The sequence below is a fragment of the Nostoc sp. genome, from assembly GCF_036917315.1.
GTDB lineage: Bacteria > Cyanobacteriota > Cyanobacteriia > Cyanobacteriales > Nostocaceae > Nostoc.
This window is the reverse complement of record NZ_JBALDR010000049.1, coordinates 1-43273: the sequence shown is the minus strand read 5'-3', so window position 1 is coordinate 43273 and position 43273 is coordinate 1. Positions and strand designations below refer to the sequence as shown.

At 42.4% G+C, this 43273-nt stretch carries 40 protein-coding genes and 2 tRNA genes; 19 read left to right on the top strand and 23 right to left on the bottom strand.

What is annotated here, in order from left to right; genetic code table 11:
* The first annotated feature begins 97 nt into the window (after positions 1–97).
* On the top strand, positions 98–1642 hold the full coding sequence (locus V7K84_RS23420; protein ID WP_334841560.1) for a hypothetical protein: 1545 nt from the start codon (positions 98–100) through the stop codon (positions 1640–1642).
* A gap of 94 nt (positions 1643–1736) precedes the next feature.
* On the opposite strand, the gene V7K84_RS23415 is transcribed toward V7K84_RS23420, so the two are convergent.
* From V7K84_RS23415 to V7K84_RS23385, 7 genes are all read right to left on the bottom strand, one after another.
* Positions 1737–3170: a vWA domain-containing protein gene (locus tag V7K84_RS23415; protein ID WP_334841558.1), complete on the bottom strand. Its 1434-nt coding sequence runs from the start codon at positions 3168–3170 to the stop codon at positions 1737–1739.
* A gap of 226 nt (positions 3171–3396) precedes the next feature.
* A complete protein-coding gene (locus V7K84_RS23410) occupies positions 3397–3573 on the bottom strand; it encodes a hypothetical protein (protein ID WP_334841556.1) in 177 nt (58 codons plus the stop codon).
* Positions 3574–3686: 113 nt separating this feature from the next.
* Positions 3687–3755: transfer RNA gene (locus V7K84_RS23405), tRNA-Phe, on the bottom strand.
* A gap of 32 nt (positions 3756–3787) precedes the next feature.
* Positions 3788–4513, bottom strand: coding sequence for a hypothetical protein (locus tag V7K84_RS23400; protein WP_334841555.1), 726 nt, complete (start codon positions 4511–4513; stop codon positions 3788–3790).
* Between the two features lie 471 nt (positions 4514–4984).
* Positions 4985–5185, bottom strand: coding sequence for a hypothetical protein (locus V7K84_RS23395; RefSeq protein WP_179075191.1), 201 nt, complete (start codon positions 5183–5185; stop codon positions 4985–4987).
* A 120-nt stretch (positions 5186–5305) separates the two neighbouring features.
* Positions 5306–5375: transfer RNA gene (locus tag V7K84_RS23390), tRNA-OTHER, on the bottom strand.
* Positions 5376–5680: 305 nt separating this feature from the next.
* Positions 5681–10372: a GAF domain-containing protein gene (locus V7K84_RS23385; RefSeq protein WP_334841554.1), complete on the bottom strand. Its 4692-nt coding sequence runs from the start codon at positions 10370–10372 to the stop codon at positions 5681–5683.
* A gap of 243 nt (positions 10373–10615) precedes the next feature.
* On the opposite strand from V7K84_RS23385, the gene V7K84_RS23380 reads away from it, so the two are divergent.
* The gene (locus tag V7K84_RS23380) at positions 10616–10939 is read left to right on the top strand and encodes a YnfA family protein (protein ID WP_334841552.1); all 324 of its coding nucleotides are present in this window, start codon (positions 10616–10618) and stop codon (positions 10937–10939) included.
* Between the two features lie 175 nt (positions 10940–11114).
* Here V7K84_RS23380 and V7K84_RS23375 read toward each other — a convergent pair whose 3' ends face one another.
* Positions 11115–11267, bottom strand: coding sequence for a hypothetical protein (locus V7K84_RS23375; protein ID WP_334841551.1), 153 nt, complete (start codon positions 11265–11267; stop codon positions 11115–11117).
* A 351-nt stretch (positions 11268–11618) separates the two neighbouring features.
* Between V7K84_RS23375 and V7K84_RS23370 the strand changes: the two genes are divergently transcribed.
* Positions 11619–13049 carry an ammonium transporter gene (locus tag V7K84_RS23370; protein WP_442940984.1) on the top strand — a complete coding sequence of 477 codons (1431 nt, stop codon included), beginning with the start codon at positions 11619–11621 and terminating at the stop codon, positions 13047–13049.
* On the opposite strand, the gene V7K84_RS23365 is transcribed toward V7K84_RS23370, so the two are convergent.
* The gene (locus V7K84_RS23365) at positions 13043–13243 is read right to left on the bottom strand and encodes a hypothetical protein (RefSeq protein ID WP_334841562.1); all 201 of its coding nucleotides are present in this window, start codon (positions 13241–13243) and stop codon (positions 13043–13045) included. The genes V7K84_RS23370 and V7K84_RS23365 overlap by 7 nt on opposite strands.
* Here V7K84_RS23365 and V7K84_RS23360 point away from each other — a divergent pair.
* A complete protein-coding gene (locus V7K84_RS23360; RefSeq protein ID WP_334841547.1) occupies positions 13164–13997 on the top strand; it encodes an SGNH/GDSL hydrolase family protein in 834 nt (277 codons plus the stop codon). The genes V7K84_RS23365 and V7K84_RS23360 overlap by 80 nt on opposite strands.
* Positions 13998–14117: 120 nt before the next feature.
* Positions 14118–15326, top strand: a complete 1209-nt coding sequence (locus V7K84_RS23355) for a 4-hydroxy-3-methylbut-2-enyl diphosphate reductase (RefSeq protein WP_334841546.1) — start codon at positions 14118–14120, stop codon at positions 15324–15326.
* A 167-nt stretch (positions 15327–15493) separates the two neighbouring features.
* Here V7K84_RS23355 and V7K84_RS23350 read toward each other — a convergent pair whose 3' ends face one another.
* From V7K84_RS23350 to V7K84_RS23335, 4 genes are all read right to left on the bottom strand, one after another.
* Positions 15494–15646: a lmo0937 family membrane protein gene (locus tag V7K84_RS23350; RefSeq protein WP_334841545.1), complete on the bottom strand. Its 153-nt coding sequence runs from the start codon at positions 15644–15646 to the stop codon at positions 15494–15496.
* 283 nt (positions 15647–15929) lie between these two features.
* Entirely contained in the window at positions 15930–18326 is a 2397-nt protein-coding gene (locus V7K84_RS23345) for a glycoside hydrolase family 15 protein (RefSeq protein ID WP_334841543.1), read from the bottom strand.
* A 73-nt stretch (positions 18327–18399) separates the two neighbouring features.
* Entirely contained in the window at positions 18400–19338 is a 939-nt protein-coding gene (locus V7K84_RS23340; RefSeq protein ID WP_334841541.1) for a cation diffusion facilitator family transporter, read from the bottom strand.
* A 166-nt stretch (positions 19339–19504) separates the two neighbouring features.
* Positions 19505–20317 (bottom strand): SDR family oxidoreductase, encoded by an 813-nt coding sequence (locus V7K84_RS23335; RefSeq protein WP_334841539.1) that lies wholly within the window; start codon positions 20315–20317, stop codon positions 19505–19507.
* Positions 20318–21103: 786 nt separating this feature from the next.
* Here V7K84_RS23335 and V7K84_RS23330 point away from each other — a divergent pair.
* The 8 genes from V7K84_RS23330 to V7K84_RS23295 all read left to right on the top strand — a co-directional run bounded on the left by V7K84_RS23330 (position 21104) and on the right by V7K84_RS23295 (position 28353).
* Positions 21104–21598 carry a DUF2231 domain-containing protein gene (locus V7K84_RS23330; RefSeq protein ID WP_334841537.1) on the top strand — a complete coding sequence of 165 codons (495 nt, stop codon included), beginning with the start codon at positions 21104–21106 and terminating at the stop codon, positions 21596–21598.
* Positions 21595–22200 carry a DUF2231 domain-containing protein gene (locus V7K84_RS23325; protein ID WP_334841535.1) on the top strand — a complete coding sequence of 202 codons (606 nt, stop codon included), beginning with the start codon at positions 21595–21597 and terminating at the stop codon, positions 22198–22200. Before V7K84_RS23330 ends, V7K84_RS23325 begins: the two co-directional genes overlap by 4 nt.
* Before the next feature lie 32 nt (positions 22201–22232).
* Positions 22233–23156 carry a cytochrome c oxidase subunit II gene (locus V7K84_RS23320; protein ID WP_334841534.1) on the top strand — a complete coding sequence of 308 codons (924 nt, stop codon included), beginning with the start codon at positions 22233–22235 and terminating at the stop codon, positions 23154–23156.
* Positions 23146–24801, top strand: a complete 1656-nt coding sequence (ctaD, locus tag V7K84_RS23315; RefSeq protein WP_334841533.1) for a cytochrome c oxidase subunit I — start codon at positions 23146–23148, stop codon at positions 24799–24801. The genes V7K84_RS23320 and ctaD overlap by 11 nt, the downstream gene beginning before the upstream one ends.
* Before the next feature lie 152 nt (positions 24802–24953).
* Positions 24954–25619: a cytochrome c oxidase subunit 3 gene (locus V7K84_RS23310; RefSeq protein WP_334841531.1), complete on the top strand. Its 666-nt coding sequence runs from the start codon at positions 24954–24956 to the stop codon at positions 25617–25619.
* A 38-nt stretch (positions 25620–25657) separates the two neighbouring features.
* Complete coding sequence (locus V7K84_RS23305) at positions 25658–25903, top strand: hypothetical protein (protein ID WP_334841529.1); 246 nt, start codon at positions 25658–25660, stop codon at positions 25901–25903.
* Positions 25904–26056: 153 nt separating this feature from the next.
* Positions 26057–27424, top strand: a complete 1368-nt coding sequence (locus V7K84_RS23300) for an NAD(P)/FAD-dependent oxidoreductase (RefSeq protein WP_334841527.1) — start codon at positions 26057–26059, stop codon at positions 27422–27424.
* Between the two features lie 530 nt (positions 27425–27954).
* A complete protein-coding gene (locus V7K84_RS23295; protein WP_334841526.1) occupies positions 27955–28353 on the top strand; it encodes a peptidoglycan-binding domain-containing protein in 399 nt (132 codons plus the stop codon).
* A 162-nt stretch (positions 28354–28515) separates the two neighbouring features.
* Here the strand turns inward: V7K84_RS23295 and V7K84_RS23290 are convergent, their stop codons facing one another.
* From V7K84_RS23290 to V7K84_RS23275, 4 genes are all read right to left on the bottom strand, one after another.
* Positions 28516–29145, bottom strand: coding sequence for a nucleotidyltransferase family protein (locus V7K84_RS23290; RefSeq protein WP_334841524.1), 630 nt, complete (start codon positions 29143–29145; stop codon positions 28516–28518).
* 5 nt (positions 29146–29150) lie between these two features.
* A complete protein-coding gene (locus V7K84_RS23285) occupies positions 29151–30308 on the bottom strand; it encodes an XdhC family protein (RefSeq protein WP_334841522.1) in 1158 nt (385 codons plus the stop codon).
* A gap of 517 nt (positions 30309–30825) precedes the next feature.
* Complete coding sequence (locus V7K84_RS23280) at positions 30826–31227, bottom strand: HNH endonuclease (RefSeq protein WP_334841520.1); 402 nt, start codon at positions 31225–31227, stop codon at positions 30826–30828.
* A complete protein-coding gene (locus V7K84_RS23275; RefSeq protein ID WP_094350773.1) occupies positions 31224–31586 on the bottom strand; it encodes a hypothetical protein in 363 nt (120 codons plus the stop codon). Before V7K84_RS23275 ends, V7K84_RS23280 begins: the two co-directional genes overlap by 4 nt.
* Positions 31587–32008: 422 nt before the next feature.
* Here V7K84_RS23275 and V7K84_RS23270 point away from each other — a divergent pair, with 422 nt between their 5' ends.
* From V7K84_RS23270 to V7K84_RS23245, 6 genes are read left to right on the top strand one after another with little or no spacing between them, the layout of a single operon-like run.
* Entirely contained in the window at positions 32009–32308 is a 300-nt protein-coding gene (locus V7K84_RS23270; RefSeq protein ID WP_334841516.1) for an ArsR/SmtB family transcription factor, read from the top strand.
* A gap of 28 nt (positions 32309–32336) precedes the next feature.
* Positions 32337–33182, top strand: a complete 846-nt coding sequence (locus V7K84_RS23265; protein ID WP_334841515.1) for a phosphate ABC transporter substrate-binding protein — start codon at positions 32337–32339, stop codon at positions 33180–33182.
* Positions 33142–34017 (top strand): phosphate ABC transporter permease subunit PstC, encoded by an 876-nt coding sequence (gene pstC / locus V7K84_RS23260; RefSeq protein WP_334841513.1) that lies wholly within the window; start codon positions 33142–33144, stop codon positions 34015–34017. The genes V7K84_RS23265 and pstC overlap by 41 nt, the downstream gene beginning before the upstream one ends.
* On the top strand, positions 34010–34864 hold the full coding sequence (pstA, locus tag V7K84_RS23255; protein WP_334841512.1) for a phosphate ABC transporter permease PstA: 855 nt from the start codon (positions 34010–34012) through the stop codon (positions 34862–34864). The genes pstC and pstA overlap by 8 nt, the downstream gene beginning before the upstream one ends.
* Positions 34861–35655 (top strand): phosphate ABC transporter ATP-binding protein, encoded by a 795-nt coding sequence (locus V7K84_RS23250; protein WP_334841511.1) that lies wholly within the window; start codon positions 34861–34863, stop codon positions 35653–35655. Before pstA ends, V7K84_RS23250 begins: the two co-directional genes overlap by 4 nt.
* 28 nt (positions 35656–35683) lie before the next feature.
* Positions 35684–36301 (top strand): flavin reductase family protein, encoded by a 618-nt coding sequence (locus V7K84_RS23245; RefSeq protein ID WP_334841510.1) that lies wholly within the window; start codon positions 35684–35686, stop codon positions 36299–36301.
* A gap of 161 nt (positions 36302–36462) precedes the next feature.
* Here V7K84_RS23245 and V7K84_RS23240 read toward each other — a convergent pair whose 3' ends face one another.
* The 6 genes from V7K84_RS23240 to V7K84_RS23215 all read right to left on the bottom strand — a co-directional run.
* Positions 36463–38055, bottom strand: a complete 1593-nt coding sequence (locus V7K84_RS23240) for an MFS transporter (RefSeq protein ID WP_334841509.1) — start codon at positions 38053–38055, stop codon at positions 36463–36465.
* A gap of 171 nt (positions 38056–38226) precedes the next feature.
* A complete protein-coding gene (locus V7K84_RS23235; RefSeq protein WP_334841508.1) occupies positions 38227–39543 on the bottom strand; it encodes a Gfo/Idh/MocA family protein in 1317 nt (438 codons plus the stop codon).
* Between the two features lie 248 nt (positions 39544–39791).
* Complete coding sequence (locus V7K84_RS23230) at positions 39792–40487, bottom strand: DUF4142 domain-containing protein (protein WP_334841507.1); 696 nt, start codon at positions 40485–40487, stop codon at positions 39792–39794.
* Between the two features lie 154 nt (positions 40488–40641).
* Positions 40642–41712 (bottom strand): aldo/keto reductase, encoded by a 1071-nt coding sequence (locus V7K84_RS23225; protein WP_334841506.1) that lies wholly within the window; start codon positions 41710–41712, stop codon positions 40642–40644.
* Between the two features lie 828 nt (positions 41713–42540).
* Positions 42541–42918, bottom strand: a complete 378-nt coding sequence (locus V7K84_RS23220) for a DUF6632 domain-containing protein (protein WP_334841505.1) — start codon at positions 42916–42918, stop codon at positions 42541–42543.
* Between the two features lie 127 nt (positions 42919–43045).
* Positions 43046–43273: hypothetical protein (locus V7K84_RS23215; RefSeq protein WP_334841504.1), on the bottom strand; the 228-nt coding region annotated here is incomplete at its 5' end.

The window sequence follows — 43273 nt, the reverse complement described above, 5'->3', positions numbered from 1 at the left end:
AAGGCAAATACAGTACAAAACGTATTAAATTTAACTCTAGTCTTTCTGGTTAAGCTTTCGTTACATAGTTAGAAATTTTCCCGCCCACCTACTTAATTTGTTTAGAGACTTTCCTTGCGACTGCGATTATCACGGTGAAGCTCATTTTTTATTAGATGAGTTAACTTTACTTGTAAACGTTACCTTGCAGTTAAGATTTACAGATGCCACAGAACTAAAGTTAAAAATAATTTTGAAAGATGATAATAAAGATGAAAATGGCTTTTACTCAGGTATAAATATAAAATTACGTCAAGCTAACAAACAGGCTATTGTTATTCAAGAAAAAGTTATTTTAATGGGTATAGCACATATGCCCAATTACAATTCACCACTAATAAACTTCAGATGTTACCAAATGTTTATATACTCCGGCTGGGATTCAAATTTGTCTTTAGAAGAAGATTTTAGTGATTTAGTTCGGTTAAAGGCATATCTCAATGATGATGTCTCTTCATCAGATGAAATTTTTGGAGTTGAGTTTCAAGGCTTACCGAAGAAACGCGATAATAATTTAAATTTAGCAGAAACGCAGTCTTTCAGCCCATACTGCTTTTTAAATAGTCACTATGAACTAAAATGTGGTAAAAGCTATGTAATACACAGTCAAGATTCATTTAGAAAACCGAATATAGAAACATTCTACAGATTTAGCTTCATAGATATATTACGTTCTATTAATCCTCAGACTAATCAAAGTTTATTAATACACAAGATTCAAGAGCTTGAACAAGCAATGTTTGAATGTTGTGCTTTTTTAAGCATACTTTGTGACTATGAAATTATACCAATTTACTATGAATTTATAATTTATTCAAAATCCCTAGATAAGGAAATTCAAGGAAAATTAGTTCCTATACAGGAAAAAGCAAGGATTTCTAGATTATCAAAGGCATGGCCAACGTACGGTGTTTCTATACATCATAATGCTGAAGCTTTCCTAGAGTGCTGTCCATTAGATAAGCAACTTAGTAATGGTATTCTTCAGCTTAAGACAATAGTTTTGGATGTCACTTCAGAATTAAAATTATATGCATCTTGTTCTGCGATTGAGTACTTCTACTCTTACTGGTTAAAAAAGTTGGGAGGTATTCAAGAACTTGAAAATGCATTGATTCAAAAATCACCTCTTTTGCCTTCAAATAGAAATTTTCAGGACTTATTAAATGAGGCGAAGAATGCAAATGGTAGAACACCACCTCTTTCCTTAACAATTCGATTTTTTCTTGATTCTCTAGGAGTTAGTTGGAATAAATATATCAAGACATCTAAGGGAACACCTGATTTTTTGAATATAAGAAACAATTTGCTGCATGGAAAATATACAGATGCAGAACTTCCAATAATTTATTCTAGTCAAGTTGCAGAGGGTATAGCACTAGAAGCCATGCTTCATATCTTAAAAAAAATATCTAAATCTGATACAGATTTTTACACCGATATTCCTATCGGAGAACCAACAAATAACCATAGAATATTACCTGATGGTTGGCCGGAAGTAGTCCAAGCTTTAGATATGTTTATAAATGGCGATCAGGATGAAGTCTTCTGGTCTTTGGAGACTAGGAAATTATGGCAGGAGTTTCGTAATAATTATAAATAATTTCGCTAATTAAGAACGAACCGAGTTAGGAGTAGCAGGTTATAAGTATAGCATTGCCCACCATAGTTAAATGATAGGCAAGCTGCTTATAATCTCATTTATCCGATCGCACAGGCAACGGCATATCCAAAATCTCCATCAGCAAATCCAGACGAGAGGGGCGCGTCAAGAGTGGGACGATGTTCGGCAAACTGTAGTAGTCACCCGCGAAAGTGAACGTATCTACAGGTGCTTGCTGCTGCTTCAGTTGAGTCTCCACCCAGTTGTAATGAGTACCTACACGGACAATCACCACATTGGGCATTATCGCCAATTCCCGGCAGTAGTTCTTGTAGACTTCACCGAAATAAGGAGCCGCATTTTCGCCCTCATCCGTCACCAAAATTATCTGGTCAACTACCTGCTTCTTCTTCCGCATTGCTTCCAATGCACAGCCGATGCTAGTACCACCGCCTGCATTGATGTGCTGGAAGGCACGCTCCCAGTCGCTCAATTCCTTGCCTTTTGCTGTAACAGCGTAAGGAATGGTATCGAAGGCGTAGACAAACAGTTCTGCCTTAGTGATACCAGAGATTAGGGCAGCAAGTTGCTTACCGATCGCGATCGCATTTTCCATTGAACCAGACTTGTCCACCAATAAAGCAGTTGGACGAGCGATCGCACCACGCCGTTTCACCTGCTCGTTTGTCACCTTTTCCAGTTGAGCAACGGTGTCTGCGTCAAAATCTCCTGCGTCTGCGGCAATCTGTGCTTTGAATGCTGAGACGCGGCCACTCTTAGACGCTGATTCCAGCTTGGAATCAATCAGCTTCTTAACTTCTGGATGATCCATTGCACCTCTAGTCTGGAGAGACTTGAGGTTGTTGATCGCTTCTTGTGGAGACATGCTATTGATCAACGCCACCAATACAACTGGTGTGAGTTGCTTGATCGCACCAATTGCGATCGTGTATGGAATTTTGAACTCCACAATCAGCCGTGCCTGTTCTGCGGCATTTTCAGCCTTCGCAAGCTGCTTCAGCACATTTGCTAAGGAACCCTCTGGAGGAGTATCGCGGAATAGAATCGCATTTGCCCGCTCATTTGGCTTGATGTGCAGTGAAGCATATAAGTGCTTCATAGCCTTACGACCTCGCAAAGCGGCGCGATCGAACAGAGCCGGATTGCTCTCCCGTGTCTTCAAGTAACGCCGTACCGCAGTCCGAGCGGAACGAGGCAGTTTATTTTGCTGCTGCTTCATGAAGTCCACTACACGAGCCACTTGATAGGGTGGAAACTCTTGCAGCATCATAAATCCAGCATCCCGGTGTTCAGTCAGATTGCTGGTTAACAAATGAGCAACAAACACTTCCTTGTGGTCGCGGACATCACCATAATGCTGATACCATACTGCCAGATGTCCGTAGAAGATGGGATCGAGTTCAACAATTAACTGATGAATTTCTGTGACTTGCTCAAGTTTGCGGTGAGGAGTTGTCAGCAAACTGTTGAGCATTTCTAAACGCAAGTCACGTTCTGCGGTATTCATTATGAACCTCCTCTAGTTGTGATGGATGAGGAGGCAGATGTTGCACGCGGGGCGATCAAGTCACCGCGCAAGTTGTAGAAGCTTTGTGTATAACTTGTGCAGAGTTATGTAAGCTTCTGCGATCGGGGCGCGGCAACAACTGCCAGTTTTGATGTAATGTATCGAAATCGTTGGCACTACTCCCTAAAAGTAGTAGCTGCGTAAGCTGCCATCATATCTGCCGCTATTACGACAGCACTTTTTGAAAGCAGCGACCAGAACCACAAAGACAAAGGTCATTGTTACCAAGCTTTTCTTGTAGTTCCTTGTCGCCATGAACAAGGCGATCGCCACGTTTGACAGCTTTTTCAGATGGGTAGCCACGACGACGTTTGCTCGATGGTTCAAAAGCAGAAATCGTCAAATTCGTCGAAATCTTCAGGCTCGATGTTGAAAGAATTAATCTTTTTCATCGGACTCACCTCCATATTGAAATGAAATAATATCGCTTCGTGCAAGTCGAAAAAGCTGTTGATTCACACACGGGATTTGAACCCGTAGTTGCTTGATCTTCAGTCAAGTGCCTTACCATTCGGCTAGTATGTAAGCTTTTTCAGTTAGGGCACGAAGTGAAAATTTTAGGTTTTAGAAAGTTGATTTAAAATAAATCGAATTTCTTTCTTATTACACTGCTGTTTCCTAACAGCGTAAATCATTCGACCTCTATACATTGCCACAGAACGATGAATTATCCCTTTGACAACATCCGTCACATAATGAGTTGGTGGCGGTGGAAAATCTTCAAAGGTAATGAAATACCAAATCTCGTTTAGCTTCTGGTATTGATGATAATTATCAATGATGACAATATCAGTTTGTTCCTGCTTTTGCTTCTGCTTTCGAGGCACTGTCTCGACTGCACAAAGAATTCCGGTTTCAGGATGGATATAGAAGCGATCGCGATGGCTTACATCTAGCTGATTTCGATACCCTTGATAAGGCTTGCTATAAAAACCACCATCAATTATTTCCACATGCCGTTCAACGTAGTCCCACACATGATCGATAACATGCTGTCCTGCCATTGTGCTGGGATCTAGTCGTTGGCAGAGTTGGCTGTAAACGTCATTCCAAGGCTGTCCGACTTGCGATCGCAAAAACCGACGCAGAGGGCCGAGATGATCTGAAAGATACTTAGATTTATTTATTGGTTTAATCAGGTAGGGATTCAACAATCCATCCTGAATTGCATCCTGGGTGATTTTGTATAATCGCTTCTTAAAGCCAGTCACCTTTTTGAGGCTAATTCTCCTTCCACCGCGAGGACGCTCAATTACAATCTCGCTCAAACGATGTTCGCTCATATCTCACGTTGTTTAAATGCAGTTTTTCTAATTGAGTTGTTATTAAACATGAGTTAGCTAACATCATTGAACTCACCTCCGTATTGAGTAAAGGTTATAGATAAATACAATTCAAATAATTGAAATTCCGCACAAGTTAGCAAAGTAGTTTTCACAATTGCCTATACCAATTTGGCTACGCTCCCATCAAAGGAAGCGACAGGATTTGAACCTGCATTCCGTTGCCGGAGTGTGTGTAGACTTTACAAGTTAGGGCGCGGAATTAAGTCTTAAATCATTCCGTGCAAGTTCAAGAAGTTTTTTACAGCTACGGTCGCTCTTACCAAATATTGGCAGTGGGCACGCACGTTAAATCTGCAAGAGACTTAGAAATCATGCTTCGCTTATTCGATCGCTCGAACTTTACTACCTTAGGGCCGTTATCAATGTGTATGTATGCTTCTTCTGTTAGGGCACGGATGACTCGGAAATTTAACCATAGACAGCTTCAGGGCGAACGATCAAATCGCCACTAGGACGGCGATCGATTACGTAAGCAGAAAGGCGATCGCTATTCACATCTAAATGCCGAGCAACGCGCTCCTTCACCGCCACATCATTCATCCCTGCTGCAATTCCCAATTGGGTTTTTGGGATATCAACAGAACGTCCTTCAAATCGAATATGAACCATTGCGATCGCCTCTTGTTTTAATTACGAATTACGAATTCGTATTAGTGGATCTGATCGGGATTGAACCGATACCCTCCCTGTGAGAGTTACACTCACACCTCGTGCGAGTTGAAAAAGCTGTGGTAACACCGCAGGAATTGAACCTGCACTTATCGTTAAGATACGATCGCTCTACCATTGAGCAAGTATGTAAGCTTTTTCTGTCAGGGCACAAGTGACATCTGGGAACTCTACCGTTAGAGCTACAGACCCAAGGAAAGCATTATTGCATGCTTTTGAGGAGGCTTTTCTTGTATACTACATTTGTAATACATTATTTACATAATGTCAAGTGTCGGGATGGATCGGGCAATTATCCTTATAAATCAAAAAAAGAACCCCACCCCGCCTTTGACTTACGTCAAATTCTCCCCTCCCCGCCGGCGGGGAGGGGTTGGGGGTGGGGTGTTAGGGGACTTTTGCAAGAGGTCTATTCCATTGCTGTAGGCAAATTGCTCAGTGCCCACCTGCCCCCTGGCTCCTGGCTCCTGCCTCCTTCACGACTTTGTTTTTAATTAAAAAGTATTGAATGCAGTTGACAAATTCTTCTAATTCTAAAAGTAAATTAGTAGTACCTTTAAGGTCTCGATCGCTAGCTAGTTGTTCTAGTTTGTCAGTTGCTAAGTACATAGCTGTCGCTCCAATGTTGGCACTAGCACCTTTAAGGTGATGAGTTTCTCGTGCTATTTGCTCAAAGTCATCAGCTGCGATCGCTGCTTTAATTATTTCTAAACGGGGTTTAATATCCTCAATGGATATTTGCAATAAATTTAATTCAAATTCTCGATCGTTTCCCGATATCCGATGCAAGTGTTCCCAATCAATTGCTAAGTCAATGGAAACTGTCTGTTCATACACACCTGCCTCTTGCTGGGAAACGATCACACCTGTCCAATGCTCTAAAGTCTCAGCCAATTTTTCTTTAAATACTGGCTTGCTCAAATAGTCATCCATTCCGGCATTTAGACAGGTTTGTTCGTCTTCTTTCATCACATTAGCTGTCATCGCAATCACCACAGGACGATGACCCAATGCAAAAGCATCCTCTTGCCAACGATGAATTTCTTTTGTAGTTTCCAAACCGTCGAGAATTGGCATTTGGCAATCCATTAAAATCAAATCGTAAGGAATTTTTTCTAATAGCTGCAAAACTTCCTCTCCATTGGCAACGACATCAGCTTTATAGCCCAAACTCTGGAGTTGGTTTAGTGCTACTTTCTGATTCACCAAATTATCTTCGGCTAACAGAATTCTTAACTTGGATTTAGTAGAGAGGTTAGAGGAAGAAGTCAGAATATCTGAAGTTTCTGTACTCGGAATTTCTTCTGTAGCCTCTAGCTCCCTGCCTCTAAATTCTTGTTCTGATTCCGGCTGAGTTTCTAAAATATTTATGATGGTATCAAGGAGTCGTGATGGCTTAATGGGTTTGAATAAATAAGTAGCAAATCCGATTTTGAGCGCCTGTTGCACTTCATCGCGTTGATTAGTAGAGGCGAGCAGAATTAAAGGAATCTCAGTAATTGCAGAATTGGCTGGAATTTGTTCTTTTATTGTCATGCCATAAGTTTGGGCTATTTGCATATCAACCAAGGCAACATGATATGATTTCCCCTGCTCGCTAGCTTGCTGAATAACTTTAACGGCCGCAGCAATACTATCAGCTCGATCTACCTCCATTCCCCAATGAGTAGCTTGATGGGAGATGATTTTATAATTAGTAGTGTTGTTATCCACCACTAATAAGCGGCGATTTTGCAAAATTCCGCCATCGCATTTTGGCTCAACAGGCTCAACTTGTTTGGTAAAAAGCAACTCAAACCAAAACTTAGATCCTTTGTCCATCTGGCTTTCTACCCCGATCGCTCCTCCCATCAAAGTTACAAGTTGTTTACAGATGGCTAATCCCAAACCCGTACCACCATACTTGCGAGTGGTTGAAGCATCCACTTGGGTAAATGGCGTAAAGAGTTTGCGTTGGTCTTCAGGGCTAATGCCAAGACCTGTATCTGTAATGGCAAAATGGATGGTGGCTGTAGTCGGAGAAAGCGATCGCAATTCGGCTTGCACTAATACTTCGCCAACGCTGGTAAATTTGATCGCATTGCTGATTAAGTTCATCAAAATTTGCCGCAGCCTACCAGTATCTCCTTTGAGTTGAGTGGGGACGTTGCGATCGATCAGTGCGGCAATTTCTAATCCCTTGTTATGGGCTGAGGGAGCCAATAATTCCACCACTTCTTCTACACAAGTGGATAGGTTAAAATCGAGAGTTTCAAGAGCCATCTCTCCAGCCTCAAGTTTGGAAAGATCCAAAATCTCGTTGATCAAACTTAAAAGAGCGTCTCCACTACTGCGAATTATTTCAATAAAATCTCGCTGTTCTTCGTCTAAGGGAGTATCTAAGACCAAACTGGTCATCCCCAACACAGCGTTCATCGGAGTGCGAATTTCATGACTGATATTTGCCAAAAAGGCACTTTTCGTCTGAGAAGCTAATTCGGCTTGGCGACGGGCAATTTCAAGTTCTTGTCGCTGGCGAGTTTCGGCTGCTAATAGTTGGGCTTGGGTTAAAGCAATACCTACTTGGTCGGCTATTTGCCGCAAAAGATCGGTTTCAAAGTTAGACCAGTGGTGGGAATCGTCACACTGATGAACTATGAGCAAACCGCGAAGTTCTTCTTTAACAAGAATCGGCACAACCAAATTGACTTTGACCCCAAACTGTTGCATTAATTCCAGATGGCTTTGTTCAACTTCCAGAAGATCCAAGTTATCCAGTCCGAAAATCTTGCCTTGACGGTACTGCTGTAGATAGTACTGTTGGAGATATTCTGCTTCCAAATAGGGGGCGGCGTTGTTTTGCTCTTTGATTGCTGGTAAGCCAGAAACTACTGCTTCAACAACGGTATTTGCAGACTGATCTGGCATCAGCTGATAAATTAAAACTCGGTCAGTCTGGAGAATCTTTTGTACCTCTTCGACAGTGATTTGGAGAATTTCTTCGATGTCCAAAGATTGACGAATCTTCAGGGTGATTTCGGTAAATAGTTGCGATCGCAAATTTTGGCGTTGTATTTCTTCTTCAACCTGTTTACGCTGGATAAATTGCCCTACTTGCTCGCCGATAGAATTCATCGTTTTTACTAAATCTTCGTCAAGGGGCTGGATTTCCCGGTTGAAGCAGGTAATGACACCGAGGATTTTGTTACCGCTGCGGATCGGAAAACCAAAAGCTGCATGTAGTCCTACTTGAGCAGCTATTTTGAAGTTAGGCAAATTAATTTCTTTAGCGATATCAGCGATCCAAACCGATTCAGAACTAGCCCAAACCCTTCCAGGTAATCCAATTCCGGGTGCAAAGGTGGTTTGCCGCTTCAGTATTTCAAACTCTTGCATCTCAATGGATGCTTTATGCCAGATATCGAGAAAATGCAGCACATTTGCTTGCTCATCTACCATCCAAATTTCACCCAAATCCCATGCCAAACTCTCACAGATTCCCTGCAATATTTGGCGAGTAGCTTCGCTAATTGTGGCGGACTCTGCGAGGACGCGGGTTGCAGCATATTGTGCAGTCAGATGCTGTTGTGTTCGTTTGGCATCGGTAATGTCAATGCCAGTACCAACAATGTATTCAACAAAGCCCTGATAGTCTTTTAAGATGGTATTTGACCAGGCAATCAGCCGCCGACTACCATCTTTCATTACCCAATAATTTTCATAATTATTGGAAAGTTGACCAGATCGTAACTGGTCAAAAACTGCTTTAACTGGTTCCACCTCTTCAGGAAGTAGAAACAAGTTCCAGCTATATCTACCCCTCACCTCATCAAAGGAGTAACCAGTTATTTGCTCACAGGCTTGATTGAAACGAACGATTTGCCCTTGAGAATCGAGAACTATTACCAACGCACCGATTGTATCAAGCACTGCTGAGATAAAGTTGTGTTCTTGATTTAAGGTTTCTTCTGTCCTCTTCCGTTCAATAACTTCACGATAGATCGAGTAGTAGACTACAGCAAGAACGATAAAACTTAGGCAAATAGCGATCGCCAATGTGAGAATTGTGTTCCGAGTCCAAGTCTTTGCTGCTTGTGACTGCTGTCGGATTCTTCCCCTGTCCTGGTTTTCTATCTCATCGATTGCCTTGCGGATATCATCCATGAGATTTTGGCGATCGTTTTTCAGCAGTACTTGCAACGCCGCCTCTAATCCCTTTTTCTGGCGCAAGTCGATAGTCTGTTTTAGTTCAGTAAGTTTAGCTGTTATCAGAAATTCAAGCGTTGCAATCTGCTTTTGTTGATTCGCTTGAGCTGCTGTTAAATTTTTCTGTTTGGCAATTTCTCGATCGACGTTATCAAGTGCTGTTTGATACGATTTTAGATAAAGTTTTTCTCCAGTGAAGATGTAACTACGTTGTCCAATTTCGGCATCCTTTACCTGGGACAGTATTTTCTCTAGGCTGTTAATTTTTTTATAAGTATGTTTTACTATACTGCGATTAAAATTGGTAAATACTCTTGTATTTTGATAAGAAACCACCCCAATCAGAACTAAAATTATTGACGATAAACCAAAACTTGCTGCAATCTTTTTGAAAAATTGCTTGCGTACCCTCTGTACTTGGTTGCCTTTCTTGGTAACAAATACCAAACTTGCTAAATTTCGGCGCAATTCCAGTTGCTTAATGACTTGACGACCTAAAGTTCGTAATGCCTCTATTTGTTCTGGAGTAAGTTCTCGTGGTGCGTAGTCAATTACACACAGGGTTCCGAGGGCGTATCCTTCAGGGTTAGTTAAAGGTACACCAGCATAAAACCGAATATTTGGGTCAGATGTCACCAGTGGATTTGTTGCGAACCGTTCATCATTTTTTGCATCAGGTACGACCAAAACATCAGGCTGGAGAATGGCATGGGCACAGAATGCGAAATCTCGGTGCGTTTCTGGGGCATCCAAACCGACTTTTGACTTGAACCATTGGCGATTTGTATCAATTAAGCTAATTAAGGCAATAGGAGTCTGACAAATATACGAGGCTAAACGAGTCAGATCGTCAAAGGTGGCTTCCGATGGCGTATCGAGAATCTTATACTGCAAAATTGCCTCGATTCTCTGGGCTTCGTTGTCAGGTAATGGTGCTTTCATCCTTGAGCCTTATCTACATTCTGGGGAGTGGGGAGCAGGGGAGCAGGAGAGCAGGGGAGCAGGGGAGCAGGGGAGAGTTCTTGTACAAGTTTTTTCCCCTCTGCCCCTCCGCCCCTCCGCCCCTCTGCTCTTGTGCCCCATGCCCAATTTGGTCAATAAACTTACCTTTAATTAATGGCAATAGTTTACTTAAAAGCGTTAGCGTAATTTTACTGAGTTATATGTTGTTAAATAATCGATCGAATGATTAAGTCCCTGCTGTATTTTTTGTGGGCTGGTTTATTTGAAATTGGGGGTGGCTACTTAATCTGGTTGTGGTTGCGCGAAGGTAAGCCGTTCTGGTGGGGCATATTGGGGGGAATTGCTTTAGCTTTCTATGGGGTTATTGCAACTTTCCAACCAACAAATTTTGGCAGAGTGTATGCGGCTTATGGCGGCGTGTTTATCGCAATGGCAATGCTTTGGGGTTGGAAGGTAGACGGGGTAACTCCAGACCGCTACGACTTAATCGGAGTATGTTTAGCTTTAGTAAGTGTTTTAATTATCATGTTTGCTCCCAGAAGTTAAGTAAAATTGCTAGATTATTTTGAACTTTTATAGTGTTCCCTGTTAAACAAATAATCTCACGCAAAATTGCAAAAGTTTTTTCGCAACTAACCTGTTAGAAGTAAGTATCTGTATATCTACGTGTTGATGCGGGAGATATAAAGAGAACTCATGATGCAGCATTTGCCCATGAGGTTTACTTCTCCTCAACCATCATGCTACTTGCTTCTCCCTTCTCTACTGGTGCGATCGCGATCGCACCAGTAGGGTATTTCTGTACCTCATATTGGCGTAGCCTCTGTCTTTGACACCCTGTTCGCGTTCGTAGAAAAGTTGAAATTTGCTGCATATTTGGGCAAATTATCGGAAAATACTGACAATAATTTACAATACTCGTCAAATATCACAATTATTTTGGTTTGTAACAGTAAGTAACTAAAAATTCGTAATTTTGTCCCGCTTGAATAAAATACTATTCTTCTATTCTTTAAAAAAAAAGATGCAATGTAATGATTGCGTGTTTATACGCTAATTTAAATCTTGACAACTACAATCAGGATTATATTTTTGTTAACATTTCAAGAAAATTCAGGTTAAGTAACTTTAAAGACAAAAATGTGTCAATAAAAGTAATCAAATGTAGTTAAGGATACAAATTGTTGGTGCTTAGGAAGAAAAAAAAGTGTTGAAGAAAGTTGTGATGATTGGAGCTATCACCCTACTATTTTTAGGAGGGCCGTTGATGGGCAATGCTTTTGCCCAAACCCCAACTGCTGCCCCGCCTACTGCTGATACTGGAGACACAGCATTTATGCTGATTTCAGCAGCACTTGTGCTGCTAATGACACCAGGATTGGCGTTTTTCTATGGTGGATTTGTGCGATCGCGCAACGTCCTAAACACATTGATGATGAGCTTTGTGTTAATGGCAATCGTCGGAGTTACCTGGATTCTGTGGGGCTATAGTCTTGCCTTTGCGCCAGGTTTACCATTTATCGGTGGATTGCAATGGCTGGGGTTGAATGGTGTCGGTTTAGAGACTCAAGGCTATTTGCCGCATCTGCCATACGAAGACGTTCTCAAAGCAGGAGACCCCAAATATGCTGATGTCGTCTCATACGCTGGAACGATACCCCACCAGGCATTCACGATCTACCAAGCCATGTTTGCCATTATCACCCCAGCCTTAATTTCTGGGGCGATCGTTGAGCGGATGAGTTTCCGTGCCTATTCGCTGTTTGTCCTACTGTGGTCAACCTTTGTTTACGCTCCCTTAGCCCACATGGTATGGGCAAAAGGTGGATTTTTAGGTTTGGCTGGTGGATTGGGTGCCCTAGACTTTGCAGGTGGCACAGTAGTTCATATTAGTTCTGGCGTTTCAGCTTTGGTAGCAGCGATCGTCCTTGGCCCTCGCAAAACCCATCCCGATCGCCTTAGCCCACCGCACAACGTTCCGTTTATTTTGCTGGGTGCTGGCTTGCTGTGGTTTGGTTGGTTCGGTTTTAACGCTGGAAGTGCCCTATCTGTTGCTAGCGGAACTTCTGGTAATGTCGTCACAAATCTGGCAACAACAGCTTTTGTCGCTACCAATACGGCTGCGGCGGCTGCGGCTTTAATGTGGTTAATTTTGGAGAGTGTTTTACGGGGTAAACCAACCGCCGTGGGAGCAGCGACAGGAGCCGTTGCTGGTTTAGTCGGTATCACTCCCGCCGCCGGATTTGTCACACCGCTATCAGCGATTTTAATTGGTTTCATCACCGCCTTTGTTTGCTTCTATGCCATCAGTTTCAAGCACAAGTTAGAAATTGATGATGCTTTAGATACTTATCCCGTGCATGGCGTTGGTGGTACAGTCGGGGCGATTTTAACGGCTATCTTTGCCACTACTCAAGTCAACGGAGGAGGTAAAGATGGAGTGTTACGCGGTAATTTTGGTGAATTGGGAGTTGAACTAGTAGCAATTGCCGTTGCCTATGTAATCGCAGGTGCTGGTACGTGGATTATTCTCAAAGTTATCGATGCTACAGTCGGGCTGCGAGTCAAAGAGGAAGCTGAATTGCAAGGTATGGATATCAACGAACACGGCGAAGAAGGTTACAACTCCGAGTTTGGCGATCGTCCTACTCAGTAATGAGTGGTAAGTGCTGAGTTAGGAGTTGCTTCCCCAATGCCCAATTTAAGATTGTGTAATTTGCGATCGCTAGCGTTAAAATTTGATTCAAATAATTGGTAAATTTCGCTAGTCGTGTCTACATCTGCAAAAACCTTTCCTATCTGGGCATTTTTCTCGCTGTTAACCAACGGCATCCTAATGTTGGCGGTCATTCTGCTAATTTGGCAACAGCAGAGATTGGCCGCTTTTTTTGGGATAATCGCAGCCCCACAGCCAATCAACCTGAATAATTCACCGCAAATTGCTACACCTGATTTAGGTCGCCGTCACCAACTCACTTATCAAGAGTGGGTAGATATCCTCAACCAAGAAGCCAAGGTCGCCGCTGACCAACATCCTCCGCATTTAACTATTCTGGCGGGAGATTCTCTGAGTTTGTGGTTTCCCTCTGAGTTATTACCCGAAGGTAAAAATTGGCTCAATCAAGGAATTTCTGGCGAAACCAGCAATGGACTCTTAAAAAGATTAAAAATATTTGACCGCACCCAGCCAGAGGTGATTTTTGTCATGATTGGCATTAATGACCTAATTCGGGGGATGAGTGATGGGGAAATTTTAGATAATCAGCGGCAAATTATTAATTATTTACGAAAGACTCATCCCACAGCGCAAATTGTTGTCCAATCGATTTTGCCACATGGGGCAGAAGCAGCAACTTGGAAAGGACGAGATAAACTATTGGCTGTTGCCAATAGTCGCATTCGCGAGTTGAATCAGCAACTACAAAGCATATCTACCAAAAAAGGTGTCAAATACCTCGATTTACATCCTCTGTTTACCAACAAGCAAGGAAATCTCCGCCGCGAATTTACAACTGATGGCTTACATTTAAGTCCTGAAGGCTATATGGTTTGGCGTTCTGCATTGCAGATTTATAGCGAGATTGAATTAAAACCCCAGCGTTAACGTCCTGCGGGAGAAAAAGGCTAAAGCCCAAAAAGAAGTAATATCTTTGAAGACAACTCTGTATTAATCGCGTCTAGGCGCGAGAAAATAAGAAATAGTGAGTTTAAGTAGACAAATCTAATGGATACAAAAGCTTTTAAGCGCAGCCTCCAACATTCAGAAAATTACAATCGCAAGGGCTTTGGTCATCAAGCAGAAGTTGCTACCCAGTTGCAATCTGAGTATCAGAGTAACTTGATTCAGGAAATTCGCGATCGCAATTACACCCTACAACGGGGTGATGTGACAATCCGACTAGCACAAGCCTTTGGCTTTTGCTGGGGTGTAGAACGGGCTGTAGCGATGGCCTATGAAACCCGTCAGCACTTCCCCACAGAACATATCTGGATTACTAACGAGATTATTCACAACCCTTCTGTAAATCAGCGGATGCAGGAGATGAAAGTAGAATTTATCCCCATTGAAGGAAAGAATAAAGACTTTTCTGTTGTCGGAATTGGTGATGTAGTCATATTACCCGCTTTTGGGGCTAGCGTTCAAGAAATGCAGATACTTCACGATAAAGGCTGCAAAATTGTTGATACAACTTGTCCTTGGGTATCTAAAGTTTGGAATACAGTAGAAAAGCACAAAAAAGTCGATTATACATCAATAATTCACGGTAAATATAAGCACGAAGAAACAGTTGCGACTAGTTCTTTCGCTGGCAAGTATTTAATTGTGTTGAATTTGCAAGAAGCAGAATATGTTGCTGACTATATTATCAATGGTGGCAACCGTGAAGAATTTCTGACAAAATTTGCTAAAGCTTGTTCAGCAGGATTTGACCCCGATCGCGATTTAGCAAGAGTTGGTATTGCTAACCAAACTACAATGCTTAAAGGCGAAACTGAGCAAATCGGCAAGCTTTTTGAGCGGACTATGTTACAGAAGTATGGCCCCACTGAGTTAAATCAGCATTTCCAAAGCTTCAACACCATTTGTGACGCTACCCAAGAACGTCAAGATGCCATGTTGGAATTAGTGGAACATAATTTAGATTTGATGGTAGTAATTGGTGGGTTTAATTCCTCGAATACTACTCAGTTGCAACAAATTGCCTTTGAGCGAGGAATTCCTTCTTACCATATTGATACTGTTGAACGCCTGAAATCAGCATATTCTATTGAACATCGACAATTAAATGGGCAGTTAATAACTACAGAAAATTGGTTGCCTGATGGAGAAATTGTTGTGGGAATTACTTCTGGTGCTTCTACGCCAGATAAGGTAGTAGAAGATGTAATTGAGAAGATTTTTAGATTAAAAGCAACGGCAGCAGTGGTTTAAAAGTTCTCACAGAGACTTCCAAATAAAAAACATCCAATTACTTCTTATGAGGTGGGCAGCATTCGACTGAACGTAGCCGAAGTCTTGCCCGCCTTACAAGAGTATTTTTGCTGTATTATGTACTTGGCAATACATCATTCACCATAATGAGGAAATGCTATATTTATTCACACATCACGCGCTTTGAAAAAATTATAGATAGCAAGACCAATGGCTATAAGTAGCACTGCATGAATGAGATTTCCGGCAATATGAAGTGCCAGTCCTAATGCCCAAAAAGCAACCAGTATAACAACAATACCCCAAAGTATACTCAACATATTATTTGTTCTGAATTAAATCAGTTTTAATTTGTTCAAATATTTTACTCCCTAGCTTCACTTTTATCTATTTGCTTTAAGAAAGATTACTTTGAGTCATGGCGCACAGTCATTTGCTATGCTTAATCTTTCGTTACTATTTAATTAGATAAAGGTAGCAGTCCTGAACTGTCAGTTAACTGCCGCTATGACTACAGACTTCTTCCAGAAGTAGGAAAAAGGGGAAAGGGGAAAGGTATGGAATTTTCCCTTTAACCTTTAACCTTTCCCCAACATCTTGGCACTAATCAACCGCAACAGTATAATTGCGTTGTTCCCATTTACTGCTTTCATTCCAGAAAAAGGTAAAGCTAATTGGCTGGTACTGGTTATCAGAAACAGAAATATCTACAAAATTCACTCCTAACTTTGTAGAAGTAGAAAGCGTATCTTGTGTGGTTTGCCAATTATCATCTGACCAGTGCAATTGAAAAGATGCTAAAGCGTCAATTCGCAATGTCTGACCTTTTTTTACTTGGCTGATTTGTCGGTTAAACTTCCAAATTTCCAATGATTTACACTGCTTTCTTTCGCCTAGATAGCGATTTGCCACCTCTGGAATAAAATCAAACACCTGTCCGTCATGATTTGACCGTAGCAGCTTGATATACTCTGCGTGTGCCCACATTAAAGGCATCGCTGAACCTGTTGGTTTTCCTAAATACATATAGATATCAGGGATATCTGCCTCATCCCAAACCTGTTCTGGTAGCAAACAAGTTTCTGAAGCAAATCCTTCCATCGCCTTGATATATGTTTTGACATCGCCGCCAGCAGCTAGTTCATAATGTCCTCGTTCTCCTGTCAAAAGAGGCCAAGCGCGTCCCTTACCATAACCAGTATAAGGACTGCCGTCTTCTTGCTGGCCGTAACCATCGTGGTTGTAACGATGCCAACAAGGCCCAGCGGGTGTATCTACTTTTAAAACTGCATCAATTACTTTGACAGAATCAACAATAATCGGGTCATCAGGTTTGCGAATTCCATAACGTACTAATTGTAAAAACCCACCATCGACAATTTCCTTGGCTGGAAATTCTGCTGGTTCACCAGGCGGCTGACTGCTGATGAAAAGAGTTCCTTGGTTAGGATTTTCGTTGGGGTGAGGATTATTAATATCTGAGGGAGTAATTCGGATATAGTGCCGTTTGATTCCAGGAACTAAAGTTCCTTCAGTAGTAACTGTCCAAGATTCAATGTGAGATTCTAAAAAATCAGCGTATTCTTCTATAAATTGTGCTGTTGCTTCATCCCCACGTTTGCGAACAAATTGAGCAGCACAGATTAAGGCGGCAATATTGGATGCTAATGTTGATGGTGAATAACCACTGTTTTCTTCCCAACGTTCTTGTTGGGTAGCCGGGCCGTAACGAATTAAATAACCCGCTGCCCGTAGAACCATCGGATAAATATCGAAGTTTAAGCAAGTCTTCTGCTGGTGCAATAGCCATGCTAGAAGAATCGGAAATGCCACCTCATCTAGTTGAATACCTTTCCAGTAAGGTTTACCATCAACCCAGAAATTTTGGGCAAAACCGCCATCTTCCTGCTGGCTGGTTGCAAGATAAATTAGCGATCGCACTGCTGTTTCTGTTTCACCAGCAGCCACTAAACCTGATACACTACTTACCAAATCCCGCGTCCAGACAAGGTGATATCCTCCTTGGTCTTGGTCGTCTTTGGCTTCACCCCAAGGGATCGCCAGGGATGCAATCAACGCACCGGGATAAGTTTTATCTTCATGTGCTAACAACAAACTAATGCTGTTGTGATACAACTTTCCATCATTGTATGAAACACATTCTAGCGGTCGGATATTGCGGCGCGATCGCTTCCACTGTTCGTTATATTGCTGCTTCTGCTGCTCAAAAGGAATATTGAGCGACTGAAATAGTGTAGAAATTGCATTATGCAAGTTTGTACCAAATGCCAGTCCTAAAGTAAACTCTTTAGTGCGATCTAAATTTAGTTCTCCAGTCAAAGCAAGATTGCCATCTACAGCATTATCAAACTCCCAATCCATCTGGAAATTATCAGCTAAATCTGTCCAACCATCACTTTCACCGACGTAACCACAAGAAAGGCGGGTAAAGGGAACTGTTGCACCCAGCGCTAGCCATGTTCCTTGTTTCTCGGCTATCAAAATACGATGTCCAGCAACCTCTACAGCGTAACCATTATTACCCATACCTTCAACATCCAGATGCGGCGCACACAAAGCATATAACTGAAGTTGGGAAATAAAATCGCTCTCTCCTGTTAATGTGGTGTGCTGTAAGATACAGGGGAAATGCGGGTCGGCAATCACTTCTTTGATTACGGCATAACGTCCTTGGGGATCGGAATTAGTGATGCGATATCCTAAACCATGAGTCCACATCGGTTCCACTTTGGATTCGAGATGGCGTTTCTCTTCGTGGAAAAAGCTTTTACCATCAGAAATTAAATACTGCAAATCCCGAACTTGGGGTTTGTCTACTGTGGGATGGTAGATTTCTGTGACAATACCGTTCCAAAGAGTAAACCAAATGTTACTAGAGGTAGAGTAAGCTGTTCCGACTCCATCTTTATTCGCTTGAGTCCATCGAGGCTCAATACCCGGTGAGCCAAAAGCTTTTGCTTGACTAATAATCTTTACCATACTGCATTGTTGTGCCGATAAGCTTTGAGTGCATTTGGAAAATGCTGTGTTTGATATTTATGTGATTAAAAATTTATTGAGAAGTTTGCGAAAATTTGCGAGCGGTAGTTAAGGATTTTGCTTCAATAAAAATTTGTTTGATTTCAGGATGCTTTTGGCGAATTTTTGCTTCTAAACTTTCTACAGTTAAGGCTATTTCCTCACCTGTAAGATTGTTAGAAAATTGAATTTCTAAGTTGAGTAATACTTCTTTGGGAGCAAGTTGCATTGTTAGCACCCGGATAACTTCTTTCACTCCTGGTTCTGTTTTGCACAAAAAACGGATATTGGCTATAGTTTGAGGGTCAGCACTTTCACCAACTAATAATCCTTTGCTTTCTCTCGCTAATACCACTGCTACAATAGCCAAGATAATGCCAATAATAATCGAGGCAATGCCATCAAAATAAACATTATTAAATAAATGTCCTAAGAAGATTCCGATTAAGGCTACGAATAAACCTAAAATTGCCGCAGAATCCTCAAATAATACAGTAAATACTGTGGGGTCTTTACTGTTTTTGATTGCTTGCCAGAAATTTTGTTTACCCTTAGTTGGCAAAAACTCTTTTAAAGCTACAGTCCAAGAAAACCCCTCCAATAATATTGCAATACCTAATACAATATAATTCCACATTGGGTTTTCTAAAGGGCTGGGATGAATTAAATGGGTGATTCCTTCATAAATTGACATCCCGCCGCCAAGCGCAAAGATGAGGATAGCAACGATAAAAGTCCAGAAATAAAGTTCTAGACCGTAACCAAAGGGATGCCTATCATCTGCTGGCTTTTGGCTTCTCCGAATTCCCAGCAAAAGTACTAGTTGATCGCCAGTATCTACCACCGAATGAATCCCTTCAGATATCATAGCGGAACTGCCAGTAATGGAGGCGGCGATAAATTTAGTAATAGCGATCGCTAAGTTAGCGCCCATCGCTGCAAATATAGTTTTATGAGATGAATCAGATGCCATAAGAGTCAATAATAATTATGCAGAAACTTCTAATTCACCATCCAGATGGGTAATTTCCTTCCCATTGGGTTTGCTCGACATTGTGCCAAAACGTCTCCTACAGCCAAATTTAATCGTTGATTGTTATCAAACCAGGGTTAACAGTAACTTTTGTAGGCATTATCAATTAACCATTGTCTGCAAAACCTGGATACAAGGTCATACCACCATCTACAAATAGAGTTGTACCATAGACATAATCAGAATCATCAGAAGCTAACCAAACCGCTGCTTTAGCGATATCTTCTACATCACCCACACGTTTTGCTGGAATCAGTTTTAATAACTTTGCTTCTGCCTCTGGAGTATCCCAAGCTGATTTATTAATGGGAGTTTTGATTGCACCAGGGGCAATACTATTAACGCGAATTTTATGGGGTGCAAGTTCTTGAGCAATACTTTGCATCATCATATTTATACCGCCCTTACTCGCAGCATAATTAACATGACCCGCCCAAGGAATTACCTGATGTACTGAACTTATACAAATAATCTTACCTGCGGCAGATGAAATATCGGGCTGTAGACCCCGGCGTAGGAATTCCTTTGCAGCTTCCCGCGCACATAAGAATTGTCCTGTCAAATTCACCTCAATAACTCTATTCCATTGATCGAGGGTCATATCTACAAACGGTGAATCTTTTTGAAGACCTGCATTGTTTACCAAAATGTCAATAGTGCCGAATTGCTCGATTGTCTGGCTAAACATCGCCTTTATTTCATCTTCTTTGCTAACATCAGCTTGAATAGGAAATGCTTCACCATTAGCCGCTTTGATCTCATCAACAAGTTTTTGGGCTGATTCAGCTTCCGAACGATAATTGACGGCTACTGCTGCACCTGATAAAGCTAAATAGCGAGCGATCGCTTGACCAATGCCAGAACTAGCACCCGTCACAAGTGCTTTTTGACCTTTGAGCAGGTAAGGTGAATAGCTCATAATGCTTTCGATATTTTTAAAAGTTGTATTCGTTGTGAATATTTCAAGATTTGCAAGACCTTCATGATGTTTTTGCTTTTTGAGCGTAGTATTACGCTGACGATTTAAATTGCCAAATCAGGAAATTATTGATGAAAAAAAATTTTGTTTTATTATTTTAAAAATCTCTAGTATTTTTCTAATCTATCTAGAGAAAGATAAACAGCATATTTTTTACTAAAAAATGTTGAAATTATTTGTCATTTTTGTGACAATAGTATGTTTTTCTTTTTAAGATTTGTAAAAATGTGATTTTCAAGCTTATATCAATCTCAAGAAAGATTTATGGTATATTCAAAGCAAGTTTGGTTATTGATTAAAGTAAAATCTTTAGTTAATTAAGCTAAGATTTAAGATGACCTAAAAAAGAGAACCATATAAGACATTAAATATTTTTTAGGCGCTTCTCAAGCGTCTGATTAGATTGGCTATTAGCAATCCCATCTAATCAAAAAGAAAATTTTTATTTTTTGGAAATACTAATCAAAATATGATATCAATCAGAAATGTAGTTGTTTTAGTGAGTTTTGACCTTTGGAGAAAATAATTACTGAAAAATAGTAATTATGTATTATATTTTTTATTTCAAAAGCTACTTGAAAAATTGCAGTGCATCGGAAATTGTCAATGTTTTTTAATTGGTCGATCTGTGACGTTAGCAAAGTATTCTGGAAAATATGAATGATACGTTAAGCGGATAGCAATTCCCTGCAACGCATATATATTTGACCCATGAAGGAGAAAGCGATGCCTGCTCTGTCTCTGAATAACCAAAATTTACCATACCCTGACCCTCTACATCCGATCGTTGTTCACTTCGTAATTGCGATGGTGCTTTTTTCTTTCGCGTGCGATGTGCTGGGTTATTTTACCCGTAACGTGCGGTTGTTTGAGGTGAGTTTCTGGAATATGTTTGTGGCCTCAGCAGCTATCTTTATAGCGGTGATTCTTGGTCAGTTTGAAGCAGGTCTGGCAAACATCTACCCAGCAGTCCAACCAACACTGAATTTTCATACGGTGATGGGTTGGTCGCTGGCGGCTATTGTCGTTGGCATTACAGCTTGGCGTTTCGTGATTCGCAAACGCACTCCACGGAAAGTACCGCCTGCTTACCTTGGTGCTGCAACGTTTTTAGTCTGCTTAGTGTGCTTGCAAGTCTATCTAGGAAGCAAGCTAGTTTGGGTGTACGGGTTACATATTGAGCCAGTCGTGCAAGGGATGAAGCAGGGAGTTTCGCCATGAACTGGCAATTGATTGACCAGTTGAGATTGAGGCTGAATGCTAACGGATTACCTTATGAGATTCCCATACATCCGCAACTGGTGCATCTAACATTGGGTTTATTCATTCTTGCGATCGTTTTTGATATTGCCGGAGCGCTTTTTGCTTTAGAAAAACCAATCTTCAAATTTTTGGGTTTGCCTGCCCTTCGTTCTGGTTTTTTTGATGTCGGCTGGTATAACCTCATAGGAGCCGCTTTTATCACTTTTTTCACAGTTGCAGCAGGTTTTTTCGAGCTATTGCTAGCAAATCCACCAGTCGATCAAAAAAGCGTTTGGGGGTTAACTGCTGGTTGGACGATGCTTTTGCATGGTTTGGGTGGCATTTCATTGTTGGGGATCGTTGTTGCCATGACAGTATGGAGAGGTTTACAACGCTATCGCTGGCGCAAGGATGCTTCTAGGCAGGTGCAGTGGAGTTATTTATTAGCAGGTATTGCAATATTGGGCATCTTGTTTGTCCACGGAACTTTGGGGGCGCAATTGGGAGAAGAGTTTGGAATTCACGTTACTGCTGCAAAGTTACTCCAAGAAGGTAAAAACCCAAATTTACTACTCAAATAATCAAGTGGGAAGTACTCTTAGATGAAATTATTATGTTTAGTTCTTGGGAATATGTACTAATAGCGTTTTATGTCGCAGGACTGCTAATTGTCAGTCGGTGGATTGGACAACAGGCGTTTTCTTGGATGCCTCCTCAAGCTACAGCAGAAGCACAAAGGGTAGATGATTTATTTAGCTTTTTAGTCTCAATTGGAGCATTTATCTTGTTGGGGCTGGTTGGTGTTATCGTGTATGCGATCGCCTTTCATCGTGCCCGCCCGGAAGACTACAGCGAGGGACACCCTTCTAGAGGTAATGGGAAGTTAGAAATATTGTGGACAGCGACCCCAACTTTATTAGTAGTATGGATTGCCTTCCAAAGCTTCAATATTTATCAGCAATTAAATATTCTCGGTTTAAACCAAATTGTGCATTTGCATACGCCCCTAGAATCTGCACCCGCCTACGCCGCAAAGGTTAGCGATGTCCCCAAACCTGCGTCTGAAACAATTGATGTTTTCGTTAGGCAATGGGATTGGTCTTTCCACTATCCAAATAATCTTACCAGTAAGGAATTACACTTGCCGATCAATCGCAGCACTCGCTTAAATATGCAAGCAGAGAAAGTAATCCACGGTTTCTACGTTCCTGAGTTTCGCTTAAAGCAAGATATTGTCCCAGGGCGGAACATTGACATTGTGCTAACACCCATTCGCCCAGGTAAATATCGGCTGAAAGATTCTCAATTCAGTGGTACTTACTTTGCCTTGATGGAAGCAGATGTATACGTTGAATCCCTTGAGAACTATAACCAGTGGCTCGCGCAAACAGTGTCTAGCGAAACTACAAACACTAAAAATCAGGCAGTTGCCGAAAATATTCAACCACCAAAGACATTATTCAAAAGCGGCTGGTATACCGTCGCACCTGCTCAACCTGCTGTAGCGAATCAAAGGAAGATAAATAATGACACATGATTTGAGTGAAGCTATAGCCAACAATAGAGAACCTGAGAATAACTGGCGGGAATATTTCAGCTTCAGTACTGACCATAAGGTGATCGGTGTTCAGTACATGGTGATGACCTTCATTTTCTTTCTTCTTGGCGGGCTATTGGCGATGATTATCCGGGCTGAATTGCTCACCCCGGAAGCAAATTTAGTTGACCGCCCCCTCTACAATGGTTTATTCACCATGCACGGGACAATCATGATTTTCCTGTGGATTATTCCCTTTAATGCAGGTCTTGCTAACTATCTAGTACCGCTGATGATTGGAGCGCGGGATATGGCTTTTCCCTTGCTCAACGCCATCTCTTTTTGGATTTTGCCACCAGCCGGTCTTTTACTACTGTCTAGTTTCTTACTACCAAGCGGGACTGCACAAGCTGGTTGGTGGTCTTATCCACCTGTTAGTCTGCAAGTTCCAGCGGATCAGTTGATTAACGGTCAGTTTATTTGGATAGTTAGCCTAGTATTAATAGGCATCTCTTCAATTATGGGGGCTGTCAACTTTGTTACCACTATCTTTTGGATGCGATCGCCAGGGATGACATTTTTTAGAATGCCGGTCTTTGTGTGGTCAGTTTTTAGTGCCCAGTTGTTGCAGCTGATTAACTTACCTTCCTTGACAGGTGCATTGATACTCCTGTTGCTTGACCTCTCCTTCGGTACACAATTTTTTAAACCAGAAGGAAGTGGCGATCCGATCATTTACCAACATTTATTTTGGTTCTACTCTCATCCCGCAGTGTATATCATGGCGCTACCAGCTTTCGGTATTATTGCGGAAGTTTTGCCAGCCTTTTCTCGTAATCCCCTATTTGGCTATCGGTCAGTTGCTCTTGCTTCTTTAGGTATTGCTGTAGTCAGCATCTTCGTTTGGGCGCATCACATGTTCACCAGTGCAACCCCTGGCTGGATGCGGATGACCTTCATGGCCACCTCAATGTTAGTTGCCATACCCACAGGTGTTAAAGCATTCGCTTGGACTGCCACAATTTGGAGGAGCAAGTTGCACCTAGAGACACCAATGCTGTTTGCGATGGGAGGTGCAGCGATGTTTATTTTTGGCGGTGTCACTGGTGTGATGCTTGCCGCTACGCCATTTGATATCCATGTCAATAATACTTACTTTGTAGTCGGTCACTTCCACTACATCGTTTTTAATACTATTACAATGGCAATCTTTGCCGGAATTTACTTCTGGTTTCCCAAAATAACTGGCAGGATGTACGCCGAGGGTTGGGGTAAGCTGCATTTCTGGTTGACCTTTATTCCTGCCAATATCACCTTTTTCTCTATGCATCCATTAGGTTTACAAGGAATGCTACGCCGAATTTCCTCCTACGATCCCCAGTATCAGGGATGGAATGTTATCGCTAGCCTGGGATCGTTCTTACTGGGAGTATCCACACTGCCCTTTATTGCTAACATTGTCGGTTCCTGGCTATATGGAGTCAGAGCAGTTGATAATCCCTGGCACGCGACAGGGTTGGAATGGACAACTTCTTCACCACCTCCGCGAGATAACTTTGAAGAGATTCCTGTTGTCACCAGACCTCCTTACGACTATGGCGATCCAAAATATTCATTCGTGGAAAATTCTGATAATGAGGAATAATTCCGTTTCTTTATGAAGCTGGGCTAAATTTTAGCTTTTTTTTTAACGCAAAGGTACGCGGAGGTTAGCGCAAAGGGACGCAGAGGTTTTTTTAAAGATAATTCGCTATGTCCGAAAAATCAGATGGAACCTGAATTTATTAATTACGAATTATGCAACGTCGCAGCACTCATATAGATGAAAGTCCGATCCGTTTTGACCAGTGGCGGCGACGCTTACCGAATTGGTTACAGCGCTTTTTGCCAAGTGGTGGCGGAAGTCATGAAGATCATCATGGCAAAGGAATGTTCGGGTTTACTGTATTCCTGTTGTCGGAAAGTATCATTTTTTTGAGTTTTATCTTTACTTATGTTGCTCTACGACTGAATACTAATAACTGGCTACCACCTGGGGTTTCTGGGCCAGAATTGTCTAAGCTCGTGATTATTAATACGGTAGTTTTACTTTCTAGCAGCTTTGTAATTCAACCAGCAGAAAATGCCCTCAAGCGTAATCAACTGGGTAAATTTCGCGGGCTATGGCTGATAACGATCGCAATGGGCATCTACTTTTTAATTGGTCTATTAATTGAGTGGAAAAATCTCGATTTCAAGCTCACTACGGGATTAGTTGGTTCCACATTTTATTTGCTAACAGGTTTCCACGGTTTACACGTTCTAGCGGGTGTTGTGCTTCAGATAATTATGCTGATTCGCTCATTTATTCCAGGCAATTATAATAAAACTCACTTCGGTACAAGTGCGACTACTTTATTTTGGCACTTTGTTGATGTAGTTTGGGTTTTCCTTTTCTCGCTTCTCTACCTTTGGCGGGCATAAAGATTTTCAGTTAACCAAGTATTTTCAGGAGTAACTTTATGAATTTATTCATCCAAGAATTACCAGCATCAGAACTCGCACCAAAAGCAGTTCAAGAAACTCCCGCACCAGGTAAAGATCCGCTAATTGCACAAGGGTTACAAAAAGAGCAATATATTGGCATTATTGGGTTAGCGATCGCTCTAATTGCTGCTGTGGGATTTTTTAGTCGCAGAGTCGAATACGCTATTGGTTTCGCTTTATTCCTCAGCGTCTTTTTAATTGCGTTATTTTTATTCATATAGCGAATTTGTCATTGGTCATTGGTCATTAGTATTTTCGTAAAAGTTTTAATTTTAGACTTTTACTTTCCACTTCTGCGCCTTTGCGTGAAACCAAAAAATCTGAATTTAAATGCGTAACATCCTAGAAAATTCCTGAGACTTTGGAGGTATTTTATGAACAGCCCAGTTTATCAAACTGTGATTCTTGGTGGTGGCTTCACTGGCTTATTTACAGCCTTACATCTAGCTCACGAACATTATCCTCGCTCTGTAATTTTGATCGATCGAAATGAAAGCTTTTGCTTTAAGCCATTACTCTACGAATATTTCAGTGGCGAGATGGATGCTTTTCAAGTAGTACCGCGTTTTGCAGAACTGCTTAAGGGTAGTGGTGTCATCTTTGTTCAAGATGCAGTGGAATCGATAGACTTGCATCAACAACAAGTCAAATTAGCTTCGGGAAACTCATACAACTACAGTAACTTAGTATTAGCTTTGGGTAGTGTTACTGCTTATCATCATCTTGAAGGTGCTAAAGAATATGCTTTTCCTTTTTGGACAGAAGCAGATGCGATCGCTCTCGATCGGCATTTAGGCGATTGTTTGCAAAAAGCAATCAAAACTGAAGATCCAGAACAACGTCGTCAACTGCTAACAGTAGTTATAGTTGGTGGTGGTGCAAGTGGTGTAGAAATGGCAGCTACCTTAGCTGATTTACTCCCACATTGGTATAGCGCTATGGGAGGAAATTCTAGTGAAATCCGTGTTGTATTGCTCAATCACGGTAAAGAAATCCTCAATGGTGATATTAACAATCCTCTGCGCCCAATTGCTGAGAAGGAATTACAAAAACGCACGATTCCAATTGAAATACTTACGGGAGCAGAAGCCACTACTATTCATGCCAATGCTATTGAATATAAGCGCAATGAGCAAATTGAGACATTGCCAACATATACCGCAATCTGGACAGCTGGCACTTCTATTCACCCACTAATTAAAGATTTACCAATTTCTCAAGAACATCGCGATCGCCATAACCGCCTCTTAGTTACTCCTACAATGCAACTACTCGACTTTCCAGAGGTATTTGCAGGTGGGGATTGTGTAGCAGTTCAAGATAATTCACTACCGCCAACAGCTCAAGTTGCTTATCAGCAAGGAGCCAATATTGCCCAAAATTTGAAAGCATTAGCTTTAGGTGAAGACCTCAAACCAGTAAAAGTAAATATACGCGGAACTCTCTTAAAATTAGGTTTAAATGATGCTGCCGCTAACCTTTTCAATATTTTTGAAGTTGCAGGAGAATCCGGGCATTTAATTCGCCAAGGCACTTATTTAACGCTATTACCAACACCAATTCATGACTTTAAAGCAACAACTGAATGGGTGGATGAAGAGATTTTTCATCACCACCTCGATCCTCATGATGTGGGCAAAAAAGTTGTTCAAGCAGTGGAAGTGGTTGGCGCAGGAGTTATGGGCGTTTTAGCTGCCAGAAAATTACTGAAAATGTTGGGTTCGGAGGATAAAAGAGACTAGTACCGCAAGGCGGAAATCAAAAGTTAACACTGAGCGGAGTCGAAGTGTCAAAAGTCAAAAGAATTGTATTCCAAGCTCTTGCACTATTTGAAATGGTATATTTATTTCCGCCGTGTTGTACTAGGGATTAGTAATCTATCAAGTTTAAATTGATGGGTAAATAAGTTCGTAGTGAGTTAGCGCGGTCTTCTCTACGAGACGCTTCGCGTTTGCATAAGACTAACGAACCCATTGGGTAAGGACTTTAGTGCTTAGAAAATAAGGACTAAAGTCCTTACTACAAACTCTTTATTACTAGCGCAATTTCGTGCGACATAAATTTTAATACATTTAGTCATGGTTTTGTCACAATTTTGCAATAGCTTTGTCAATACGACGTGTGATGCTATAACTCTGGCTTCGGAAATAGTCTCAGACTAAACCCACACACCAGAATCTACAGAGGAGAATCACTTAAGGCACAGTACCTTATGAAGATGACTCTTCAAATAGAAATTGCAAAATCTCATACAGTTGTAAGGAACAAGAAAATGAATTGGAAAGTACTTGCTTTGCTCCCTGCTTTGACTCTAGCTACTGCTGTGCCTGCTTACTCTTTAACTAATAATAAAAATACTGCTACCCACATTGCCCAAAGTACTCAGCAAGGCAACACTATGAAAAAAACTAATGCTGTACCAAAGCTTAGTGCCAAGCACAAGTCTAATCATCTGGCAAAGCGTAGTACTGGTACTGTACTGACGGTAGGTAGCAGAGGAGAGACAGTGAAAACTGTTCAGAATTCTTTAAAGCAACAAGGATTCTATACAGGAAGTGTGAATGGTGTATTTGATAACAAGACTCGTGCCGCTGCGATCAAATTTCAGAAGTCTAAGGGATTAAGAGCAGATGGAATAATTGGACATCGGACTTTAGCCGCTCTTAAATAAAATTGTTTGCTAATATCCTCATTGCTAAAATGCCTTAAAGACAAAAGGCTAGGAAATAAATTCTAGCCTTAAAATACTAACCCAACTTTTTCTATTTTTATATCTGTGTAGGTCGGCGAGCCAGCGCGGTCTTCTCTACTTGTTCGCTTTTAGCGATCTTGTTCAAGATACTTCAAAAATTTCTTTAGTAATTGATAGCAATTGTTCGTAATCTTTTGGTGTGTCAATATCTATATCCCCTAGTGGAAACGGAATAGAAAAAACTTCATTAAGGTTATGATTAATAACTTTTTTTGCGCCTGAAGTTTCTTTTAAAGTGGCAAGTTCTGAAAAAAATGTCTGACTAAATAGAGCAGGTACACCTAATGTGTCTCCATATTCACAAGCAATAATTGGTTTTTTTGTCAAATAATATGTATCAACAAGTTGATTGATAATTTGGGGAGAAACAAATGGCTGGTCGCAAAGTGTAATAACTACTGCTTCTATTTTTTGCGGAAGATTATTTAACAATTCAATACCACTCTTGATTGAAGTACTCATTCCAGAAGCCCAATCCAAGTTTTTAACTACTTTAACGGGAAGTTGTTTAATTTGGGGATGAATCTGTTCTGCATTGGCTCCAAGTACTACTACCACAGGTTGACAAACTGAAGCGATCGCAATTTCTGTAATATATTGTAAAAAACTACGCCCTTGGTAAAGCAATAGTTGTTTCGGTGTACCCATTCTTGTAGATGCACCAGCAGCAAGAATCATAATGGCTATGGTTGATTTCTCGTTAGCAGTCATAAAAACTATGTGGTAAGTAGCAAGTTTGAGTTGCTTTCATAACATTGGTGAATCGGTTGATTGCGATTTCTTAAAAAATTACCATTGCGGTTTGTTAGCACTGCTTGAATTTCTGCAATAATAGCGATCGCTATTTCTTCTGGTGTATCTGCTCCGATATCAATCCCAATCGGGCCATGCAATCTGGTTAATTGTTCGGTAGTATAAACTATTCCTTGCGAACCTAAATCTTCAAGCAATCTTTCAGTACGCGCTTTTGGGCCTAAAACCCCTATGTAGCGTGCGGGAGATGCCAGCAACGTTTTCAAAATTTCCAGGTCATCAAGATAATTATGCGTCATCATTACAGCAACTGTGTTGACATCTATAAATACTTGTTTTTGTACAATTTCTCGCCGAGTCAGAATCACGTCACAAGCTATTGGAAATCGCGCTTCAGTTGCCTCATTAGCTCGACAATCGACTACAGTAACGTCCCAACCTAACGCTTGAGCAAACTGTGCTACGGGTATAGCGTCATAACCTGCACCAAATATTACTAAAGGCGCGGGTGGTTGGATGACTTCAATAAAAACTTCTACACTGCCTAAAGGTAACTGATAGTTTTTTACGCTTGACTTTTGATTAGCAAAGGCTGCTTGACTATCTGCAAGCAGAGATTGAATTAAATTTGGGTCTTTGATGTCAGCGATCGTTTTACCATCAGGATACAGCAGTAAGCGCGACCCAAGTTTCACATCTACCTCGCCTTCAAAGGCAAAGACAGTAGCAATAATACCCAAATGTTTTTTATGAAAGCACTCCTGCATAAAAGCGATCGCATTTGGTGAACTTTCTTTTTCAAGACGTTCGATGAGAACTTGCACTGTCCCATTGCACCCCAAACCAAAGCCCCAAAGAATATCTTCCGAGGCGGTGCTATCGTAAGTAACAACAATTGGCTCGCCATCTGACATTCGTTGTTGAGTATGCTCAAATACATCGTTTTCCAAGCAACCAGCGCTGATTGTGCCGATCGTCCGACCTGTATCTGTCATCAACATTTTGGCACCCGGCCGGCGATAGGTTGAACCTTGAGTTTTGACTACAGTAGCAAGAAAAGTAATTTCACCATTTTTTTGACTTGATTGGAAGCCTTCTAAAATTGCTTGTAATTCGTTCATTTGTTTCTGTTTCTAGCAGTTTATGAAGTTGAGTAGGCAGTCTCAATGCAAACAATGTAATGACTGTGCCATTGTGAATCGCTGCTAGTGTCAAACACTCTTTAGATTTGCTGCCCTTTAACGATTACAGTATATATGTTAGATTTAGGTACGTTCGCGGTGTTCTGCTATCCAAGATAAGCGAAAACACCACTGAAATCATGCCCCACAGGATAGTTGCCAACTTTAGTTATTTATCTATCAGAAAAGTTAGCACGGAATACTGTTTTTCCCTAAATTACAGTTTTGGCAGAGTACTTTAAACTTATTCCAAAAGTCTTAATTTGAGACTCTTTATTTTTATAAGAAGTCTATTGTGTTAATTTAAAATATCTATCTACAGGCTGAATTTAGTTTGAACATTTAGCTGGCATTCAATCCGAAAGATGCACATTTTGTTTAGAAAAAATGGCGTTGCTGACACCCCCGCAGATAACCTTTCAACGATTAAGTGCATAGGCGTTGTTGTGCTGCATGACTACGGAAACAACCCCAATCGAATCCATAATTGCCGTGCTGCTACCTGAGCAGAACTGTTCATCGCCAAATACTCTACTGTAACTTCTCCGACTGGAGTCATTCCCCTAATTTTGCCAGATTCAACATCAACCTGAAAATGTTCACTCCACTGATTTTCTCTTGGATGAAATAACCGAACTTCAGTATTGGAATCAGGCAAAGTGCCACTGATGCGAGTTCCTTTACGGAGATTACAGGAGCGACACGCAAGGGCTAGATTTGCTTTATTATTTGCACCTTGCCGAGAAATTGGAATAATATGCTCCACCTCAAACGGAAAATTGAAAACGACTTCAGGAGCTTGGCAGTACTCACAACGATGGTTGGCACGCCCAGCGATCTCAGTATAGTACGGATTCATGAATTCTCTGGCTGCATCAACGCAGCAGTGCGGGCCGTCGCCGCTCTCAATTCAGCCTCAACCAAGTCATCCAGCTGTGCCTGTTGTTCTGGTAGCAATTCTTGTCCCCGATCCCGTGCCGATCGCCATAATCTCATCAACTCTGATAACCGTTCTTGTTGCTGGGCACTAAAGAATGCGTCAGGACGAAAGCTTTGAATGACCAGTAGCGCACTAAACTCAGTCTCACCCAACTGGGCAGTTAACGCATCTAAAGCTTGCCCCGCAGTTTTGCCAACCGAATGTTTATCTCCTGCGATCGCACGATAGGATTTCTCACCGCTAGCGTCTCTTGTTGGTAAAATTGCTACAGTAGTCATACTTCTAGCCTAGCTCCCTCAAATTATAGCTTTACGCCACACTTTACCTGATATCAAATAAATTGCGATCGCGCATGGACGCTGATTTTTATCGCACTATGTGGCGGGTATTATCTTCTTTTGTGTTCTCCATATTTAAAAATTGGGGCTTTATAGCTTTTGGGGAAAAGTTTTTTCTTTTTCCCTTACCCGCAAATCCATTCCCCTTTTCCCCTTCTTGGTAAATAGGATAAACATTAAGCTTTGGTTAAAAAATTTAATTTTAATTGTAGAGCGTGACACTTTCTACCTTAAAATATGAATCGAATTTCATATGAATTGCTATTTATTTGCGATCGCAGCAGTTGCTAATCTTCGCTGAACACGAGAGCGAACGCTGCAACCTAACTTCGGAAACAAGAAAAACCTATTCCTTTAGAGCAATGAAAAACAGCAGCAAGAAGCAGGTTAACTGCGTAGAAAAGCTGAAGGTGCTGGCAGATGAAACTCGTCTAGCAGTATTAGAACTTCTGATCGACAGTCCCAAACACGTGGGAGAGATGAATGCAATTTTGGGCTTGGAACAAAGCCTGCTCTCCCATCATTTACAAGTTCTGCGTCGCTCCCAGTTAGTTGTGACCTCGCGTGAAGGGAAAGCAGTTCTCTACCGCCTGGCTCCAGAAGTGGAAGTAACTACTGGCAAAGCTTTGAACCTTGGCTGTTGTGTCCTCTGTTTTAACTAAAAACCCAATTTCGGGTTGAAAAGCAATAATGAAAAATTCTCAAATTTTACCTCTGGCAATTGGGTTGGCTACCTGCATTTGGTTACAAGGCTGTTCTTCAGCAAATCGAGGTGCAAATAATACAAATCAGCTTCAGGGAAAACTAGTACTTACAGGCTCCAGTACAATTGCACCGTTGGCGGCTGAAATTGGCAAGCGTTTTGAATCTCAGCATCCAGGTGCGCGAGTTGATGTGCAATCAGGGGGATCTTCGCGTGGGGTTTCTGATGCTCGTCAAGGTGTCGCTAATGTTGGCATGGTTTCCCGTGCCTTGAAGCCAGAAGAAAACGATTTAAAAACATTTTCTATTGCCCGTGATGGAGTGACGGTAATTCTCCACAAAGACAATCCAGTAAAATCGCTCAACGACAAGCAAGTTGTAGATATTTACACAGGCAAAGTGACTAACTGGAAACAAGTGGGAGGTACAGATAGAACGATTACAGTTGTTAACAAAGCCGAAGGACGTTCCACTTTAGAATTATTTACCCATTATTTCAAACTGAAAAATACAGACATCAAAGCGCAAGTAGTAATTGGTGACAATCAGCAGGGAATTAAGACAGTAGCAGGAAACCCGAATGCAATTGGTTATGTGTCAATCGGGTCAGCAGAAAATAGTGCAGCCAATGGAGTAGCTATTAAGCTGCTACCTGTAAATGGGATAGCTGCAACAACAGCCAACGTCCAGAATGGGACTTTTCCGATTTCTCGCCCACTTAATTTAGTAACCAAAACCCAACCTCAAGGATTGACAAAAGCATTTCTTGATTTCGCGCAATCACAACAGGTAAATGACATTGTTCAAAAGCAAAACTTTGTCGTCTCCAAATGACTTTTGGTTAATTTGGATACTGCGTTTTCTAGGGGTAATAGCAGGAGCGATCGCACTTTTAATTATCGTCTTTCTGATTCTGGAGTCTCTACCAGTCCTCAATCATGTCGGAATAACACGTTTTTTTACAGACTCTTCCTGGAACCCGACCGCCGGATTATACAATCTTTTCCCGATGTTATTGGGTACATTTTTGGCAATGGTTGGCTCAGTAGCGATCGCTACACCAATCGGAATTCTATCTGCGGTTTTTTGTCAATTCTACGCCCCACCACTAATGGCTCGGTTATACCGTCGCTTAATTGAACTCTTAGCAGGGATTCCTTCTGTAGTCTACGGTTTTTGGGGATTAGTGGTGCTGGTTCCGATGATTGCTAGGATACATCCACCAGGGCCAAGTTTACTCGCGGGTATTGCCATTCTCACGGTGATGATTTTGCCCACAATAGCGCTTGTAGCTGATGCCAGTTTAGCGAAAGTCCCAACTTCCTATCTTCGGGGAGCAGCAGCTTTAGGATTATCCCGTTGGGCAACTATCTCTAGAGTCGTGCTTCCTGCTGCCAAATCTGGATTATTCACAGGCTTAATTTTAGAAACAGGTCGAGCAATTGGCGAAACAATGGCTATTTTGATGGTGTGCGGCAATGTGGTACAAATGCCAAAAAGTATATTTGACCCCATCCGCACGTTGACGGCTAATATTGCTCTGGAAATGGCTTATGCCACAGGAGATCACCGTTCGGCGTTGTTTGTTAGCGGTTTAGTCTTGATGGGAATGATTGTGCTGTTAGTTGCGGTTGCGGAAGTCATCAGTCAAGGAAAAATATATGGGTGAACCTGTGGTAAGTCCTAAAGATTGGTTGCCAACAATCATTGTTTGGACAACTGCTGCCCTAGTTACTGGTATCTTCCTTTGGATACTCAGCGATATCCTTTGGCATGGGATAGGACACTTGACATGGGAATTTCTGACAACTGAACCAGAAAATGCTGGTAGAGAAGGGGGAATTTCCAGCATTCTTGTTTCCACTTTTCTGATTATGGCAGTGTGTATGGCGGTTTCTATCCCCATTGGTGTTGGTACAGCCGTTTTACTGGCAGAATTCACCCCCGTGGATAGTTGGTTTGGTGGGTTGGTGCGGCGTAGTTTAGATGTACTGGCAGGAGTTCCTTCTATAGTCTTTGGGTTGTTTGGCAACGTTTTCTTTTGTCAAGTTTTGGGGCTGGGATTTTCTATTTTGTCGGGAGGATTGACCTTGGGGTGTATGGTGCTACCAATCTTGATTCGCTCTACAGAAGAAGGATTTCGTGCTGTTCCCAATGAGTATAGATTAGGAGCCGCAGCCCTCGGTTTTTCCCGCACAACAACGCTGTTTCAACTGTTGTTACCTGCTGCTGTCCCTGGTTTGGTTGTGGGATTGGTGCTGGGTATTGGTCGAGCGATCGCCGAAACTGCGGCGTTAATTTTTACTAGTGGTTACGTAGATAGAATGCCAGAATCACTGCTAGATTCTGGGCGTGCCCTCTCGATTCATATTTTTGATTTATCAATGAACGTCTCTGGCGGAGATGCCAATGCTTACGCCTCAGCATTAGTCTTGCTGGTATCGCTGCTGCTGATTAATGGTACAGCAGCATGGATTGCAGATCGTTGGTTGCACAGGAGAATTTTTTCTGGATGAAATCAGCAAATATCACTACTGGAATTGTTGAACCGTTGATTGAAACGGAGAACTTAACTCTGCAATACGGTCAAAAAACTGCATTTGCTAATGTCAATTTGAGTGTAAATCTGGGGGAAATTTTGGCATTGGTGGGGCCTTCAGGTTGTGGAAAAACTAGCTTTTTGAGTTGCCTAAATCGCTTGACAGACATGATTCCCCAGTGTCGAGTCAAAGGACGGATTCGCATCGGTACTTTAGATGTGCTAAATGCCAAAACTAATGCGAACGCGCTGCGGCGGCAAGTTGGGATGATTTTTCAAAAGCCTAATCCTTTTCCTTTATCAATTTGGAAAAATCTGGAATTACCTTTGCGAGAACATGGTATCCATAAAGAACAAATCGATGCGATCGTCGAGACAAGCCTTAAAGATGTTGGACTTTGGGATGAAGTAAAAGACCGACTGCAAACCTCTGCCTTAGCACTTTCTGGCGGACAGCAGCAAAGGTTGTGCATAGCTAGAGCCTTGGCTTTGCAACCAGAAATCCTGTTATTGGATGAACCTTGTAGCGCCCTCGATCCAATTGCCAGTGGAATAGTTGAAGACCTAATTACTAGTTTGCGTCAGCGTTATACCTTGCTGATTGTGACGCATAACCTAGCGCAAGCCAAGCGCATTGCCGATCGAGTTGCTCTGTTCTGGGTGCAGTCAGATGCTGGGCAATTGATTGAGTCAGGTTCAGTGCAGCAAATTTTTGAGTACCCCCAACATCCCTTGACAGCAGCTTATGTCACGGGTGCAAGGGGTTGATTTGAAAAATATAGAAATACGGAATTTTATGTTATCATTCGTGCCCCAGGAAATGAAAGACCCTGCTCCTTACCATCTATTGACAAGCATTGTTGCTCCTCGCCCAATTGCCTGGGTATCTACAATTAGTGCCTCTGGAATTTCCAATCTCGCCCCGTATTCCTTTTTCAATGCAGTAGCAGGTTTTCCACCAACTATTATGTTCTCAGTCGCATATCGTAGACATGAGCCAAAAGAAAAGGACACGCTACGCAATATTCATGAAGTTGATGAATTTGTGTGTCATGTGGTGGATGAAACACTGTCTCAGGCAATGGCTCAAACCGGAACGGAATTTCCCTATGGAGTTAACGAGTTTGAAAAAGCAAACTTAAAAGCTATTCCTGCTACAGATGTCCGACCATTGCGGATTGAAAGCTCACCAGTGGCAATGGAGTGTAAAGTCACACAAATAGTTCCAGTGGAAGGAACCAATAATGTGATGGTATTGGGTCGAGTGTTACGATTTCATGTGCGTGAAGACCTATACCGCCAAGATTTGGGGTTAGTTGATACTGTAAGGATGCAGCCGATTACGCGCTTAGGTGGCCCAGTTGAGTATACAAAGATTGGGCAATTATTTGAGATGACAACTCCAAAGGTATGAGCGGATGTTAATTAACAGGAGTTGCACGTAGGTTTTTTGTAGCTTGTAAAATTCACCCTTAACTTATATCCTAGATTCGCCATTGTTGAAAATAAGCCTATTGGTTTTCAAGCCAATCTGGACATTCAACTTGTTTAAGAATATCCTGTTTTCAGTCTTTTCTAAGCTCGTGCTTCTTGGGATTGGTGAGCATAAATCATGTGAGAAATAACTGGGGGTTCATCGCCTTGATGAAAGGCAAAAACCCTTTCCCGAATCTCTCGATCTGCCATCGTAAACCGTTCATACTGACGTAAATGATCCATCCAAGACTCGACGATAAACGTCTCTAAGTAGCGATGCGGCTGAGATGTATCATGAAAGATACCCCAGCGAATCGCACCATCTCGTAACCGCACCACTCGCAGGGCATGAATTGCTGTAATGAATTCCTCTGCTTGAACTGGGTTAATATAATATTCAAGTGTGACTAAAACTGGCCCTTGTTCTGGTTGCAATTCAATTACTACCAGCGGTTCTGCTCGCCGTAATGCTGGGCCTAAATCCAGTTTTCCTGAGAGCAAGGGGTAACGCCGCGCTGTGAATGTTCCCCCGACTAAGCCGATCGCAGCAACGAATAAGGCAGTCCGCATACCCCAATGTTCCGCCGCTGCACCCCAAACAATACTACCAATTGCCGAACCTCCTTGAAATACCATCTGATAAGTTCCTAGCGCCCGCGCCTGCACCCAAGCGGGAACCGCAAGCTGCACTGTAATATTCAAGCTGGATGTCATACTTGTCCAGGCAATTCCCGCCGCCAGCAAAGCCAGCAATACCAAAGGTACGTTGTGAATGAATGCCAGAATTAATGTCGCAACTGCAAATACCAGAGTTCCGGCAATCACAACTCCATCGGCTGTGAGATGTTGCCGTACTCGTGGCATCAAAATTGCACCGAGAATCGCCCCCAATCCAAAGCAACCGAGTAGTAAACCATACCCACCTGCTCCCTGGCGCAAATCCTGCTGTGCCACCAAAGGTAGTAACGCTAACAAAGCACTCGTGCAACTAGTTAAAACAGCCGCTCGAATTAACACGGCTTGCAGGGCGGGAGAAAAGCGGACATAGCGAATACCAGCCCGAATAGAACCCAATACTCGCTCTGTGGGGAGGGCGCTTTCATAAAGCGGTTTGCGTTGCCAACGGTAAAGGATGAAAATTACCCCGACAAAAGAGAGGGCATCAATCAAAAAGACGACTCCCGCATTTGCCGCCACTAATATAAAACCTGCGATCGCAGGCCCAACTGCTCGCGCAATGTTAAACCCAGCACTATTTAAAGCGATCGCAGCCATGAGTTCCGAACGCGGTACTAATTCTGGTACAATGGCTTGCCAAGCTGGGCCATTCATTGCCGCTCCCAAGTTGAGCAAAAACGTCAGCGCCAGTAGCGACCACGGTGTAATCTTACCCGCAAAAATCAATCCACTCAAGATCAGTGCAGCAACCAGCATCCAGACTTGCCAAAACAGTAGTAACCGACGGCGATCGAAAATATCTGCCGTTGCGCCGGCTGGTAGTCCTAACAGCAGCACTGGCAAAGTTGCGGCTGTTTGCATCAGTGCCACCAACAGGGGAGAGGTGGTGAGAGAAGTCATTAACCAAGCTCCCGCCGTGTCCTCCATCCAACCGCCAATGTTGGAGACAATTGAGGCAATCCAGCGATCGCGAAACAAAGATTTACGGAGCGGACTCCAAGCAGAGGTTGTCATAGTAATTCGTAATTCGTAATTGATAATTCGTAGTTGCAATCAGTGCTTGCTCTGTACCCTCGACTGGGAAAGTTGACCACCTTCAGCAGAGATTTTGGTACTTGCTCTGTACCCTCTTAATTACGAATTACGAATTAGTAATTATTTGGTCATGACTGCGGTATGCACATATTACTTCAGCATTCGAGGAGCGGGGCCACGAGTGGTATCTAATCCTGACACACGAGGTAGAGCGATCGTTTTGCCTGTTTGTGCGGCTTCGTAAATCAACGCTATCAGTTTTTGGTCTTGCAAACCTTCTTCACCAGGAGTATGGGGTTGTTTATTTTGAATCACACAATCCGCCATATGATCGATTTCTAAGGCGAACTGGTTCTTCTCACCTATCCGCACTTCGCTAATGTTTTCTGCCATGCTATAGGTTGGCGATTTGCGTGAAACCATCATTCGCAAACCGCTGTAGGAGAACGCCGGATCGAGTTGTCCCCAAGCATCAGAGCCGAAAACGCGAAACCGCCGCCCTTCGTGAAAGCCGTAGCTAGTAGAGCAAATCCCTAGTATTCCACTAGGAAACCGCAGCTGGAAGGTGACACTTTCTTCAACTTCTTTGAAGCGCGGATCGCCGGGAGTACTGAAGATTTGGGCGCTAATTGCGATCGGTTCCTCTCCCGTTAAGTAGCGAGTTGCATTCAAGCAATAAATTCCCACATCCGGTAAAGAACCACCTCCAGCTAAGGCGCGTTTCAATCGCCAGTGATTTAAGTCACCTCCCTGGTTTTGTCCGTTATCTGCCTGAATCACCTTCACAGTTCCCAATTCTTTGCTACGGATCATCTGAATCATGGCGCGATGGTGCGGCTCATATTGGCAGCGATAAGCAATCATCAGCTTGCGATCGGCTTGTTTGCACGCGTCGATCATTTGTTGAGCATCTTCGACTGTGGTTGCCATTGGCTTCTCACACAGAATATGCTTTCCTGCTTTCGCACCACGCACCGTATATTCCCGGTGCATACTGTTGGGCAGTACGATATAAATTACGTCAACGTCTGGATTGTTGCGGAGATTGTCGTAATTCTGATAGTTGTAAACGTTCTGCGGTTTGATGCCATACTGCTGGGCAACAAGATTTGCTTTAGCAGCATCACCACTAACTAATGCAGTTGGCTTTGCTAGTTTACATTCTGCAAACGCAGGCATGATTTCTTCTAATGACAGTCTGCCAAGTCCGACGATCGCAAATCCTAAGCGTCGCTCTGGAGGTAATGCAGTTGGTGGCCCACCCGTATCAACCTCAGTTTTTTCTGAGATGGGCGGAAACTGAATCTGAGGCGGCAACTCGCCTCCGCGGGGGGTGGCTTGCCCAGTTGGCTGTTGGGCAGTAACCTCTTCGCCCATACTACCAATTGCGGCGGCTGAAACGGCTCCTAATCCAGCTGTAGTCAGAATGTGACGACGAGAAATTTTTCCTTTAAACAATTTAGACATCGTGGTTCCTTAAAATTATCCTTAATAATGAAATTTTGGGCTTACAGCAGTTTTCATGTATTTGAACCACATCTGTCGTCGGGGCACATCATTGCTCATTGGTGTCAACTTAAGCTCAAACGTTTGTCCCACATACGCTTTACCCCACTCTCTGGTCTACAAAACGCTACGCGTAGCTTGCTTGTTTGCAAGAGTACGCGCAGCGGATATAAAGAGAAAGAAGAAATGCTTAACTGAACTCTATTGCCTTACGGGGTAGTGGTTGGAGTTGGGGTGCTAGTTGGAGTTGAGGTGCTAGTTGGAGTTGGGGTGCTAGTCGAACTTCCAGGATTAACAAGGGAACTAACTTCTTGCAGGTGTTCTTGGAGGGTTGGTAGCGTTTGAGCCGCAAATGCTTTCACGTCTGCATCTTGTCCTTGTTCAGCTTCAGTTTGGAATGCGGAGACATCCTTTTGATGAGCTTGAAGCATCTGGTTCAGATATTGACGATCGAAGTTAGCGCCAGAAAGTTTGGATAAACGTTGCTTTATTTGCTGATTTTTGGCGCCAATAGTAGTTGGCAGCGTGACACCTTTTTGAGTCGCCAACTGTTTGAGTTGATTATTTGCCTGCGTATGATCTTCAACCATGTGCTGTCCAAACTGTTTTACCGCACTGCTAGCTCCACGTTGTGATGCCAGTTGTCCTAGTTGGACTTCTGCTAAACCATCTTGAGCGGCTTCAGTGATGAATTGTCTGTCTGCCGAACTGAGGTTATTTTGCCCTGATGGAGTTGATGAGGTAGTTGGCGATCCAGTTGGGGATGGACTCTCAGTTCCTTGTACAGGTACAGCAACTGGAGCTTCAGATGTAGTCTGGTCGTGCGGAGTAGTCGGCGTGCAACCAGTCGCCAGAGATAAGGCGATCGCTACTAAACCACTAGAAAATATTTTGAAGTTAGACATAATTGTTCTCCTTGAATAAAGCTATATTTTGAAACGTTGAATTAAAAACAAGCGCGATCGCACAGTAAGCTACAAACAAAATTGGTTAAACCCAAAAATTACGAATTACGTTAGCGCAGCGGGGCGTAGCCCATTACGAATTACGAATTAGCTTCTACCCCAGCCAAGCTGGATTCATGGCTGTACTATCATTTTGAGTTGTGGTCTTATATCGCTCGTATTGCCCTTTAGCGGCTGCCTCACGGGTACGCGCTAACAGTGCTGTAACTCGTGCCCGATCCATTGGCGCGAACGTGCGGACTGCCTCAAACGCTTGGTCTAAAATTTTCATGCTATCGATGCCCGTAATCACAACTGAGGTTGGCAAATTCATTGCGTAGTGCAGGCACTCGATCGCACTGACTGTGTTACTTCTAAGAATGTAAGACTCACCGATGGTTTTCATTGCCAAGACACCAATGTTGTTTTTCACTAATACAGGTAAAACTTGGTGTTCAAAACTTCTAAAATGGGCATCCATCACATTTAATGGCATCTGCACAGTATCGAAGCGGAAACCATTTTGTGCAGCAGTTTCCAGCATCTGGAGGTGAATCTGGGGATTCTTATGTCCTGTAAAACCGATATAGCGAATTTTACCTGCTTTCTGCGCTTCAACAACTGCCTCCATTGCGCCACCGGGAGCAAAGACGCGATCGGGATCTTCAAAACGCAGTATTTCATGATGCTGCAATAAATCGATGCGATCGACCTGCAAATCTTTGAGCGATTCATCAATCTGCATTTTGGCAGCGGCTTTGGTGCGACCGTCGATTTTTGTCATTAAAAAGACTTTTTGGCGATAACCATTTTTAAGAGCATTTGCCATCCAACGGTGGCTACGTCCATCGTGATAGTCCCAAGAGTTATCCATGAAGTTGATGCCGCGATCGATCGCACTGCGGATCAGCTTGATACTTTCTTGCTCTTCTGCAATTTTTCCAATGTGATATCCCCCTAAGCCAATTACAGATACCTGTTCTTTGGTGCGTCCGAGGTTGCGATACAACATTTCGCCGCGTCGAGTTGAAGCGGGTGAACTTTGGGCTAGCAGTTGAGTATTTTCATCAACAGGTTCTGTTTGGGCGAGTATCGGCTGCAAAAATCCTTCCGAAACTGCAAGTCCTGCTGCCACTAACCCTGAAGCAGAAGCAGTTTTTAACAAGCTGCGTCTACTGATTTCCATAATTGTCTCCTACAAGCAACAACAGGAATGAGCCGTATAGTATCACTGCTATCTGCCACAGAAACTCTAGCTAAGGGGTGTTTTGAAACATATTCCGCAAGATGCATTCATAATGCAAGCCGATGTATTCACAATGCAAGTTTATGTATTAGGCTACACAGTGTATACATAAGTCGAATTACCCCCCTTAATCCCCCCGATATATTGGGGGAAGACCGGATAATCTAGTTCCCTCCCCTTATAAACTACGGTGTACACACATCTTGGTAGAAAACCAAAATCGTCGAAGATCCCCCTAAATCCCCCTTAAAAAGGGGGACTTTGAAGGGCTTTTGCCCCCCTTTTTAAGGCAGGGCTGATTCATTCCCCAAAGAGCTTGAAAAATCAAGGGTTCTAGCGATTAAAAATTAGTTATTTTGTTACTGGGTGCCGATGAAACCAACTATTTTACTGATATTTCAGTGCTTAAATGTTCATCTCTTCGTCACGCTTACTTACAATTTTCTTGCTAACCATCTTGACAAATCCTGTTTGAAATGGAATGAATCAGCCCTGCTTTTTAAGGGGGGTTGGGGGGATCTGAACGCTGTGGGGCAACTCTAGAACACTTGTGTGTACACCGTAGCCCCTTATAAAGGGGAGGGTTAGGGTGGGGTAAAACCTTGGTTAATCAGCTGCTTACAGAAGATTGCGCTCTAATCGAATACACGTAGAGACGTAGCACTGCTACGTCTCTACAAGGTTTTGGGTTTTATATATGTACTTCATTTACCTGAAATGTGCTGTATCTCTTCAATTATGGGAAATACACAGACATTCTACGCCCGTTCATGTACTTGACAGTACTTTGCGGGGCGCTAAAAAGCCAAGGACGATCGCTACCAAGAACAATGCTGGAACATCACCAAACAGGTGTCCCTGTTCAACAGGGTCAGTTACTGCATGTATCGCCATGATTAGCCCGTGGACTGCACTTGATATGACGGTGAACCAGATTAAACTGAGGTGAGCTTCTGGTTGCTTTGAAGCTAACAGCAAAAAGACACCAAGTATTGCATAAACACCAATAATCATCTGTTCGTATTCGTGCTGACCTGGTTGCCATAACCAACCTGATGGCCAGACCTGAGTTAGTGGATAGATAAGTAGAAAAGCTATTCCAACAATAACCAGAGCGATTCGTAAGTACCGATCGCGCTCATCCATTGCTTTAACCTCCCCTATTTTCTAGTGCAGTCTTTACATACACAAAACTGCATCATTTTCTGATTGTATTCCCACTAGTGACACTTCAGCTTTAGAGTGTTAGAAATTTTAATGCTCTTCATGGTCTTTAGTGTTGTCTTACGGTTTTGTAATTGCATCGGTCTGTTATGCCAATACATCGGTCTGTTATGCCAATACATCGGTCTGTTATGCCAATACATCGGTCTGTTATGCCAATACATCGACCTGTTATGTCAATACATCGGTCTGTTATGCCAATACATCGGTCTGTTATGCCAATACATCGGTCTGTTATGCCAATACATCGGTCTGTTATGCCAATACATCGACCTGT

Bases quoted from the DNA above. Each gene is read 5' to 3' on its own strand.
- V7K84_RS23415 (WP_334841558.1), bottom strand. From the start codon at position 3,170: ATGAATACCGCAGAACGTGACTTGCGTTTAGAAATGCTCAACAGTTTG.
- V7K84_RS23400 (WP_334841555.1), bottom strand. From the start codon at position 4,513: ATGAGCGAACATCGTTTGAGCGAGATTGTAATTGAGCGTCCTCGCGGT.
- V7K84_RS23395 (WP_179075191.1), bottom strand. From the start codon at position 5,185: ATGGTTCATATTCGATTTGAAGGACGTTCTGTTGATATCCCAAAAACC.
- V7K84_RS23385 (WP_334841554.1), bottom strand. From the start codon at position 10,372: ATGAAAGCACCATTACCTGACAACGAAGCCCAGAGAATCGAGGCAATT.
- V7K84_RS23380 (WP_334841552.1), top strand. From the start codon at position 10,616: ATGATTAAGTCCCTGCTGTATTTTTTGTGGGCTGGTTTATTTGAAATT.
- V7K84_RS23375 (WP_334841551.1), bottom strand. From the start codon at position 11,267: ATGCAGCAAATTTCAACTTTTCTACGAACGCGAACAGGGTGTCAAAGA.
- V7K84_RS23370 (WP_442940984.1), top strand. From the start codon at position 11,619: ATGATTGGAGCTATCACCCTACTATTTTTAGGAGGGCCGTTGATGGGC.
- V7K84_RS23365 (WP_334841562.1), bottom strand. From the start codon at position 13,243: ATGACCGCCAACATTAGGATGCCGTTGGTTAACAGCGAGAAAAATGCC.
- V7K84_RS23355 (WP_334841546.1), top strand. From the start codon at position 14,118: ATGGATACAAAAGCTTTTAAGCGCAGCCTCCAACATTCAGAAAATTAC.
- V7K84_RS23350 (WP_334841545.1), bottom strand. From the start codon at position 15,646: ATGTTGAGTATACTTTGGGGTATTGTTGTTATACTGGTTGCTTTTTGG.
- V7K84_RS23345 (WP_334841543.1), bottom strand. From the start codon at position 18,326: ATGGTAAAGATTATTAGTCAAGCAAAAGCTTTTGGCTCACCGGGTATT.
- V7K84_RS23340 (WP_334841541.1), bottom strand. From the start codon at position 19,338: ATGGCATCTGATTCATCTCATAAAACTATATTTGCAGCGATGGGCGCT.
- V7K84_RS23335 (WP_334841539.1), bottom strand. From the start codon at position 20,317: ATGAGCTATTCACCTTACCTGCTCAAAGGTCAAAAAGCACTTGTGACG.
- V7K84_RS23330 (WP_334841537.1), top strand. From the start codon at position 21,104: ATGCCTGCTCTGTCTCTGAATAACCAAAATTTACCATACCCTGACCCT.
- V7K84_RS23325 (WP_334841535.1), top strand. From the start codon at position 21,595: ATGAACTGGCAATTGATTGACCAGTTGAGATTGAGGCTGAATGCTAAC.
- V7K84_RS23320 (WP_334841534.1), top strand. From the start codon at position 22,233: ATGTTTAGTTCTTGGGAATATGTACTAATAGCGTTTTATGTCGCAGGA.
- ctaD (WP_334841533.1), top strand. From the start codon at position 23,146: ATGACACATGATTTGAGTGAAGCTATAGCCAACAATAGAGAACCTGAG.
- V7K84_RS23310 (WP_334841531.1), top strand. From the start codon at position 24,954: ATGCAACGTCGCAGCACTCATATAGATGAAAGTCCGATCCGTTTTGAC.
- V7K84_RS23305 (WP_334841529.1), top strand. From the start codon at position 25,658: ATGAATTTATTCATCCAAGAATTACCAGCATCAGAACTCGCACCAAAA.
- V7K84_RS23300 (WP_334841527.1), top strand. From the start codon at position 26,057: ATGAACAGCCCAGTTTATCAAACTGTGATTCTTGGTGGTGGCTTCACT.
- V7K84_RS23295 (WP_334841526.1), top strand. From the start codon at position 27,955: ATGAATTGGAAAGTACTTGCTTTGCTCCCTGCTTTGACTCTAGCTACT.
- V7K84_RS23290 (WP_334841524.1), bottom strand. From the start codon at position 29,145: ATGACTGCTAACGAGAAATCAACCATAGCCATTATGATTCTTGCTGCT.
- V7K84_RS23285 (WP_334841522.1), bottom strand. From the start codon at position 30,308: ATGAACGAATTACAAGCAATTTTAGAAGGCTTCCAATCAAGTCAAAAA.
- V7K84_RS23280 (WP_334841520.1), bottom strand. From the start codon at position 31,227: ATGAATCCGTACTATACTGAGATCGCTGGGCGTGCCAACCATCGTTGT.
- V7K84_RS23275 (WP_094350773.1), bottom strand. From the start codon at position 31,586: ATGACTACTGTAGCAATTTTACCAACAAGAGACGCTAGCGGTGAGAAA.
- V7K84_RS23270 (WP_334841516.1), top strand. From the start codon at position 32,009: ATGAAAAACAGCAGCAAGAAGCAGGTTAACTGCGTAGAAAAGCTGAAG.
- V7K84_RS23265 (WP_334841515.1), top strand. From the start codon at position 32,337: ATGAAAAATTCTCAAATTTTACCTCTGGCAATTGGGTTGGCTACCTGC.
- pstC (WP_334841513.1), top strand. From the start codon at position 33,142: ATGACATTGTTCAAAAGCAAAACTTTGTCGTCTCCAAATGACTTTTGG.
- pstA (WP_334841512.1), top strand. From the start codon at position 34,010: ATGGGTGAACCTGTGGTAAGTCCTAAAGATTGGTTGCCAACAATCATT.
- V7K84_RS23250 (WP_334841511.1), top strand. From the start codon at position 34,861: ATGAAATCAGCAAATATCACTACTGGAATTGTTGAACCGTTGATTGAA.
- V7K84_RS23245 (WP_334841510.1), top strand. From the start codon at position 35,684: ATGTTATCATTCGTGCCCCAGGAAATGAAAGACCCTGCTCCTTACCAT.
- V7K84_RS23240 (WP_334841509.1), bottom strand. From the start codon at position 38,055: ATGACAACCTCTGCTTGGAGTCCGCTCCGTAAATCTTTGTTTCGCGAT.
- V7K84_RS23235 (WP_334841508.1), bottom strand. From the start codon at position 39,543: ATGTCTAAATTGTTTAAAGGAAAAATTTCTCGTCGTCACATTCTGACT.
- V7K84_RS23230 (WP_334841507.1), bottom strand. From the start codon at position 40,487: ATGTCTAACTTCAAAATATTTTCTAGTGGTTTAGTAGCGATCGCCTTA.
- V7K84_RS23225 (WP_334841506.1), bottom strand. From the start codon at position 41,712: ATGGAAATCAGTAGACGCAGCTTGTTAAAAACTGCTTCTGCTTCAGGG.
- V7K84_RS23220 (WP_334841505.1), bottom strand. From the start codon at position 42,918: ATGGATGAGCGCGATCGGTACTTACGAATCGCTCTGGTTATTGTTGGA.